General features: G+C 61.0%; 46 protein-coding genes (1 of these 46 only partly in view). 28 read left to right on the plus strand and 18 right to left on the minus strand.

The genetic code is table 11. The annotated features are described in order from the left end of the window. The first annotated feature begins 21 nt into the window (after nt 1–21). A complete protein-coding gene (locus tag CLAC_RS02415; RefSeq protein ID WP_053411539.1) occupies nt 22–1269 on the plus strand; it encodes an MFS transporter in 1248 nt (415 codons plus the stop codon). Nucleotides 1270–1284: 15 nt separating this feature from the next. Next, entirely contained in the window at nt 1285–2241 is a 957-nt protein-coding gene (locus CLAC_RS02420; protein ID WP_053411540.1) for an exodeoxyribonuclease III, read from the plus strand. Here the strand turns inward: CLAC_RS02420 and CLAC_RS02425 are convergent. Next, nucleotides 2238–5081 (minus strand): DUF6541 family protein, encoded by a 2844-nt coding sequence (locus CLAC_RS02425; protein ID WP_156324746.1) that lies wholly within the window; start codon nt 5079–5081, stop codon nt 2238–2240. The genes CLAC_RS02420 and CLAC_RS02425 overlap by 4 nt on opposite strands. A gap of 257 nt (nt 5082–5338) precedes the next feature. Here CLAC_RS02425 and CLAC_RS02430 point away from each other — a divergent pair, with 257 nt between their 5' ends. From CLAC_RS02430 to yhjD, 3 genes are read left to right on the plus strand one after another with little or no spacing between them, the layout of a single operon-like run. Beyond that, nucleotides 5339–5770 (plus strand): hypothetical protein, encoded by a 432-nt coding sequence (locus CLAC_RS02430; RefSeq protein WP_156324747.1) that lies wholly within the window; start codon nt 5339–5341, stop codon nt 5768–5770. A gap of 39 nt (nt 5771–5809) precedes the next feature. Then, nucleotides 5810–6880: a tryptophan--tRNA ligase gene (trpS, locus tag CLAC_RS02435; RefSeq protein ID WP_053411543.1), complete on the plus strand. Its 1071-nt coding sequence runs from the start codon at nt 5810–5812 to the stop codon at nt 6878–6880. Between the two features lie 25 nt (nt 6881–6905). Beyond that, a complete protein-coding gene (yhjD, locus tag CLAC_RS02440) occupies nt 6906–7937 on the plus strand; it encodes an inner membrane protein YhjD (protein ID WP_053411544.1) in 1032 nt (343 codons plus the stop codon). Between the two features lie 31 nt (nt 7938–7968). On the opposite strand, the gene CLAC_RS02445 is transcribed toward yhjD, so the two are convergent. Continuing rightward, the gene (locus tag CLAC_RS02445) at nt 7969–9324 is read right to left on the minus strand and encodes a D-alanyl-D-alanine carboxypeptidase family protein (protein WP_211255368.1); all 1356 of its coding nucleotides are present in this window, start codon (nt 9322–9324) and stop codon (nt 7969–7971) included. A gap of 117 nt (nt 9325–9441) precedes the next feature. Here CLAC_RS02445 and CLAC_RS02450 point away from each other — a divergent pair, with 117 nt between their 5' ends. Next, complete coding sequence (locus CLAC_RS02450) at nt 9442–10632, plus strand: adenosine deaminase (RefSeq protein ID WP_053411546.1); 1191 nt, start codon at nt 9442–9444, stop codon at nt 10630–10632. 119 nt (nt 10633–10751) lie between these two features. Here CLAC_RS02450 and CLAC_RS02455 read toward each other — a convergent pair whose 3' ends face one another. The 3 genes from CLAC_RS02455 to CLAC_RS02465 form a co-directional block, all read right to left on the minus strand. After that, nucleotides 10752–11996 carry a hypothetical protein gene (locus CLAC_RS02455; RefSeq protein WP_053411547.1) on the minus strand — a complete coding sequence of 415 codons (1245 nt, stop codon included), beginning with the start codon at nt 11994–11996 and terminating at the stop codon, nt 10752–10754. Between the two features lie 131 nt (nt 11997–12127). Beyond that, nucleotides 12128–13126, minus strand: a complete 999-nt coding sequence (locus CLAC_RS02460; protein WP_053411548.1) for a C40 family peptidase — start codon at nt 13124–13126, stop codon at nt 12128–12130. Continuing rightward, nucleotides 13123–13488 carry a hypothetical protein gene (locus CLAC_RS02465; protein ID WP_053411549.1) on the minus strand — a complete coding sequence of 122 codons (366 nt, stop codon included), beginning with the start codon at nt 13486–13488 and terminating at the stop codon, nt 13123–13125. Before CLAC_RS02465 ends, CLAC_RS02460 begins: the two co-directional genes overlap by 4 nt. Nucleotides 13489–13618: 130 nt before the next feature. Here CLAC_RS02465 and upp point away from each other — a divergent pair, with 130 nt between their 5' ends. After that, nucleotides 13619–14254, plus strand: a complete 636-nt coding sequence (gene upp / locus CLAC_RS02470; RefSeq protein WP_053411550.1) for a uracil phosphoribosyltransferase — start codon at nt 13619–13621, stop codon at nt 14252–14254. Between the two features lie 152 nt (nt 14255–14406). Here the strand turns inward: upp and CLAC_RS02475 are convergent, their stop codons facing one another. Next, nucleotides 14407–15093, minus strand: coding sequence for a hypothetical protein (locus CLAC_RS02475; RefSeq protein ID WP_053411551.1), 687 nt, complete (start codon nt 15091–15093; stop codon nt 14407–14409). 141 nt (nt 15094–15234) lie between these two features. Here CLAC_RS02475 and CLAC_RS02480 point away from each other — a divergent pair, with 141 nt between their 5' ends. Both CLAC_RS02480 and CLAC_RS02485 read left to right on the plus strand, forming a co-directional pair. Further along, nucleotides 15235–16461: a M20 family metallopeptidase gene (locus tag CLAC_RS02480; RefSeq protein ID WP_053411552.1), complete on the plus strand. Its 1227-nt coding sequence runs from the start codon at nt 15235–15237 to the stop codon at nt 16459–16461. A 177-nt stretch (nt 16462–16638) separates the two neighbouring features. Beyond that, nucleotides 16639–18048 (plus strand): NAD(P)H-quinone dehydrogenase, encoded by a 1410-nt coding sequence (locus CLAC_RS02485; protein ID WP_053411553.1) that lies wholly within the window; start codon nt 16639–16641, stop codon nt 18046–18048. Here CLAC_RS02485 and CLAC_RS02490 read toward each other — a convergent pair. The 4 genes from CLAC_RS02490 to CLAC_RS02505 form a co-directional block, all read right to left on the minus strand. Continuing rightward, nucleotides 18045–18320 carry a mycoredoxin gene (locus tag CLAC_RS02490; RefSeq protein ID WP_053411554.1) on the minus strand — a complete coding sequence of 92 codons (276 nt, stop codon included), beginning with the start codon at nt 18318–18320 and terminating at the stop codon, nt 18045–18047. The two genes, CLAC_RS02485 and CLAC_RS02490, sit on opposite strands and share 4 nt — an antisense overlap. A gap of 115 nt (nt 18321–18435) precedes the next feature. Next, nucleotides 18436–18957, minus strand: coding sequence for a dihydrofolate reductase (locus CLAC_RS02495; protein WP_053411555.1), 522 nt, complete (start codon nt 18955–18957; stop codon nt 18436–18438). 40 nt (nt 18958–18997) lie between these two features. Next, complete coding sequence (locus CLAC_RS02500; RefSeq protein ID WP_053411556.1) at nt 18998–19804, minus strand: thymidylate synthase; 807 nt, start codon at nt 19802–19804, stop codon at nt 18998–19000. Between the two features lie 7 nt (nt 19805–19811). Continuing rightward, entirely contained in the window at nt 19812–20567 is a 756-nt protein-coding gene (locus tag CLAC_RS02505) for a 3'(2'),5'-bisphosphate nucleotidase CysQ (RefSeq protein WP_053411557.1), read from the minus strand. Between the two features lie 71 nt (nt 20568–20638). Between CLAC_RS02505 and CLAC_RS02510 the strand changes: the two genes are divergently transcribed. Beyond that, the gene (locus CLAC_RS02510) at nt 20639–21052 is read left to right on the plus strand and encodes a YccF domain-containing protein (protein ID WP_053411558.1); all 414 of its coding nucleotides are present in this window, start codon (nt 20639–20641) and stop codon (nt 21050–21052) included. A 94-nt stretch (nt 21053–21146) separates the two neighbouring features. Here CLAC_RS02510 and pgi read toward each other — a convergent pair whose 3' ends face one another. From pgi to CLAC_RS02525, 3 genes are all read right to left on the minus strand, one after another. Continuing rightward, entirely contained in the window at nt 21147–22784 is a 1638-nt protein-coding gene (gene pgi / locus CLAC_RS02515) for a glucose-6-phosphate isomerase (protein WP_053411559.1), read from the minus strand. Between the two features lie 415 nt (nt 22785–23199). Beyond that, complete coding sequence (locus CLAC_RS02520) at nt 23200–27045, minus strand: Ig-like domain repeat protein (protein ID WP_053411560.1); 3846 nt, start codon at nt 27043–27045, stop codon at nt 23200–23202. A gap of 45 nt (nt 27046–27090) precedes the next feature. Further along, on the minus strand, nt 27091–29499 hold the full coding sequence (locus CLAC_RS02525) for an Ig-like domain-containing protein (RefSeq protein WP_053411561.1): 2409 nt from the start codon (nt 29497–29499) through the stop codon (nt 27091–27093). Nucleotides 29500–30014: 515 nt separating this feature from the next. Between CLAC_RS02525 and CLAC_RS02530 the strand changes: the two genes are divergently transcribed. Then, nucleotides 30015–31538: an NAD-dependent succinate-semialdehyde dehydrogenase gene (locus CLAC_RS02530; RefSeq protein WP_082313039.1), complete on the plus strand. Its 1524-nt coding sequence runs from the start codon at nt 30015–30017 to the stop codon at nt 31536–31538. Here CLAC_RS02530 and CLAC_RS02535 read toward each other — a convergent pair. After that, nucleotides 31535–31900, minus strand: coding sequence for a chorismate mutase (locus CLAC_RS02535; RefSeq protein ID WP_053411562.1), 366 nt, complete (start codon nt 31898–31900; stop codon nt 31535–31537). The genes CLAC_RS02530 and CLAC_RS02535 overlap by 4 nt on opposite strands. Before the next feature lie 221 nt (nt 31901–32121). Here CLAC_RS02535 and CLAC_RS02540 point away from each other — a divergent pair, with 221 nt between their 5' ends. After that, entirely contained in the window at nt 32122–34557 is a 2436-nt protein-coding gene (locus tag CLAC_RS02540; RefSeq protein ID WP_245622003.1) for a UvrD-helicase domain-containing protein, read from the plus strand. A 6-nt stretch (nt 34558–34563) separates the two neighbouring features. On the opposite strand, the gene CLAC_RS02545 is transcribed toward CLAC_RS02540, so the two are convergent. Both CLAC_RS02545 and CLAC_RS02550 read right to left on the minus strand, forming a co-directional pair. Continuing rightward, entirely contained in the window at nt 34564–35055 is a 492-nt protein-coding gene (locus CLAC_RS02545; RefSeq protein WP_053411564.1) for a hotdog fold domain-containing protein, read from the minus strand. Between the two features lie 137 nt (nt 35056–35192). After that, on the minus strand, nt 35193–35978 hold the full coding sequence (locus CLAC_RS02550) for a M23 family metallopeptidase (protein ID WP_053411565.1): 786 nt from the start codon (nt 35976–35978) through the stop codon (nt 35193–35195). A 588-nt stretch (nt 35979–36566) separates the two neighbouring features. On the opposite strand from CLAC_RS02550, the gene CLAC_RS02555 reads away from it, so the two are divergent. The 15 genes from CLAC_RS02555 to CLAC_RS02625 all read left to right on the plus strand — a co-directional run bounded on the left by CLAC_RS02555 (nt 36567) and on the right by CLAC_RS02625 (nt 55774). Then, entirely contained in the window at nt 36567–38273 is a 1707-nt protein-coding gene (locus tag CLAC_RS02555) for a cell division protein PerM (RefSeq protein ID WP_211255369.1), read from the plus strand. Nucleotides 38274–38315: 42 nt separating this feature from the next. Continuing rightward, complete coding sequence (purN, locus tag CLAC_RS02560) at nt 38316–38966, plus strand: phosphoribosylglycinamide formyltransferase (RefSeq protein ID WP_053413216.1); 651 nt, start codon at nt 38316–38318, stop codon at nt 38964–38966. Next, nucleotides 38963–40513 carry a bifunctional phosphoribosylaminoimidazolecarboxamide formyltransferase/IMP cyclohydrolase gene (gene purH / locus CLAC_RS02565; RefSeq protein ID WP_053411566.1) on the plus strand — a complete coding sequence of 517 codons (1551 nt, stop codon included), beginning with the start codon at nt 38963–38965 and terminating at the stop codon, nt 40511–40513. The genes purN and purH overlap by 4 nt, the downstream gene beginning before the upstream one ends. Nucleotides 40514–40730: 217 nt before the next feature. Further along, nucleotides 40731–41336, plus strand: a complete 606-nt coding sequence (locus tag CLAC_RS02570; RefSeq protein WP_053413217.1) for a TetR/AcrR family transcriptional regulator — start codon at nt 40731–40733, stop codon at nt 41334–41336. Nucleotides 41337–41676: 340 nt separating this feature from the next. Next, nucleotides 41677–43314: a carboxyl transferase domain-containing protein gene (locus CLAC_RS02575; RefSeq protein ID WP_245621943.1), complete on the plus strand. Its 1638-nt coding sequence runs from the start codon at nt 41677–41679 to the stop codon at nt 43312–43314. Between the two features lie 62 nt (nt 43315–43376). Beyond that, nucleotides 43377–45533: an ATP-binding protein gene (locus CLAC_RS02580; RefSeq protein ID WP_082313041.1), complete on the plus strand. Its 2157-nt coding sequence runs from the start codon at nt 43377–43379 to the stop codon at nt 45531–45533. Nucleotides 45534–45593: 60 nt separating this feature from the next. After that, the gene (locus CLAC_RS02585) at nt 45594–46754 is read left to right on the plus strand and encodes an acyl-CoA dehydrogenase family protein (RefSeq protein ID WP_053411567.1); all 1161 of its coding nucleotides are present in this window, start codon (nt 45594–45596) and stop codon (nt 46752–46754) included. A 3-nt stretch (nt 46755–46757) separates the two neighbouring features. Next, a complete protein-coding gene (locus CLAC_RS02590; protein ID WP_053411568.1) occupies nt 46758–47315 on the plus strand; it encodes a MaoC family dehydratase in 558 nt (185 codons plus the stop codon). An 11-nt stretch (nt 47316–47326) separates the two neighbouring features. Beyond that, complete coding sequence (locus tag CLAC_RS02595; protein WP_053411569.1) at nt 47327–48217, plus strand: HpcH/HpaI aldolase/citrate lyase family protein; 891 nt, start codon at nt 47327–47329, stop codon at nt 48215–48217. 61 nt (nt 48218–48278) lie between these two features. Next, nucleotides 48279–50015 carry an AMP-binding protein gene (locus CLAC_RS02600; RefSeq protein WP_053411570.1) on the plus strand — a complete coding sequence of 579 codons (1737 nt, stop codon included), beginning with the start codon at nt 48279–48281 and terminating at the stop codon, nt 50013–50015. Between the two features lie 6 nt (nt 50016–50021). Then, the gene (locus CLAC_RS02605; protein WP_053411571.1) at nt 50022–50774 is read left to right on the plus strand and encodes a CoA transferase subunit A; all 753 of its coding nucleotides are present in this window, start codon (nt 50022–50024) and stop codon (nt 50772–50774) included. 6 nt (nt 50775–50780) lie between these two features. Next, nucleotides 50781–51488: a 3-oxoacid CoA-transferase subunit B gene (locus CLAC_RS02610; protein ID WP_281175560.1), complete on the plus strand. Its 708-nt coding sequence runs from the start codon at nt 50781–50783 to the stop codon at nt 51486–51488. Between the two features lie 35 nt (nt 51489–51523). Further along, on the plus strand, nt 51524–52732 hold the full coding sequence (locus CLAC_RS02615; RefSeq protein ID WP_053411572.1) for an acetyl-CoA C-acetyltransferase: 1209 nt from the start codon (nt 51524–51526) through the stop codon (nt 52730–52732). A 248-nt stretch (nt 52733–52980) separates the two neighbouring features. Continuing rightward, a complete protein-coding gene (locus tag CLAC_RS02620) occupies nt 52981–54807 on the plus strand; it encodes an AMP-binding protein (protein ID WP_082313043.1) in 1827 nt (608 codons plus the stop codon). An 88-nt stretch (nt 54808–54895) separates the two neighbouring features. Then, nucleotides 54896–55774, plus strand: a complete 879-nt coding sequence (locus CLAC_RS02625; RefSeq protein ID WP_082313045.1) for an HpcH/HpaI aldolase/citrate lyase family protein — start codon at nt 54896–54898, stop codon at nt 55772–55774. A 158-nt stretch (nt 55775–55932) separates the two neighbouring features. On the opposite strand, the gene hypD is transcribed toward CLAC_RS02625, so the two are convergent. Together hypD and CLAC_RS02635 are read right to left on the minus strand one after the other, a co-directional pair. Beyond that, entirely contained in the window at nt 55933–57084 is a 1152-nt protein-coding gene (gene hypD, locus CLAC_RS02630) for a hydrogenase formation protein HypD (RefSeq protein WP_053411573.1), read from the minus strand. A 44-nt stretch (nt 57085–57128) separates the two neighbouring features. Then, nucleotides 57129–57398: a HypC/HybG/HupF family hydrogenase formation chaperone gene (locus tag CLAC_RS02635; RefSeq protein WP_053411574.1), complete on the minus strand. Its 270-nt coding sequence runs from the start codon at nt 57396–57398 to the stop codon at nt 57129–57131. A gap of 174 nt (nt 57399–57572) precedes the next feature. Here CLAC_RS02635 and hypE point away from each other — a divergent pair, with 174 nt between their 5' ends. After that, nucleotides 57573–57671, plus strand: the 5' end (the start) of a protein-coding gene (hypE, locus tag CLAC_RS02640; protein WP_082313047.1) for a hydrogenase expression/formation protein HypE. It continues 1071 nt past the right edge of the window; only the first 99 of its 1170 coding nucleotides appear in the window; its start codon is at nt 57573–57575; its stop codon lies beyond the right edge, outside the window.

Consider the following 57671-nt stretch of genomic DNA (forward strand, 5'->3'; position numbering starts at 1 on the left):
AGGATCCCCACGGAGAAGACTATGGATGTGCAGCAACCTACGAAGCGGGCATTCAAACGTCGTCCGGTTCCTCAGCAGGATCATGTTTCCGATCTGCGACGTGTGATGGTCCTGCTGGCCCTCAATGTCGGAGCATTCGGTATCGGCGTCACAGAGTTCGTCGCCATGGGCCTGCTGCCGTACATCGCGGATGCCTTCGGCCGCACCGAGGATTCCGCCGGGCGTATGATCTCCATGTACGCGCTCGGCGTCGTCGTGGGCGCTCCGTTAATCACGGTCCTGACCGGTTCAATCCCGCGCCGCCGGATGCTGTTGATCCTGATGGTCGCATTCACCATAGGCAACGGCGCGACCGTGTGGGCGGGCACCCTCGGATCCTTCGAGGCCGTGATGGCCTCGCGTTTCATCGCCGGTCTGCCGCACGGCGCCTACTTCTCCGTGGCAGGGCTCGTCGCAGCCTCGTTGGCCAAGCCCGGCAACCGCGGTAAGACGGTGGCACTCTCGGGCGTCGGGTTGGCGGTGGCGACGGTCATCGGCGTGCCCGCCGCGCAGGTGCTCGGACAGGTCTACGGTTGGCGCTCGGCCTTCGCCTTCGTCGCCGTGATTGGCCTGGCAGCGCTGGTGTCCCTGTGGTTCGCAGTGCCGCACATGAACCGCATGCCCAAGACTCGCCCAATCGAGGAACTCTCCGCGCTGGTCACGCCACAGGTCCTCCTCACCGTCGCCATCGGAACGATTGGCTTTGGCGGCATGTTCGCGGTTTACACCTACATCACCTGGACGATGACCGAGGTCGCAGGGTTGCCGGAGAGCTGGATCTGGATCGTCCTGATGGCCTACGGCATTGGCATGGTGGTCGGTACTTACATCGGCGGGTGGCTGTCCGACCGGATCGGCGAATGGGGCATCCTCGTTGCCCTCGTCCTCATGGTGGTCATGCTCACCGCGTTCTACTTCACCTCCGCGCATGCAATCCTGGGCACCGCGAACTTCCTCATCATCGGCCTGCTGGGCTCCATTTTGGTGCCGAACCTGCAGACCCGCCTCATGGACGTCGCCGGGCGCGCCCAAACCCTCGCCGCAGCCCTGAACCAGGCTGCCCTCAACATGGCCAACGCCGGTGGTGCGGCTCTCGGCGGCTGGATCATCGCCTCCGGTTACGGCTACCGCGCGCCCTCTCTGGGCGGCGCTGGTCTGGCGCTTGCCGCCATCCTCATCACCGTCCCGACCATCCTGCTATACCGTCGCCGCCGCAAGGTGACTCTGTAGGTAACGTATGGGGGCATGAGTCTTACCATCGCGACGATCAACGTCAACGGCATCCGCGCCGCCGTGAAGCAGCGCAGCGAAACTAACCTCGGTCTCATCGACTGGCTGAGCCACACCAGCGCCGACATCGTCCTGCTGCAGGAGGTCCGCGCCACCGACTCCCAGGCCGCTGCCGCACTCGCCCCCGCTCTCGACGCTGGCTGGCACTGGCTGGGCGCCGAGAACCTTACCGCCAAGGGCCGCGCGGGCGTGGGAATCCTCTCCCTCTTTCCGCTTTCCGACGTCTCGGTCGGCATCGGTGCGGAGGAATTCGCAGAGTCCGGCCGTTTCATCAGCGCCACCGCACCGGCCGCTGCGACGGGCCTGGATACGGACGTGCAGGTCGCAAGCCTGTACCTGCCCTCGGGGTCTGCACTGAGTGAGAAGCAGGACGAAAAGTACCGCTTCCTTGATGCGTTCTCGGATTACCTTGCGGGCGTCGGCAAGCGGGGCAGGCAGGGGCACAGTGCGGTGATTGGTGGCGATTGGAATATCTGCCACCGTGAGCAGGATCTGAAGAATTGGAAGACGAATAAGAAGAAGAGTGGGTTCTTGCCACAGGAGCGCGCGTGGATGGACTCGGTGTTTGGTTGCTGGCCGGATGAGGCTCCGCAGGATTCGCAGGTTTTGGCAACGGCAAAGGAGATGGAGGCCGGTGCTTTTTCTGATGGTTCCCGTTGGGATGCCCCGGCGATTAGTGCTGACCCGGATTGGTTTGATGTGACGCGGCGTCTGCGGCCGGATGAAGCGGGGCCGTGGTCGTGGTGGACCTACCGTGGTCAGGCTTTTGATACGGATGCGGGGTGGCGTATTGATTACCAGGCGGTGACGGCGCCGATGTTGGCCCGCGCGGTGTCATCGGTGGTAGACAAGCCGGCCGCCTATGACTTGCGGTGGACTGATCACGCGCCGGTGATTGTGGAGTACCGCTAGTAGACAGAGGAGGCCGAGTAAGCCGAATAGGCTGAGGAATCCGAAAGGCTCGAGTCTGTGCCGCCGCCCGCCAGCGCGGAGTCGGCCGCTAGCTGCGGGTTTTGCCGCAGCATGGAGGCGATGCCGTCGACGATTGCGAGCGCCCACTTTTCCTGCATCGCCGGATCTTTGAGGTCCTTGGCGAGGTTTTCATTGAGCACGCTGCCAAATGCCAGGGAGGCGGTGGGAATTACGGGAGCGTCGGAGCGCACGGTCTGCGGCGCGAGGCCCGTGTAGAACGTCGTCGGCCGGCCCTTGGAGTTGAACTTGCTGTCGGGGGCGAAGCCCCGGTAGACCATCGAATCGCGCAGCCCAGCGGCGAGCTGCCAAGTGGCGGGACGCCCCGCATCCGTTTCCAGGTCGTCGGATGCCGTGCCCACGCCGGAGGCGTCGACAATCGCGGATACTGCGAAGCCTCGATTCGGGCGCGATTCGTTCGCTGATTCCTCCGGGGTGCCGGTGGTAGTGCCAAAGACTACAGAGGCGGAAGCTTCGCTGCGGGGCACCAGGGTCGCGCCGCGCTGGGTGAGGATTTCCTGCACCCGCTTCTGAATCTTCGCAATGCCGGGAAGGATCTTGTTACTTAGCTGCGTCGTGGGGCCGAGGTAGTCGTTGATGGCCCGAACCGCGTTTTCACTGCTGTCGACGCTAATCTGGGCACCTGCCAGCGGGTCAACGGTCTCCGTCGGCGGTGCAATAATCGGCTGCCGCGCCGGCGCGAAAAGATCGCTCGGGCGCGAGGTCGGGCGCGGCGAGCTTTTCACAATTTGCCGCAGCTCCTCGGGGCTGAACATCGCGTTGACTGCGAAGATGACCGTTGCGCCATCGCGATAGACCGGCGTCAGCCCCGGCGAATGCCACGCCCACGATCGCATCGCCAGAGCCTCTGTGCCGTCGTTCTGCACGACCGGAGGAGACACAAAGATATAGTTCACGCCCAGTTTGCGCGCAGCCACGTCGTACTCGTTCAGCTCAGTCGGGCTCTCGGGCGTGCCGACGCCCAAAAGGTCCACATTCGTGGCCAACTTCGGGGAAGCTGTGGCGGTCTTGTCGCCGAACGAGAAGTGGCGGTATAACGACGGCAGCCCATACATTGCGTACATCCATGCGGAGCCGTCCTTACGGTCGTTGAGAATATGGCCCTCGTGGGCGTGAGGTTGCTTGTCCAGCCATTCGAGCGCCTGCTTATCGGCATCTGAGACATAGGTGGTGGCGAAGGACGCGCGGACCACCGAACGCTCCGACGGGCCGGTAACCCAGCTGATTGGCACCAGAGCGACCGCGGCCGCCACGCCGACGGCGATGAGCTGCGTTCGAGATGGTTCGTTGTCGGTTGCCCGGCTGTTTGTCAGGGAGGTTTTGACGGTGGGGTCGTCGTCAAGCGAGGCGGAGTCCTCGGATGGCAGGGAAGTTGTCTTCTCGTCGCGGTCGGCGCGCGAGCGGAGGCGGGAGACCAGCGCAGAAACTAACGCTACGACGCCCGCGATTGCGAGGGCAGCCAGCAGGACGCGCAGAATGCCCATGGCCGCCTGCACTCGGTAGGGCATGTCGTAGTAGAACATGCCAATTGCCTTGAGCCAAGTGCCGAAAGGCTCCGACCAGCGCACCTGAGCGCTATCGGAGACCATGAACAGCAGGCCGAAGGCCAGTGCTGGCCACGGCGTCCACGGGTGGCGGCGGAGTAGCGCGACCACGATTCCAGCGGCAAATAGTACGAGCATGACCAGCGGGAACTGAATATCCTCCGTGTAACTGGACATGCCAATCAGGCTTCGCCAGAGGGACTCATCGCGGGGGATCTTGATCTGCCCGGTAAACCCTGCCACGCTTTCGCCCTGGCCGAGTGCAGACAGCAGGATTGGGATGCACATAGCGCCTGCGATTACACCAATCAGGGCGGTGCGGATTAGGCCTGCCACGCTGGGCTGCGTGATAAACCACAACGCTACAAATAGGGCCACGGTGATGGCGGCGGCAGGGTGGACAGTCAGCGCGCCGACGATTGCCAATCCGGAGGGAACTATGTAGCCGCGCAGCGCCAACGCAGTCGCAGCAGGGACACAGGCGACGGCCAACAGATATGGCATAGAGGAGGTCTTCCACAGTGCAATCCAGATCTCCGGGGTCAGCAGCGACAGCAGCGCCGCTGCGGGGCCCGCGATTGTCGCCCATTTTGGACCTGCCACCGTGCGCGCCAAAAGTGCCATGCCTGCAGGCAGAATTAGGGAGGGGGCGAGGAATGAAAACACATTCGCGTTGAGGAAGATATCGCCCGGCAGCAGCGCCGCCATCGCGTGCCAGCCAGAGGGGTAAAAGGACTCCGAGTGCGTTTCCTGATGGAGAAGCAGGCCGGCCGAAACTGGCGAGGCGTTGCCAGTCTCCTGGATGAAGCGCAAGAAGTTCGTGTGCCACAGCATGTCCCAGGCTTCGCGAATCGAGCCGGGGCCTCCCGGAACTTGCGCCAGCGAGAACATCACGCGGGTTGTCGCAACAAGCGTGACCGCCGCGGTAATCAGCGCCGTGAGGTAGCCGGAGGAGAAGCTATCCGACGGAGTGGAGGACTTGATGAAGCTGCGGACAAGATAACTCAGCGCCGCAAAGAGAGCCCACATGGCGAGAACCAGAAACCACGAATGCGAAAGCCCTATGGCTTGTGCGAGCCAGGCGGAAAAACCGGTGATTCCCAGCATGATGGGGCCCGCCGTCGCAAGCGCCAGCATCGGGCGCATCCCCGAGACCCATCCAAATAGGGCTCCTGGGAGAAGCAACGCCACGATAGTCACGCAGATTGTCGCAATCATGAAACTCCTGATAAAAACGTAAAAATCACGCCTGTCGACCTCTGGTCGGGACACACGTATGAATCTAGTTTAAGCACCGGAGTGCAATCTTCTCGTTCAACCTCGCTTGCCGACGCTCTAGAATTAAGGAAAGTGCCAAAAGGCCACGCGGGTTGTTTGCGAACGACATGCAGGCAGCGTGGAGCCGAGGCATTGCAGGATACTCCGGTAGCGAAGGGAGCGTGCGGTCGGTGAAGCGGGGCAAACGTGAAGGCGACATGTCGGAAGGCGACATTAATCAGGACCACGCCACGTTGGAGGCACTTGCGCGGAGCCTGCAGAAGGACACCGGCACTGACGTCAACGTTTCCCTGGTAATCGCGGAGGGCATCCTTGTTGCCCTGCTGATTTTCTCGTTTGTGTACTCATGGCCCGTATGGTCCAGCCTCCTTCTCGTCGTGTTAGTCGGTGTTGTGGGAGCGGTATCGCTCTCCCGGCGGCCCGCGGTCGCCCCGCTGGAGCTGACCGCTGCCGAGAGGGAGCGTGTCCGGCGCGTCGTAAAGGAGCATGGAGTCCGCCCGGCGGTGACCTTGGTAAGGGGACTGTACCCGGACGAGCCCCCGGCGACAGCTAGCAGAACCGTGAAACTGGTCGTGGAGCGGATGCTCGCAGAGGACGATGCGCCGGCGGGTAGAAAGCGGCAGCACTAACCGCAAGTCGCTTCGTCTGACCCGCTAGACTAGGTGGCTATGAGCGAAAGCAATGGTCCCGAAGCAGCAAACCCAGCAGTAAAGGCCGCGACCACGACGCGCAAGCAGCGTGTTTTGTCCGGTATCCAGCCCACGGCGGACTCGTACCACCTGGGCAATTACCTGGGAGCGCTGAAGAACTGGATTAACCTCCAGGATGACTTTGATGCTTTCTACTTCATCCCGGACCTCCACGCCATTACCGTGGACCAGAACCCGAAGGAGCTGCGTCAGCGCACCGTCGCAGGCGCGGCGCAACTGATTGCGCTCGGCATTGACCCGGAGAAGTCCGTGCTCTTCGTGCAGTCGCACGTCCCGGAGCACGCAGAACTCGGCTGGGTGCTGACCTGCATGACAGGCTTTGGTGAGGCCTCGCGCATGACCCAGTTCAAGGACAAGTCCTCCAAGCGCGGAGCGGACCATACTTCGGCGGGCCTGTTCGCCTACCCGATGCTGATGGCCGCGGACATCCTGCTCTACCGTCCGCAGCTGGTGCCGGTGGGCGAGGACCAGCGTCAGCACCTGGAGCTGACCCGCAACCTGGCTCAGCGCTTTAACTCCCGTTACAAGAAGACCTTCGTAGTGCCGGACGCTCACATCATGGCCGGTTCCGCCAAGATTTATGACCTGCAGGAGCCGACGGCCAAGATGAGCAAGTCGGGTACGAACCCGAAGGGCATCATCAACCTGCTGGACGATCCGAAGGTGTCGGCCAAGCGCATTCGCTCGGCGGTCACCGACAATGACGGCGAGATTCGCTTCGATCGCGAGAACAAGCCCGGTGTGTCCAACCTGCTGGTAATCCAGTCGGCGCTGACCGATAAGACGGTTGACTCCATCGTCGAGGGCTACGCCGCATCCGGTGCCGGTTACGGCCAGCTCAAGGCCGACACCGCAGAGGCTCTGGAGGCGTTTACCACGCCGCTGCGTGCTCGTTACGAGGAGCTCATGTCGGACCGCGGAGAGCTGGAGCGGATTTTGGCGGTCGGCGCAGAGAAGGCTCGTGAGGTCGCATCGAAGACGCTGGCGGATGTTTATGATCGCGTTGGCTTCCTAAAGGCCGCGAACTGATAGGTGGCAGGTTAATGTAGAGGGTATGGCATCCTCTACCCAAAAAGATCCGAAGAAGACGGACCGCTACGGAATCGAACGCGTACACGCAGATGAACCGGGAGCGATTGACCGCATGCGCGACAAGTGGGGGTGGTTCGACCACCTCATGCGCATGCAGGAGCGCTACGGGGAGCAGGGCGGAAACTTCTTCGCCGCCGCTGTTACGTACTTCTCGGTGCTTTCGATTTTCCCGTTGATTATGACGGCGTTCGCGATTTTGGCCCTCGTACTGCGCGGTAATGAGGATCTGCTCAACCAAATCCAGTCCTTTATTACCGACTCCATCGACGGATCGATGGGTGACACCATCAACTCAATTATCGAGGGCGCGATCGACCAGGCTGGCGGCGTCTTTACGGTCGGTTTCATCGCGACTCTCTGGTCCGGGCTCGGCTGGATGGGTAACTTGCGTATGGCTATCACCCAGCTGTGGAAGCGTCCGATGGCTGCCAACAACTTCGTGCTCGGTAAGATTCGCGATCTAATTCGACTGATCGGCATGCTGGTCATGATTATACTGACCTTCGTTGTCACCGCCGTCGGAACCTCCGGCCTGACATCATCGCTGCTGGAAAAGGTGGGCCTGGGTGAGGTCCCGGGTATCACCGTCATTACCGGCCTGATTGCTATCGCTGTCGGTCTTCTGGCCAACTGGCTTCTATTCTTCTGGATGCTCGCCGCCCTGCCGCGCGGCAAAGTTCCGCTGAGTGCCGCGGCTAAGGGTGCCATTATCGGCGCGATTGGCCTGGAGGTTGTCAAGCAGCTCGGTAGCGTGTTCTTCTCCAACGCACTGTCGAACCCCGCCGGAGCGGTCTTCGGCCCGGTTATCGGTCTGATGGTTATCTTCTACCTCATTTGGCGCATCACGATGTACGCCACCGCATGGACTGCCACCACCGAGGAAGCTCTCCTCGAAGAGCCGCTCGACGCTCCCGCCCCGGCCGTAATCAACGTTCGTGCGGAGGCAGCCAGCTCGAGTGGTCTGAACCGCCTCTTCGGGCAGACGCGCAAGTAGCGCTCGCCCTCTGTTTCAAACCGGGACTCGCTTAACGACGGCGCTTTCCAGCGGCTACCGTTATAACTGCGGCGAGGCAAACAACTACCGCGATACCGACTCCGATACCGATTGCAGGCCAGGAATTTTCCGTCTGCATCGGACCACTGGGGTCGGTATTTTTGTCTGTGCCGAAGAAGGGAATCCGCGGGGTCTCGTCACCTTTAGCCTGAGTGTCCAGAGAAGCGATTGACGTCTCTCGGGGAGTATCGAATCCAGATTCGAGTAGGCCAGCAGCCTGCTCCCATGGGCGCGGCGCCTCGTGAACGGTTGTGTCCAGGAGAATCGTTCCAAGCCTTCGGCCATTTCTTTCTGCAACTCCCGCGAATGTGTGGCGGGCATCATCGGTGAAGCCGGTCTTGCCGCCCAGCGCACCTTCGAATCCGGAGGACAGGAGCTGATTATCGTTGGCGATGTCGAAGTCGTCGACTACAAGTTCTTTGTTGCCAGGGATTTTCGCCAGTTGTAGGCCGGAGAGGTTTAAGTAGGTGGGATTGCTGAACGCGGCCCGGAAGAACAGAGCCATGTCGAACGCGGAGGTCATTTGGCCGGGAGCGTCCAGTCCTGTGGGATTGAAAATCCGGGTGTCCGTGGCGCCTAGCTGCGCCGCTTTTGCATTGACCTTCTCCACGGTGGCGTCCATGCCGCCGAGCATCCGCGATAGCGCGTGGCCGCAGTCGTTGCCGGAATTGAGCAGCAAGCCCGTGAGGAGCGTCTCGACGGAGTATTCGACGCCTTCTACGATTCCGACACGAGAGCCCTCGATTGCGGCATCTTCGTATGTGGCACGCACCGATTTCTTCAGGTCGAGCTCCTCCAGTGCGACCAAGGCAAGGAGCACCTTAATCACGGAAGCCGGGCGGTAGCGCCCGTGGGGGTCCTTGGCCGCTAGGACATCACCGGTTTTTACATCGAAGACAATCCACGATGACGCCGTCACTTCCTCGGGAGTTTTGAAGGACGTGCCCTCGATGACATCGCATTCGGACATGGCGGTGCCACCGGCGGGGATGTCGGGAACCGGGAGCGGGGCGGGGGAGGTCGCGCCCGGCGTTGGGACCTCAGAGCTATCCACCGGGGGAGGGGGCGCGAACCGGAAGGGACAGGCGGAGGTGTCTCTCCTGAGCAAATCCGGGGATGGCTCGTCGTGATTGGAATCCGTCGGCTCCGTAGGGGCCGCCTCCTGCATGAATTGCGCGGGTTGCCCGGTAGCGGATGGCGCGATGAACCCGGCGGGAGCGAGCACTAGGTGTGCGGCCAGAGCGGAGGACAGGAGGATTCCCCTTCGCGTGGTCCAGTGTGAGTGGCAGGTCCCATCTTTGGCGCGGAGGCAATGAGAAGGAAACATAATAAATAGGACAATAGTGTCCAATCATGTGAAGGAAATAATTGGGATGTCTCCGGGTTGCTTATTCGGAATGGCAAAAGTGGCTTCAGGGACAGTTCGCCCGATAGTCTGACCACTATGCTTAATTCTTCGCATATCGACCCAGATGGTTCTTCACCTGACCTTGCAGACATCCGCAAAGTAGTGGCGACGCTGCCGAAGGTGCTGCTGCATGACCATCTCGACGGTGGACTCCGGCCGCAGACTGTCCTCGAGCTCGCAGAGGAGTGCGGCTATAGCGATAAGCTCCCGACCACTGACGTCGACGAATTGGCGCAGTGGTTCATCGATACCGGCAACTCGGGATCGCTCACCTCTTACCTCACCGCGTTCGCTCACACCTGCGCTGTGATGCAGACTGCTGAATCTCTAACCCGCGTTGCTTGTGAGGCGGTCGAGGATTTGGCCGCCGACAACGTTGTCTACGCGGAGCTGCGTCTCGCGCCGGAAAACCACCTGGAAAGCGGGTTGGATATGCAAGGTGTCGTAGACGCGCTCGTCGAGGGGCTGGCCCAGGGGGAGGCCCACGCTGCGGCCGCCGGAAAGGACATCACCGCCCGGCTTCTGATCTGTGCGATGCGCCAGAATGACCGCTCGAAGGAAGTCGCCCAGCTGACTATCGATAACTACGGAGAACGCTCCGGCGGCTACGTTGTCGGCTTCGACATCGCAGGCCCGGAAAATGGCTTCCCCCCGGCGGACCATGCAGACGCGTTCGCGCTGCTTCGCGAAAACCTGGTGCCGTTTACCATTCACGCGGGCGAGGACGCCGGTGTAGATTCCCTGCGTGATGCAGTGGTTCAGGGGGCGAATCGTCTGGGGCACGGCGTCCGCGTCTACGAGGATTTCACTGCCTCTCTCGAAGGCATCGAATGCCAGCAGGTCGCTTCTGCTATTCGTGACCGCCAGATTCCCCTGGAAATCTGTCCGACCTCGAACGTGCAGACCGGCGTGTGCGACAACCTCGCCGACCACCCATTCTCGCTTCTCGACGAGATGCGCTTCACGTGCACGGTAAACACCGACAACCGCCTCATCGGCGCGACGTCGATGACCAAGGAGTGCATGGCGCTGGTGTCGGTGTTTGGTTACGGGTACACCGAGCTTTTCGACTTGACCTGCCACGCCATTAACAATGCGTTCGCGGATCTGCCGACGCGAGAGCGCATCCTCGACACAATCATCTATCCCGCATACCTGAAGCTCACGGATGCTGACGGCGACGGCGAGATCGATGCCGACGAGTCGCTAGAGATGCATCTGAACTAGATGACTATCTGGGGATAGCTGGCTGTCAGCCTCCCGCTGACCCACCGGTCCCACAGGCGCTAGGTCAAGTGCATGGGAAGAGGGGACAGGGGAGGAGGGAGCGTTTTCCGCTAAAGCTGCTAAATCTTGGTAGTAAAGCGGGCGATTAGGCTCTTTTCGAGCTGCTCCCAGCCAGCCGCCTCTTCTTCGAAGGGCGGCACGGGCTCCGACTGCTCACCGGTGTCGAGAAGGTAATTCAGCAGCCACTGGAGTTGCTGGTTGCCCGCCAGTACCTCGTTGACTGCGTCGTCTCCGGCCCAGTCCGCGGCATCGGCAAGCAGCTCGTAAGCGCGGGAGAGCTGTTGGGCATCTACGTGGTTCGGTCCCGCCTTGATGTCGGTAGTGATGCCGGTGAAGGAGTACTCGTTTTCCGCGTGGACCACGGCTTCGAGCTCACCTGCGTTCGCAGCAGTAATGATGTCGTCCCAGGTGATGAGGGAAGCGAGATCGTGAGTCTTGTTTTCGAGAAGCCAGCGGACCATGGTGCGCGGCTGCGAGAAGGTGTGAATCTCGCCGGCGTGGCCGAGGAAGAGTGGTCGTGACCCCATGTAGCAGCGCAGGGTGTAGAGCGTGCGGCCTGAAATGGAAATCTTAATCGGGTCGATGCCGGCCTGGGCCCACACAGTCGAGTCATAAGGATCGCCGGACTCCGCGGCCTTTTCAGCTTCCTTCTTTTCCGCACGCTGCTTTTCCTCAGCGGCCCGGCGCTCGGCTGCAGTCTTTGCCGCCTGCTCCAAAGTCGAATTCGCCTCAGCTACGGCTGCCTCATCAACTTCCGGTGCCGAGCCAACGAGACCGTCGAAAGAGTCCAGGCAGGAATCCCAGTTGGAGCAAATGACGCGGCCTACTGCGGACCACTGCGCCAAGCCATCTCCACGGAAGTGCTCGGCACCATTTTGGGTCGCTGCCAGAATCGAGTTCGACGCAAACATTCGAGTAACCGGAGTCAATTCCGCAATCGCCCCGATGGAGCGGGCCACCGCCAGGATACGGTCTGCCCGGGAAACATTGTCGTAGTCAGGAGAACCGGCGAGAATTTCCGGCAGCCCGACCATGTCGTACTTGTTACGGGGCGCAGTGACTGCGGACTCCGGCAGGGTTTGCTCGAAGCGACGCCAGCCCGGGTGCCGGGTGAAATCGTGTTCCTTCCCCGACTTGACGAAAGCCAGCAGCTGTGCCGCCGAGCTGAACAGGTAAACGTCGTCGCCCCGCCCCAGCAGAGCCTGCCATTCTGCGCCACCCTCGCGCCAAGTTGGAGCCCATAGGGTGTAGAAAGTGCCCTGGGTCAGCTCGAGCTCAATGGGGACAATGCCTTGAGTGGCCATAATTATCGTCGGAATCCTTATTAACGTGCTTATAGATAGCTAAATGGGCGTGGGCTGCGCTGCCAGGAGGCCCGCGGCACAAACGCGCCCTTCCATCTTAGAAGCTTTGCCCACCCGCGCGATAGCCGCGGTTAGCCTGTCGGCCTGTAGAAGCCCTTAAAAGGCATGCCGATGTTCGTCGTCCGCACAGGGTTCAGCTGCACCGGGTCGCCAGCCTCAATCATTTGGCCGTCTCCTACCACCATCGCCACATGCCCATCCCACACAGCCAAGTCGCCTGGAAGAAGCTCATCCTGCCCGACTTGGCGGCCAATCGCTTGGTCCTGGGCTACACGGGGGATGTCAACGCCGGCCTGCCCGTATGCCCAATGCGTCAGGCCCGAGCAGTCCAGCCCTTGGCCTGGGGTATTCCCGCCCCACGCGTACGGAGTGCCGAGCGCACTCATCGCATTTTCCACCGCAGCCTTGGCCTCCGGTGTGGGTGCGCCGGCTCCGGCCGTATTTGCATCACTGCCATCTCCTGTGTCCTCGGGGGTCGCGTGTTCTTCCGGAGTAGTAGCCGGCGCAGCGGCGGCCTGCGCCTCCGCGGCATCCGAAAGAGCAGCAGGCAGGGGAGCCGGTGGAGTATCCACCGGGATATTCGCTGTCGAAGAGAGTGATTCAGTGATCGGCGCAAGGTCCTGGGCAAGCGTCGCCAGCACGGACTCCGCACGGCTCATGGCTTCCGTTGCGGCGGACGTTAGCCCAACACCAGCGGCGGCCATGCCTACCGGCCCCGCGGATACCCGCGACATTGAGAGCGTAGCTTTGGCTACGAATTGCGCGGCGATCTGCGCTAATTCCTCGATCGCACGCACTATGGAACTGCTGCCCTCGGCAATATTGCCGTCGATAACCTGCGCGCGGCCCTCCAAATCTGTCGCAGCGGCAGCAGCGCGCGCCAGACTCCGGGAGGCGGATTCTCCATCACCATCGGACCAGGCTTGAGCCACGGAGTTTGCTACCCCGTGCCATTGCGAGGCGGAGGCCGGGACCGTGGCCGCAATAGAAGACAGGGCAGGCACTGCCGCGGGATTAATTGCCTGCGACAGCGCGGCGGGGACCTGAGTCAATAGACCAATCGGGATCACAACGCATCACCTCCCTGGGCGCCGAAGCTGCCAAAGGGGAAAGCCGCAAACCTGTGAGCCCCAGCTTCCTCCGCTGATCGCGCCGCAGTGACCAGGCTGGTCAGTGCCTCCGATGCGCTACGACCGTAGTCAGCAAGTTGAGTGACCCGTTCGTGCTGCGCCGAAAGCGCGGCGGACGCGGCCTGGGCAAACTGGCCGATATAGGGAGCGTCGGCAAGCAGAGATAGAGGTTTGGCCGCGCCAAGAGCCTGCGCGGGGTGAGAGGGGTCGGAAGCTAGGCTGCCGAGTGAAGCGGCGCTTTGCCGAACGGCATCTGGTATAAGAGTGAAAGCTCCGGCGGGCTGGTATTGAGGGGCGGGCATGGTGGTTCCTTTCAAATCTGTGCGTCGTTTCCTGCCCCTCCTACTGAGGGGCGGTAAAAGTGCTCTGCATTTGTAGGCGCGAAAAATGCCCAAACGGTTCCATCAAATTTTTCGATGTATTTTGGAAGGTATGGAGATTACCGTTGTCGACCACCCACTGGCACAGTCCCGCCTGACTATCCTGCGTGATGAGCGCACCAATAACGCCGGTTTCCGCGCGGCTCTTGCGGATCTCGGCGCAATGCTGATTTACGAAGCATCCCGCGACCTGCCGGTCGAGGAGTTCGATGTCAAGACGCCGATCACCGTCGCCGACGGACACCGGCTGGAGGATCCGCCGATTATCGTCCCGGTCATCCGCGCAGGCCTCGGCATGATTGACCCGGCGCTGTCGATGATTCCGGACGCGCAGGTGGGCTTCATCGGCCTGGCTCGCAATGAGGAAACCCATGAGCCGGTGCCGTACCTGGAGGCGCTGCCGGAGGACCTCTCCGGCCGCAATGTTTTCCTTGTCGACCCGATGCTCGCTACCGGCGGTTCGCTCCTGCACGCGCTGAAGCTTCTGGTTGCGCGCGGCGCGGACAATATCACCGCAGTTTGCATCATTTCGGCGCAGGCCGGTGTGGACGCACTGGAAAACTCCGGGCTGCCGGTTCGCCTCGTGACCACCGTAGTCGACCCGAACCTCAACGAAGACGCTTACATCGTCCCAGGCCTGGGCGATGCGGGTGACCGCCTCTACGGTCCGCGCAACATCGACCTCTAAAGCTTCAGGGGCCGGTATCTAGTCCGAAGTGCCGCGCCAAAAAGCAAAAATTCCCCGAACGTGCCAGTCGCTTCTAGTGAGGACGCTGGCACTCGGGGGTTTGCGCATTTCCGGGGCGCAGTCGCATTTAGGAGCTCTTGCGGAGGGGCTCCCTATGCGGTTCCCCACGAAGCAGCTGGCTGCTTCTCAATCGGGTTGTTGTCCTTCGTGACCAGGAGCCCCTCGGGCGACATTTGGTACTTGTAGGAGCCGTTTCGTGCGACAATCCGGTCTTCCTCGTCGACGATAATTTCGGTGGAGAGGCTCCCGCTCGGAGCGTCGGAGCGGTAGTATTTGTCGCCGGAGCGATTCTCGCAGGCAGCGGCTACCGTGCCAGCCTCTGTAGCAAGTACCGCGAATGCGCGGTCACCGGGGTTGCAGCGCGCTTTGGTTCCGATGAACCCCAACCCGTCCAGGTCGTCGCGCCCGGTCCCGAAGTCTTGAATCCCCTTGGTCGGAGTTGTCGAGCGGGCGCTAGTCGAGGAGGACTCAGACTGAGAGTTCTCCGTCGTGGTGGTCGACTTCTCGCTGGTTCCCTTGGTGGGGGACGGGGTGCGGCGCGAGGTCTCCTCGGTTGTCTCCGTCGAGGGAGAGGTGCTGCTCGACGAAGATCGCTGGGGCTGGCTGTCGGTCGATGATCCCGTCGATGGTGCGGACGCGCCGGGCATCTCCTGCCTCTGCGGGCCGTTGTCCGTTTGCAGCGAAAGTCCGACCGCTACTCCGATGACAAGCACTAATAGGGTCGCCACTGTGGCGATGGCGATAGTGATGGGCCGGGAAGGATTGTCATTGGCGGACATACCTTCCATCATCGCAAAAATGTTACGAATGTTAAAGATGGTAATAGGGGGTAGTTGCGGTGTCCTTTCGGGAGGTCGGTTTCTCCCCGCAATCGCGCCCCGAGCGTCATCGATTTTGTGGCATCTCTACACTGAATAGTTGTGATAGAGGAGTTTATTAAGCAGTGGTGGCTCGAGCACGAACAGGAAATCCTGGGGTGGCGTCGGCATCTTCACGCGCACCCGGAGCTGTCACACATGGAGCACCAGACGACGAAGTTCGTCGAGGAGAAACTGCGTGACGCAGGTCTAGAGCCTGTCCTCTTTCCTAACACCGGCCTGATGGTCGACATCGGAGATATCGAGCTGGCCGACAACGGTGCCGGCGGAGAGCTCCCGGGGCGCCTGGCGTTTCGAGGGGACATGGACGCCCTTCCTATTACAGAAGCCACGTGCCTGGAATTTTCCAGTACGAATCCCGGAGTCATGCACGCCTGCGGGCATGACTTCCACACCACAATCACCCTCGCGACTGCACTCGCCATGGCCGAGTACCACCGCGAGCATGAACTCCCAACTCCTCTTCGATTCATCTTTCAGCCCGCAGAGGAAGTCATGGTCGGCGGTGCCCCCGAGGTAATCGCCGCCGGCGCCCTCGACGGTGTCGAGCGCATTTTCGCGGTGCATTGTGAGCCCAAGCTCCGCGTCGGGCACGTCGGCGTGCGCACGGGGGCGATTACCTCCGCCTCGGACACTCTCGACATCAAGGTCGAGGGGCCCGGCGGACATACTTCACGCCCCCAGATGACCGCCGATGTAGTCTACGCACTGGGCAAACTCATAGTCGACCTGCCGGGGTTGCTGTCTCGCCGTATCGACCCTCGCACAGGCACGGTCCTGACTTTCGGGGCAGTCCACGCAGGTTACGCCAACAACGCGATCCCGTCGGAAGGCGAGGTCAAGGGCACCCTGCGCACCGCCGACATCACCACCTGGCGCACTATTGACCCGCTGGTCCGCCAGCTCATCGAGCAAACCCTCGCGCCAACTGGGGTCACCCATTCCATCAAGTACGAGCGGGGAGTCCCGCCAGTGCTTAACGACGAGTACTGCACGGCGTTGATTGCCGAAACGGTGCGGAGGGTCGATGAGAATGCCGTGATTCAGGCGCCGCAGTCGTCGGGAGGCGAAGACTTTGGCTGGTACCTGGAGCATGTCCCGGGTGCGATGGCGCGACTCGGCTGCTGGTCGGGTAGGGGGGACAAACACGACCTGCACCGAGATGACCTGGTTGTGGATGAGCGCTGTCTTGGTGTGGGCGTGCGGCTCTTCGCCGGCATTGTCGCGCGCTACCAGGACGGCGAGCCACTTGTGCGGTCTCTCCACTAGACTGGTGGCAAAGCGCGGGAAAAATTATTGCCGCGCTTGGCGCTTTTGTGCGGGGACGTGCAAAAATGGTGCCTGTTGGTGTGCACCCAGTGGGCGCCTGGAGGAGCCGCTAAAGCGAACTTTTTAGTGGGCTCGTAAATTGAGTGATCGAGCATTTTCAGCCAAATTGGAGGACTTGTGGCTAAGAGAATCGTAATTATCGGCGGCGGCCCAGCGGGCTATGAGGCAGCTCTGGTCGGTGCCAAGTACGGTGCCGAGGTCACGGTTGTTGAAGATGCGGGAATGGGCGGTTCCTCTGTCCTTTGGGACTGCGTGCCCTCTAAGGCCTTCATCGCTGCGACCGGCGTGCGCACCGATATGCGCCGTGCGGACGAGATGGGCCTGCGCCCGGACTTCTCCGCGCGCAAGATTGACTTCACTGCTGTCAACGAGCGCGTGCGGCGCCTGGCCAAGCAGCAGTCCGATGACGTCCGCGCGCAGATGGAGCGCGAGGGCATCACCATGCTGCAGGGCCGCGGTCGCCTGGACGACCACGATCCGGGACGTGTGACCCACTACGTCACCGTCGACTTGCTTGAAGGCGGCGAGATCAGCCTTGAGGCTGACCTGGTTCTGGTCTCGACAGGTGCTTCCCCGCGCATCCTGCCGGGCGCTATCCCGGACGGCGAGCGTATTCTCACCTGGCGTCAGGTCTACGACCTGGAGGAGCTGCCGGAGCACCTCATCGTTGTCGGTTCCGGTGTCACGGGTGCCGAGTTCGTGTCCTCCTTCACCGAGCTGGGTGTGAAGGTCACCATGGTCGCCTCCCGTGACCGAATTCTGCCGCACGAGGATGCGGACGCGGCAGATGCTCTGGAGGAGGTCCTGCTGGAGCGCGGCGTCGACGTGGTCAAGAACGCCCGCTGTGACCTTGTCGAGCGCACCGAGGATGGTGGCGTGCGCGTTGTCACCTCCGACGGTCGCGAAGTCCTCGGTTCTCACGCGCTGATGACCGTCGGTTCCATTCCGAACACCGCCGATATGGGCCTGGAGAACTCCGGCATCGAGCTGACTCGCTCGGGCCACATCCACGTCGACCGCGTCTCCCGTACCAATGTCCCGGGTATCTACGCCGCCGGCGACTGCACCGACTTGTTCCCGCTGGCATCCGTTGCCGCTATGCAGGGCCGAATTGCCATGTACCATGCTCTCGGCGAGGGCGTTTCTCCGATTCGCCTGCGCACCGTATCTTCGGCGGTGTTCACCCGCCCGGAGATCGCGACCGTTGGTGTTTCGCAGGCTCAGATTGAGTCCGGCGAGGTCTCCGCGCGCGTCGAGGTCTTCCCGTTGGCAGGTAACCCGCGCGCGAAGATGCGCTCGCTGCGCCACGGCTTTGTGAAGCTGTTCTGCCGCAAGAATTCCGGCATGATCATCGGCGGCGTGGTTGTCGCGCCGACCGCCTCCGAGCTAATCCTGCCGATTGCGGTGTGTGTTTCCAACCAGCTCACCGTGGCCGACCTGGCCAGCTCCTTCTCCGTGTACCCGTCCCTGTCGGGCTCCATCACGGAGGCCGCGCGCCAGCTGATGGCGCACGACGATCTGGACTAACCAGCCAACTCGGCGTACTTTGTCTCGACCTCGTCTGCGGACGGGTTCGTGGCATGAGTACCGTCCGAGTACAGGACAGTCGGGACAACACGATTGCCGTCGTTGACGGACTTGACCCATTCGGACAGGTCATCGTGCTTTTCGACATCCCATGCCTCAAATGGGGTGCCCTTGCTCTTCAAACCTGCAATGAGGTTCTGGCAGAACGGGCACCATGAGGCCGCGTAAATGGTTACATGTTCAGTGGTCTTAGGCGTTTTCACGTCAGTCATGCTAATTGCAACACGCGCTGTCGGCGGAGTATTCCAGCGCGCACTCTGCGGACACGTCGGGCTTGCAATACTGGGGATCGGTAGAGGCAGTAACGGGGCCGCAAAGGCCTCAGCGCTAGGCCCGCGGATGCCACTTGGTCAACCGGTAACGGAGCCCCGTCGAAGAAGTCAGCCACTCGGATTCATGGACTTTTTCCCATTCGTAGAGATCGGGAGCTATGACAGGCACCGGCACCGACACCTCAATGTCGATTTGTGTGACGACGCACTCGTCGGCAAGCGAGAGCCCGTCGCGGTAGACGCGGCCCCCACCCATAATCCATACGGCGGGTTCGTTAGCGACTGCGGCGAGTGCCTGGTCGAGGCTTGCGAAGGCCTCAGCCCCGGGGAAGTCCGTCGAAGTGCGCGAGAGCACGATATTGCGGCGCCCTGGCAGAGGGCGGAACTTCGGGTTTAGAGAATCCCAAGTGCGGCGGCCCATGATTACGGGCGCGCCCATAGTGGTGTCCTTGAAGTGCTTCAGGTCCTCCGGAAGATGCCAGGGCATCGAGGAGCCATCTCCCAGGACACCGTCGCGTGACTGAGCCCAAATCATGCCGACGAATTCGGGCCTGGGCTTAGCAGCGTTGGCAGTCATGCGGGGCACCTTCCTTGCGGTGGGGACGTTTTATGAGCGCTTATACCGCGACCTGACCGCGGATTAGCGGGTGCGGATCGTAGCCGACAACCTCGACGTCTTCGAAGGAATAGTCGAAGATGCTGTCGGCCTTATTCAGCTTCAAAGTGGGGTAGGGGCGTGCTTCGCGGGAGATCTGAAGCTCGCACTGCTCGACGTGGTTGTCGTAGATATGGCAGTCACCGCCGGTCCAGATGAATTCCCCGACCTCGAGGTCCGCCTGCTGTGCCATCATGTGCGTCAGCAGAGCGTAGGAGGCGATGTTGAAGGGAACGCCGAGGAACATATCAGCACTGCGCTGGTAGAGCTGACAGGAGAGCTTGCCGTCCGCCACATAGAACTGGAACAACAGGTGGCATGGCGGCAGCGCCATGTTGGAAATCTCGGAGACGTTCCACGCGCTGACGATGTTGCGGCGCGAATCCGGGTTCGACTTCAACGTATCCAAAGCCTGAGCAATCTGATCGATGTGCTGTCCGTCCGGAGTCGGCCAGGAGCGCCACTGTACACCGTAGACCGGCCCCAGATCCCCGCTTTCCGACGCCCACTCGTCCCAGATGGTCACGCCGTGCTCCTGGAGCCAGCGGACGTTTGAGTCACCCCGGAGGAACCACAGAAGTTCGTAGACGATTGACTTCAGGTGGACCTTCTTCGTGGTGATGAGCGGGAACCCCTCGCTCAAGTCGAAGCGAATTTGGCGGCCAAAGACGGAACGCGTTCCGGTGCCGGTACGATCTGCCTTCTTGGTGCCTTCAGCGAGGATCTCGCGCAGCAGGTCCTCGTAGGGAGTCTTCACGGAATCAGCCATGTGGAGACTACTTGTTCTCGTTGGCCTTGAACTCCGCGACCGCGGCGAGAATCTCGTCAGCGAGGTCGGGGCGGCAGAAGAGCATGTCGGGCATGAACGTGTCGACATTGTTATAGGTCGGCTCGGAGCCATCCAGGCGGCTGACGTGCAGGCCTGCAGACTTAGCGACACCGACCGGCGCTGCGGAGTCCCACTCGTACTGGCCTCCGTCGTGGATGTAGGCATCGTGGTCGCCCAGGAGGACGTGCATTGCCTTGGCGCCCGCGGAGCCCATCTCTACGAGGTCCATGCCGAGCTTTTCGGCAACGTACTTCGCGACTTCCGGCGGGCGGGTACGAGAGACGACAATCTTGCCAGCACGCGGGCCCTGGACGGCCTTGGCCTCTCCTGTGTGGAAGACCTGGCCGAGGTCCGGCAGACCAACCGCCGCGTGGGTGGGCTTGCCATTCTCGACGAGTGCCACGTGAACCGCCCAGTCCTGGCGACCGCCTGCGAATTCGCGGGTACCATCCAGTGGGTCAATAATCCAGACTCGATCGCAGTCGAGGCGCTCGCGGTTGTCCGCGGCCTCCTCCGACAGCAGGCCATCGTCCGGGCGGTGCTGCTCTAGAACTCGCGCGATCCACTCTTGAGCGAGCGCATCGCCAGCGTCACCGAGGATACGGCCACGCAGCAAACCTACGTTCCGAACACCCTTGAGAATCTCACCCGCTCCGCGGGCGAGTCGGTAGGCAAGAACAGCATCTTCAATGTAGGCAGACATGGCTTCGATACTATTCGCCGAGCGAATATTGCGCCAACGTGCATCTAGTTGGCCAGGTAGAATTGAGTGGTATGCGATTGATTCTGAACATCATCTGGCTCGTATTCGGTGGCTTGTGGCTGGCCCTCGGATACATCTTCTTCGGCATTCTGGCGTGCCTTCTCATTGTGACGATTCCCGCGGGCGTGGCATCGTTCAGAATGGCCTCGTACGCTCTGTGGCCTTTTGGTAGGACCGTTGTCGAGACATCTCAGCCTGGATCTGTCGGCGCTGCAGGAGCTGCAGTGATGAACGTAGTTTGGTTCCTGGTTGCGGGCCTATGGCTGGCTATCGGTCACATCACTACGGCCGCTGCTCAGGCTGTGACAATAGTCGGTCTGCCACTGGCCGTCGCGAACATCAAGATGATTCCAGTAACTTGTTTCCCCTTCGGCAAAGTGATTGTCAGTGGTTACCGACCCGAGGGCTACACGGTAAAGCTGTAAAAAGGGAATCCGGCGGTGACCGGATCCCCTTTTGAATTTGTATTACTGCACTATGGTCTGCCGGCGGAGCTACCTGCGCCGTTTCAGCAGCATGCTAGCGCTTGTCGCGGTACCAGGTCAGCAGCGCATCGGTGGAAGCATCGCCGGAGTCCGGTGCGACCTCGCCGGTCACAGCGGGAAGCAGATCGCCGGCCTGCTGCTTGCCCAGCTCAACACCCCACTGGTCGAAGGAATTCAGGCCCCAGACGATGCCTTCTACGAAGGTAATGTGCTCGTAGAGCGCAATCAGCGCGCCTACAGCATCCGGAGTTAGTTCCTCAGCCATAATCGTGGTGGTTGGGCGGTTACCCGGCATGACCTTGTGCTCCACCAACTCCTCAGCGACGCCTGCGGAGCGGATTTCCTCGGCGGTCTTGCCAAATGCGAGCACCTTAGTCTGGGCGAAGAAGTTGCTCATCAGAAGATCGTGCATAGAGCCTTCGCCGGTTGCGGTTGGCAAGTCCTGTCGAGGGCGGGCGAAACCGATGAAATCGGCGGGAACCAGGCGAGTTCCCTGGTGGAGGAGCTGGTAGAACGCGTGCTGGCCGTTGGTGCCCGGCTCGCCCCAGAAAATCTCGCCCGTGGTGTAATCGACCCGTGAGCCGTCGGTACGCACGGACTTACCGTTGGACTCCATAGTCAGCTGCTGCAGGTACGCAGGGAAGCGAGAAAGGTCCTCGGAGTAGGGCAGGACTGCGTGGGATTGTGCGCCCAGGAAGTTCGAGTACCAGACGTTAAGCATCGCCATCAGGACCGGAACATTTTCTTCCAATGGCGCAGAGAGGAAGTGCTCGTCCATCGCACGGAAGCCCTGCAGGAAGCGCATAAAGTCCATAGGGCCGACCACGGCCATGATGGATAGGCCAATAGCGGAGTCCACGGAGTAGCGGCCGCCTACCCAGTCCCAGAATCCGAACATATTCGCCGTGTCGATGCCGAATTCCGCGACCTTCTCGGCGTTGGTGGAAACTGCTACAAAGTGCTTGGCGACGGCATCCTCGGAACCCAACTGCTCAATCAGCCAGCGGCGCGCTGCGTGCGCATTGGAAAGAGTCTCCTGGGTGGTGAAGGTCTTGGACGCAACGATGAACAGGGTCGATTCTGGGTCGGCCTCATCCAGGACTGCGCGCAAATCGGACGGATCCACGTTGGAGACGAATCGGGCGTCGATGCCGGCGGTGGCATAGGTGCGCAACGCCTTCGTCACCATTGCCGGGCCCAGGTCCGACCCGCCAATACCGATATTGACGACGGTCTTAATGGTATGGCCAGTGTAGCCTAGCCACTCACCGCTGCGAAGAGAACGAGCGAAGTCGCGCATGCGGCCGAGGACCTCGTGAACGTCGGCAGCTACATCCTGATTGCCGACGACCAGATTCTCCTCGGCGGGCAGGCGTAGAGCGGTGTGCAGTACTGAGCGTCCCTCGGTCGAGTTAATCTTGTCGCCGCGGAACATCTTCTCGCGAGCTTCCTCGATGCCAGCGACTCGTGCGAGCGCGACAAGATCAGAGAAACCCTCCTGGCATAGCAGGTTCTTGGACAGGTCAACGTGAAGAGTGCCCGCATCGAAAGTCAGTTTTTCTGCGCGGTCAGCTTCCGAAGCGAATAGATCACGCAGGTTTGTAGGGTTGCCGGTTTCGGCGCGTTCTTTGAGCGTTTCCCATTGCTTGGTGGCGGTGATTTCTGAGGTCATTTACCTGCTCCAGAGTCTCTGCATAGTAATCACTTCTTGCTGTCAGTCGCGGGTAAGTGGTCCACCGACTGTAGGTAATGAAACCACCGATTCTGGCGGTATCGCTTCCTTAGCGGAAAACCAATCTTGCGCATCGACAGCCTTACTCCCAAGACTAGTTACGTTTGGGAGAAACTGCTTGCGGCATTTTGAGCTCCATAGGTAGTTGACCATTGTCCTAGACGGCTCGACATCTTGTTTTTTGAGTTAAGTTTCAAGATGAATTATGAGGTTTTCGTTTTCTTCCGCTCGTTGCGTCCCCATGACAAAGCCCCTCCATCTCCCGTGTAAAACCCGGAGATTGGGTTTTGCGGAAAATAGAGGGGCCTGTTGACGCTAGCTAGTTGTTTGCTAAGCGAGCATTAGCATCGACTACCTACTGGTCCTCCTGGTTACGTCGACGCCAGAAGATCAGCGCGCCACCGATGACTATCGCGAGCGCAGCTAGACCCGCGATTACACCTAGCGCCTGTACACCGGTGCTTGCTAGCGAACTGGAACCGTTCTTGTTGGTTGCTGACGAACTGGACTTCGCTGCAGCCTCGGACTTCGAGGAGCTATTGGAGTTACCAGACGTGGCAGTCTTGGATGGGCTAGCGGACTTGGAGCCGTTACCCGGCTTTGAGTCATTACTAGAGCCGCTAGACGCACCTGGTTTGCTGGGTTCGCTTGGCTTACCCGGTTTGCTTGGCTTGTCTGGTTTCGCGTCGCCTGGCTTGCTGGGTTCGCTGGGCTTACCCGGTTTGCTTGGCTTGTCTGGTTTCGCGTCGCCTGGCTTGCTGGGTTCGCTCGGCTCGCTTGGCTTGCCCAGTTTGTCGGGAACCTCGCAGTTAGAAGGCAACTCGTGGGTCCAGCTCCATTCGGTCTTGGCGCCGGTCGGGAAGCGATAACCAGCCTCGGGAGCTACCACAACCTTAGCCGTTTGGCCGAATTCGTAGTTGACCACACCATCAGAGTTAGGCTGCACCTCCTTGCCGTCGACGGTAATCGTGTACTTCACGCCCTTCTTCTTCTCGACCTTCAACCACGGCTTTGTATCGCAATCTGTTGGGTCAAAAGAGCTGGGGGTGATTACCTCAACCGTGGTTAGGGGCTTGGACTTCGGATCTGTCGGGTCGGTACCTTCCTTGACTTCTTCGCCGTCGGAGAATCCGTCGCCGTCGGTATCGGCCTTGTTTGGGTCGGTGCCGAGTTCCTTTTCCTGTTTGTCGGTCAGCCCGTCGCCATCAGAGTCCTTGTTCGGCTGATCTGGTTCGGGCTTCGGATCTGGTTTGCTGCTCTCAGGCTTGGAGTCTGGATCTGTCGGGTCGGTACCTTCCTTGACTTCTTCACCGTCGGAGAATCCGTCGCCGTCGGTATCGGCCTTGTTTGGATCGGTGCCGAGTTCCTCTTCCTGCTTGTCGGTCAGACCATCGCCATCAGAGTCCTTGTTTGAGTCTTCGTCTGGCTGCTCAGGATCTTCCCCTGGCCCATCCTCGTCCGTAGGGGTCTTCGGATTTAGCGGGTCGGAGTCGTCCTTGTCGTTGATGCCGTCACCATCGGTATCGGGGTTCTTCGGGTCGGTTTTTGGATTGCCATTGACCTCATCGCCATCGAGGATTCCGTCACCATCGGTATCGGGGTTCTTCGGGTCGGTGCCGAGTTCCTCTTCCTGCTTGTCGGTCAGACCATCGCCATCAGAATCCTTGTTAGGATCCTCGCCCGGCTCCTCGGGGGTCTCGCCTGGCTCCTCGGGATCGGTGGGCTTCACTTCGCGCTTCTTCAGCTCAGCCGAGCCTTCGCTTGCGCCGAATTCCTTGTCGTCGATCTTCTGCTTTTCGACGACCGCCTTGACGGTGTGATCCTCGTTCGACAGTTTGGCATTCGGCAGCGTTGCGATGCCCTCGTCATTTGTTGTGGCAGTACCGATTGCTTTGTCACCGTCATAGAACTCGACGGTGACACCTTTGGGTACTGGGTTCCCATCCGCGTCGACGATTGTTGCCTTGATAGTAGCGGGGTTATCGCCGTCGACTGCAGTTTCATCGGTCCACTCGGCGCTGACAGTCGTCTTAGTTTCGCGGACCTGCTCTGTGAGGTTGAAGGTGAAGTTCGCTTCGGAGGCCTCGATGCCGACCTTGTTCTGTGCGTTTTTAACACCCAGGTACTTCGCGACGACAACTTGCTCACCCGACTTGCCCGCAAAATCGTACTTTATTGCGGCTACGCCGTTGTCGGCGTCGGAAAGCGTGTGCTCACCGATCTTTTCTTCACCGATGTAGAACTCAACCTTGCCGGTCTTAACCGGCTGCTTGTTAGCACTTTGAACGTCGGAGTGGGTGACGGTGACCTTCAGTTCAGTTTCTTCCCCAACGGTTACATCAGCCTTGGTGTCCTTGTCCCAAGTGGTGTCGGACTTATCGGAGATGGTGATGTGAACTTCGTCTGCCGTGACGGTGACCTGCGGGCTTGTGGACGGCAGCGCGGTGTTGGAACCGAGGAAGCGAGCTTCTAGACGGCTTTCTCCTGGCGCAAATGGGCGGCTGATGGTGAAGGTACCGTCGCCGTTGTTGTCACCTTCGCCCATGTTGAGGCCGTCGGGGAAGTCCTCGTTGTAGACCCAGAATTCGACTTTGCCGTCCTCACCGACAGGCTTGCCCTCGGCGACCTCAACACGAGCGGTAATATCCTGGAAGCCGGTGCCCATCTTCGTCCCCTCGGCGGGAGATGTGATGGTGGTGGTGGATTCACGCTGGTTGGTCTTGATACTGATTGTCTTAGGCTCAGACTTCGCTGCTGGCCAGGAGCGGTTGCCGGACTGTTCGTTAACAATCTCTGCGACCTCAGCGGTTAGCTGAATCGGCTTTTCCGACTGGGTTTCGAACTTGTGAGTCAGAGTCGCCTTGCCATCTTCGCCAACCTCAGCCTTGCCGATTTCCTCACCATCGGCCTTGAAAACAACCACCGGTTTCGTGCCATCAGGAAGTTGGCGGCCTTCTACGGTGTAGGTTGCCTCCAGAGGTACCTCGGTTCCCGGCTCAACACTGGGTGGGACCTCGCCAAGGGCGACGGTGGTTTTGTTTTCCGCCTTAACATCGACGGACTTCTCGTTGCTCTTCGCAGACAACACCTTGTACCCATCAGCCGCGGTGTACTCCTGCTGAACTGCACGGAAGAAAACTTCGCCGTCCCTGTCGTCAATGTCGACCTGGGTGCGTGCCAGATTGCCATCGACGGCTACAGGCTCACCAACATCTGTCCATTCTCCGTCAGCGGTGCGGAACTGGAACTGTACAGTTGCACCGTCGGGAAGTAGTGAGTCGTCTTTTTGGCGGGTCGAGCGTGCTTCCAAATCGACGGTGAGCTTGCCGTTCTCGTTCGGCTCGGCGGAGACTAGGGCAGCCTTGTCCAGAGTGATTTGGGAGACGATATCGGTCTTAACGACGTTGACCTTCACCAGTTCTGCACCTGCAGGGCCTGCATTGACAAAAACAGCATCGTTGGACCAGACTCCGTCTTCTGCAAAGGAAAGGGTGTTGTTCGTATTTTCATCTCCCTTGGGCCCTGCAGGAGCGCCAGCTCCGCGGAGCCCGAAGACAACAGTTCCTGTTTCCTCAGGTGCAGTCACCTTGAAGGTAACCTTTGGCAGGCGGAATGTAGTGTTCTTCGGTACTGATAGCCCCGCCTTGGGGTCATCATTGTGGGCACCAGGCCCGTTATTGACAGTTGCGTTGCTCGGTGCAGAGATACGAGCGTATTGACCAGTGGGTGAGGGGTTGCCGACCTCATCTACCCGCTGAATCGAGTAGACAGCAGTCGAGTTCTTGCCAATCGAGCCGAAGCCGAAGCCTTCACTGACACTCATGTCTGTGACGGTGACGTTCTGAGGAAGTGCAATGTCGTATTTAATACGCCCGACTTCCTCTCTGCCGGAAACCATCTGGCCCGGCTGAATAGTCACTTCAAAGCTTTCGCCGACCTCGACATTCTCAGGGTAAGAGACATCGACGTGGCGGAGATTTGTTAAATCCGTGTCAAGTTTCCCTCCCCATACCGTAGTGGCTGGCGCCATAGTGTCTACCGTCTTCGAGACTTTCGTTGCAGCAGGTGCCTGGCCCTTGTCTTGTTCCTGAGCCTGCGCCTGAAGGGCAAAGGGGTAGCTAGTCGTAGCTGGAGTCAGGACGAGCGCACTCGCGGTGGCAACTGCGAGCACAGTTGCAGGGATGCGTTTAGTGATTCGCATTATGTCAACTCTTTCTATAGGTGTGAGCGTGTATTTCTGTGCTGCTTAGGAGGAGATATTGCTTGGGCCTACTTCAACGTTCTTGACGTTGATCTCAATATTCTTCGAGCCCTTCAGCTCGTCCTTAGAGTCGCGGAACTGCAGGGTTACGACGTGCTTACCTGCATCGAAGATGTCCATCTTCCACTTCGCTTTGCCTCCGACCACAGCGATTTCGTAGTCTTTGCCGTCCAGCTGAGCCGGTTTCCCGTCGACCAGAACCTTCAGGGTGCCGAACACTCCCTTGCCGCCCGCGTCGTTGATGGTCACAGTTGCGGTCTTGCCTTCAACCTCGCCTAAAACGACATCGCCGCTGAGAGTCTCGCCCGGGGTGATGACCACATCGTTAATCTCGTCGGGGACATCTGGTGACTGCTCTACCGGATTTTCCTCGCCAGAGTCATCGCCACCGGGGGTTTCTTCACCCGGGTTCTCGTCCGGCTCTTCCGGCATGACTTCACCCGGCTCTGTGACGGTGATGTCAGTCGAGTCAGTCGCGTCGGTGAACTTCTCGGCGTCGGTAGGCGTGAAGGTGAAGGTCAGTTTCTGTGCGCCGCCCTTATTGAAGGTCAGGGGCAATGTGGCGCTACCGTTCGCGACATCGGCCTCGATCTTCTCGCCCTCCACTATCGTGGAGACTTTGCCCGCGGCGTTGTCCGGAGTGACGGTCACGTTTGCCTCGACGGGCTTACCCTTCTCGACGGACTGCGGCAGGGCGACCTTCAGGGAAACGTTAGTCTGAGTTTCTTCCTTCTGGGCAACGTTCAGAGTGGTCTCAGCGGTAGCCACGTTTTGCGTACGGTCTGCCGGAGCGTAATCGGCGGTGATGGTCAACTCGCCCGCGGTATCAGGAGTCAGTTCGAGAGCTGCCTTGTTGTCCTTTACCTGGACCTTCTTCTCTGCACCGTTGTACCTGAAGGTCACCTCGCCCTTGGCCTCCTTGGTGCCTTCTGACGGCGTGATCTGGGCAATGACGGACAGCGGCTTTCCGACGGTGGCCTCGCCCTCGGCAGTCAGCGCCAGAGCCGTCTTGGCGGCGGCCTTGATGTCCACGTTCTTCGTTGCGGTTGCAGTCTTGAAGGGCGAACCGGTCGATGGCTTGAACACTACCTTGAGCTCAGCGGTTCCAGTTGCATCACCGATCGGTAGGGAAGTGGTTGCCTTGCCGCCCTCAACCTTTTGCGTGACGACGGAGCCGTCGGCAAGTGAGAACTCGACCGTGCCTTCGGCCTTGGGGTTAACGGTGGCGGTGACATCGAATTTGCCGTCTTCAGCGTTTACAGACTCGGGTGCCTGGAGCTGCAGACCAGCGTCCTGTCCCTCGACAGTGACGTTCTGCTGGCCGGAGGAGCTGTTGAACTTCTTGTTATCAGCCGGGGTGAAGATTGCGGTGACCTGGTGGGATCCGGCCTCGGGGAAGGTCATCTGCGTCTTTGCGATGCCCTTTTCCACAGCAATCTCGGCGGAGGTCATGGAGCCGGACTTGAACACGACGGTGCCGGTTGCCTCGGCGGGGGAAACTTCGGCCGTCAGCTCAGCAGGCTCGCCAGCGGTGGCCTTAGCGGCGGAGACAGAAACGGAAGTCTCCTGGGCGGGCTGGTCCGCTTCGACCTTCACGGTAATTAGACGCGATGCACGCTGATCGAGAGGCGAGTTAGGGTTAGCCAACGGTCGCGGAGAGCAGCGCACGGCGGCAGTGAGGTTGATAGGGACAATTCCGAGCTTGGCCTGGATGCTGGCGCCCATGGTCAGGAAGTTCGCGTCATTAGCAAACTCTCCCGCATTGCCAGCGACGCGCACGCCGAAGTTGGCATCGCCCGGCTTAGTGGCCTTCGAGCGCAGCGTAATGGTTGGGAAAGTGAGGTTCAGCGTGGTGCCGGAAATGGTATACCGGACGCCCCCCGCCCGGGACGTGCTGGTGTTCGGGCCGTTCGCGATAGTGTTATTTCCAGCGTCGACTAGGCGGAGGATACGGCCCTTGGGGTCGGGGCTACCGCTTTCGTTGACCTGTAGAATCTTGAATCCCTTGAGGTTTGCCTTCGACTCATCGACGGTTCCGCTCACGTATTCGACGCCATCGGGAAGCTGGAAGTCCAGCTTCATGCGCCATGCTTCGGTGATTCGAGCTCCGAGTGGAAGGCCTGTTGGCAGCGGCACACTCACCGGGTCGATGGAGAACTTAGTGTCGAATTCTTCGCCGACCTTGACGGACTCGGGGCCATCAACGTTGACGGAGACATCGATGGGGCTATCGGTTGGGAAGTTCTGCGGTTTAGTGTAAGACGACGGCACAGCCTGGCAGGCCAGGTTCATTGTCGAGGTTGTCGCAGCCATCGCCTGCGGCAGGACGACGGCACCGCCAATCAGTAGCACGCCTGCCGACGCTACTGACGCAATCTTCTTATTTACGCGCATGCAATTTCCTTGCTGAGTAATCGTTGATGGGGTCGCCATCCGTTAGCAACAAGCTTCTTTTCAGGGGAGAGGGGTGTCTCATTAGTTACCCCTTGAAGTAGTTATTCTTATGGGGATATTGCGAACTCATGAACAATTAGTGAACTGGGGTGAAGCCTGCCTTGTGGCGGGCCAGTAGTTTGATAGCGATTGTTACAGTATCGCAATAAAGGCCAGTTGGCATGTGGAAAACTTTTCTGACCAGGTAAAAAGTAATGTGTCAAACATTCAACTAGAGCTTTAGTGTTAGCCTTCTTTAGGCGTTTCTTAGGGTTTTATATATTAAGTTAGAATTATGGCACCTCAATTTGTGGGGTGTGTAAACTAGGTAAACCTTGGCCTTTTCGGGGGTAAGTTGTGGGGATTGTATGTATGGCGTTTACCGGAGCTCTGGTGTGATAGTTCTGGCGTGTCTGAAAAGTTTTTATTTATGAAATATTTCTGACGGAGTCCGCCGTCACGCCTACGCTGGAGGCATGGCTAATAACCGACAAGCTCCGAAAAACTCATCAAACGCATCACGGGACGACGAATCCCGCTATGCCACTATTTTGGAGGGGGTTCCCACTGATTTGCTTCTTCGCGGAGAGTTCCGTGCCGCATCAGGCGGCGAGACCTTCTCAGTTATTAACCCTGCAACCGATAAGCCTCTAGTGGAGGTGGCATCGGCGAGCGAGGCTGATGCTCGCCAGGCGCTTGAAGACGCCTGCGCTGCGCAGGAGGCGTGGGCGGCGACCGCGCCCCGCGAGCGTGGCGAGATTCTGCGTCGAGTCTTCGAGCTCATCCATCGAGATGAAGAAAAACTCGCGCACTTGCAGTCCCTCGAGATGGGGCGCGCGCTCGCTGACTCTAAAGCTGAAGTTGGCTATAGTGCAGAATTCTTCCGTTGGTTCTCTGAGGAAGCTGTGCGAATCACTGGCGATTATCGCATCTCGCCCAACGGTGCTTCCCGCGTCGTCGTTGTGCGTCAGCCCGTCGGCCCGGTCCTCGCGATTACTCCATGGAACTTCCCCCTGGCTATGGGGGCTCGCAAGATTGCCCCTGCGCTGGCTGCCGGTTGCCCGATCATTGTCAAGCCCGCCTCCAAGACCCCTCTGACGATGCTTTATCTGGGCAAACTATTAGTAGAAGCGGGGGTTCCCGCCGGAGTAGTCTCCGTGCTGCCAACTGCGCATTCGTCTGAAGTTTCTAAGCTCCTCGACGACGATCGCCTGCGCAAATTCACCTTCACCGGATCTACCGAGGTCGGCCAGATGCTCGCCGCGAAAGCCGCCGAAACCTCCATGAAGGTCTCCCTCGAGCTCGGCGGCAACGCCCCCTTCGTCGTGCTTTCCGACGGCGATGTCGACAAGGCCGTCAAAGCAGTCAAGGCAGCCAAGCTGCGCAATGGTGGTCAAGTGTGCATCGCCCCGAACCGGTTCATTATCCACGAGGACAAGGCGCAGGATTTCGTAGATGGCGTCGTGAAGCTCTTTGCTGAGCTGAAGCTCGGCGAGGGGACGGACGCAGCGACCACTCTCGGCCCGCTCGCTCTGCGCTCTCAGCAGGAAACCGTGCGCGACCTGGTGAAGGATGCTACCGAACGCGGCGCGAAGGTCGTGTTTGGCGGCGCTATCCCGGATTTGGGTGGCGAGCTGAGCGATGGCTATTTCTTCGAGCCAACGGTCCTTACCGATGTGCCTTACGACGCCGACATCGTCCGTGATGAAATTTTCGGTCCTGTCGTCGCGGTCACGACCTTCTCTGACGACAGCGAAGCCCTCGAGCGAGCAAATGACACTATCTTCGGCCTAGCCGCGTACGTATTCAGCGAAAACCTAACCAAGGCCCTCGGGGCGGCGGAGAAGATTGAATCCGGAATGGTGGCAGTAAATAAGGGGTCGCTGTCGGATCCGTCAGCGCCCTTCGGCGGTGTGAAGCAGTCCGGCCTGGGGCGCGAGGGCGGATTCACCGGTATCGATGAGTTCTTGGAAGAAAAACTAATCTCCTTGGAGAACTAACCGAGGCGCCCGCGGCCCATCCGCAGCAGCGCTGACGCGATGGCGGGCCCTTCGGGGCCAAGCTCGTCGCGGAAGGAGTTGATGATCTGAACCTCGCGGCCGTGAACTAGCCGCGTGCCGCCCGAACCGAGACGGGTTTTGCCGACGGCCTTGCTAATAGCGGTGCGGCGGCGAATGGCATCGATTATGAGATTGTCCAGGCGGTTGATCTCCTGGCGGTACTGCTCAATCTCGGCGGAGCTCAGCGGATCGTCCGTGCCGGTCGGAGTGCGGACCTCGAAAGGGGAGACGGCCGCGGTGCCCTTGCCCGCGGGGGTTTCGTTGTCGGAGTTGCTGGAGAGTGCCGACGGATTTTCGCTCATGTGTCCTATTGTGCCAAACGGTCTAGTCCGGAGGCTCCGCTACTGTAGGAAACATCATGGGAAATGAAACTGGAATGTTGTTTGGCTCCTTCGACGCAGGCTCGAACGGGCGGGTGGGCGATAACGGCGATAGCGGAGTAGGCGCAGGTTTTCGGGCCGCAGGCTCGGGCTTGGGAGCGCCCAATTCGGCTGCGCCCAGTGGTTTTGGGGGCTGCGGCGGCATGGATCTGGATCCGGAATCGCTGCTGGAGGGGCTCAACCCACAGCAGCGGCAGGCCGTGGAGCATATCGGTTCGCCGTTGCTAATTGTCGCTGGTGCAGGCTCCGGAAAGACTGCGGTGTTGACTCGTCGAATCGCCTATCTGATTGGCACCCGTGGAGTTCTGCCAAGCCAGATTCTGGCCATCACCTTCACCAACAAAGCGGCGGCGGAGATGCGCGAGCGCGTGGCTGGTCTCGTAGGTGATCAGGCCCGCCGCATGTGGGTGTCCACGTTCCACTCGATGTGTGTGCGGATTCTGCGCATGCAGCACGACCTCGTGCCGGGGCTCAACTCCAACTTCTCCATCTATGACTCGGATGATTCGCGCCGTCTTTTGGCCATGATCGCAAAGGACATGAACCTCGACGGCAAGAAATTCACGGGGCGCGTACTGTCCTCGCGAATCTCGAACTTGAAAAATGAGCTCATTGACCCGGAACAGGCGATCTCGGACGCCACGTCAACCCGCAACCCATTCGATGACGTGGTGGCGCGGGTCTACGTTGAGTACCAGGCGCGGCTGAGGGCCGCCAACGCTGTCGACTTCGACGACCTCATCGGAGAGGTCGTGCGAATCTTCACTTCCTACCCTCAGGTCGCTGAGTACTATCGCCGCCGCTTCCGGCACGTCCTCGTCGACGAGTACCAGGACACCAACCATGCCCAGTACGTGCTAGTCAGTGCGCTCGTCGGAAAATCTGGCGGGGAGGTTCCCCCGAGTGAGCTGTGCGTGGTAGGCGACTCGGACCAGTCGATTTATGCCTTCCGCGGAGCCACAATCCGCAATATCGAGGAGTTCGAGAAGGACTACCCGGAGGCCACCTCGATTCTGCTGGAGCAGAATTACCGCTCTACCCAGACAATCCTCTCTGCGGCCAACGCACTTATCGCCCGAAACGAGAACCGCCGGGAGAAGAAGCTCTGGACTGACCTGGGTGATGGTAGCCAGATTAAGGGTTACGTCGCGGACAACGAGCACGATGAGGCTCGCTTCATTGCCAACGAGATTGACCAGCTGGTCGAGTCCGGGCCGTACAAGTACTCGGACGTGGCTATCTTCTACCGCACCAATAATTCATCGCGTGCGCTGGAGGATGTCTTCATTCGCATGGGCGTGCCTTACACGGTCGTCGGTGGCACGCGATTCTACGAGCGCCGGGAGGTGCGCGATATTGTCGCCTACCTGCGCATTATCCAGAACTTTGACGATGATGTTTCGCTGCGCCGCGTGATCAACACTCCGCGCCGCGGGATTGGCGACCGCGCGCAGGGGCACGTCTCCCTCTACGCGGAGGACGAGCGCATCTCCTTCGGTGGAGCACTCCGGGCCGTATCAGAGGGCAAGATTCCCGCAGTTGCCACGCGCAGCCAGAAGGCGATGACAGCATTCGTGGAAATGATTGATTCTCTTGCTGCGGACTACGCTTCCGGGGAGTTGGCGGACATAGGTGACCTGGTGAGCGCGATCATCGATCGCACTGGATACAAGGCCGAGTTGGAGCGATCCAACGACCCGCAGGACGCGACCAGGCTCGACAACCTCAACGAGCTCGTCAGCGTCGCCCGCGAGTTCTCCGCTGAGGCCGCGCTGATGTCCTCGATTGATGTCGGGGCGGACGCGGATGCCCCAGGGCAGAACGACGCGGGTTCGAGCTCCTTCGACATCTCCGACGGTGAGGCGGAGCCCGGCAGCCTGCAGGCCTTCCTCGAACGTGTCTCCCTGGTTGCTGATGCCGACCAGATTCCCGACGACGACACTGGCGTCGTAACCCTGATGACCCTGCACACGGCAAAGGGCCTCGAATTCCCCGTCGTGTTCCTCATCGGTTGGGAAGATGGGCTCTTCCCGCACCTGCGGGCACTTGGTGACCCGAAGGAACTAGCGGAGGAACGCCGCCTGGCCTACGTCGGCATCACCCGTGCTCGCAAGCAGCTCTACCTGACGCGTGCCGTGACCCGTTCGTCCTGGGGCTCCCCGCAGAACAATCCGCCTTCACGCTTCCTGGGCGAGGTCCCGCCTGAGCTTATTGATTGGCTCCGCGAGGGTCCTGCCCGGAGCTGGGGTGTAGGCACCGGTTCCGGCGGCATGGGAGCGGGAAGCGCCTTCGGCCGCGGCCGAGGCTTCGGCTCCAGCGGAGGCGGGTACGGCTCGTCCGGCTACGGCGGCGGGCGCGACAGCTTTGGCTCAGGCACCGGAGCTGGCGCTGGTGCCAGGAAAAAGAACAAGGAGCTGCATCTGGAACCGGGCGACAAGGTCGTACACGACAAGTACGGTCTCGGTACGGTCCTCGAGGTGCAGGGACTGCCGCCGCGCGCTACTGCGATGATCGACTTTGGCTCGGCCGGCAAGGTCCGGTTGATGCTGATGGGCGGCGTGCCCATGGAGAAGCTCTAGTGCCCGCTACTTCTTCGCGGTGATCCAGCAGTTGATTACCGCATCCTGGACTTCCGTGCCCGTGGCGTCGGTAAGCGTGATGTGCACCGGAAAATCCTTGCCCCCAGTCTCAGGGGCAATGGTGGAGAAGTCGGGGAGTTCTGCGGTGGCCACTGCGGTCAGGCCACCCTTCGAGATACGCTTGTAGTTGGTGGTCATGCCCTTTGGCACCCAGCGGTGGGTAGTCGGCACGCTCGCCTCGCAGAGCATGCCCATGGCGAACTCGGCGAGGTTGCAGGCCGCGATTGCGTGAACCGACTTGATGTGGTTTTGCACGCCCCACCACTTAGGCATGTGCGCAACGGCCCGCCCGGGCTCCATAACCTCCAGCTGTGGCAGGACGGTGCGGAAATAGGGCGCCACAAGGGAGGCGCTCACAGAAAAGAGTCGCTTGCCGACCGCCGGTACCCGCGATTCGGAGAGCTTCTTCCACGTGCGCAGTGTTTTGGTTTCAGTCATGCGCCTAACACTAGGGCTGCGGCTGGGCAGAGCGTGCCGGAAACACAAAAATCCCGCGCGCGCCGGGAGAATTTCCCTTCGACGGGAATGGCACAAACGCGGGAAAGCTTAGGGAGGGAGCCTACAAACGAACTCTACTACTGCAGGTTCAGGCCACGCTGGATGAACCAGGTAACCGGATCGACCGGGGTGGTGCCGTCCGGGTGGATCTCGAAGTGGAGGTGGGTGCCGGTGGAGAAACCGCGGTTACCCATGCCGGCGATGACCTCGCCTGCGCGGACGGCCTGGCCCACTGCGACGTAAATCGACTCGACGTGGCCGTAGACGGAAACCGAACCGTCGTCGTGCTTCACGCGTACCCACTGGCCGTAGCCCTGGGCCGGTCCTGCGTCGATAACGGTGCCGTCCAGGACGGACATAATCGGGGTATTGGTGACGTTAGCCAGGTCGACGCCGTAGTGGAAGGTGCCCCAGCGCGGGCCGAACGGAGAAGTCAAAATGCCGATGGTCGGCAGGGAGAGCTTCGGTGCTCGGGCCTGCAGATCGCGCGCGACTCGCTGCTCGTTGTACTGGAGTGCAGTTGCCAGCTGGTTAGCCAGGTTGGTTGCCGGGGTGAAGCTAGAGGACGCGAGAACTAGCGGAGAATTCTGCTTCGGCTGCGCTGCGCGAGTCTCGGTCTTCTTGAAAGTTGTGCCCTGCTCAGCAGCCGCCTTCGGGGCCTCCTGCGGGGCTGCGTCAGCGGACTGCGCCTGAGCCTGCGGTGCAGTAGTGGTATCGGTGTTGGTTACAGGCTGTGCAGCCGCAATCGCGGAAGAGGATGCGATGGTCGATGCGGACAGTGCAACGACTGCGGCACGCGAAGTAGCAGAGACCTCTACCTTGCGGTGCTTACCTCCGGTGCGGCGGTTGGAAAAGATCGACACTTCTTTAACTCCCTGGCAACGAGCTTTGTAACCTGTCTGTTATACAACTCGTCCGACTATAACGTTCCGATATCGTTCAAGCAACCCAGCTTTGTAAAAAACGTTATAAAAAACGGGCGAAAGTAGGGTGTCCCCAAGGGTGCTATGCGGTCGAAAGTATGAACTTTGGGCGTCGCTGCGAGGTTTGCGGGCATTTCGGTAGGGCGCGCCGCTGTGACGCTTAAATGTGGGGCGCGGGCCGGAAGCGGGCGACTTTTAAACTCTGTTTGCCCAAAATTCCGTCACATTGGTGCAGTTTTACAACAGGGGACTACAGAGGAACTGAGAGCTCTGGACCTCGACGGGTGCTTCTCAGGCGCAGTTGTAGGTCAGCTAGCCCCATCGCAATCTCATTCACACGCTGTCCGGCGCTCACCGTCGGGACGTTCAAGAACTCTCCACTGCTTACGGCGCGGGGATATTCCCGCTAGCCCCAAAGGGGTTAGGGTCATTAGATATTAGATAGAGGCACGCGCATCGGGCCGAAGAGTCCGAGTAGCGATGGGGTGCTACCCGAAACAACGCTCCGCAGGAAAGGACAACGCCACAGTGAGAGGCTCCGACCCTCGAAAGAAGTCCTCCAGCCGCGACCGCAACCGCAAGAGTCGTCGCGCAGGTGCCCGCGGCACGGCACGCCCGGTCACGCAACGTCATCCGCACACGGAGACGGCGCCACTTCCGGTCGACGCCGTACGCGGTTTGCGCCGTGCGCGAGCCGATGAGCAGGCTTCGTCGCAGCTGTCCGCAAGGGAGTCGGGGGCGTCGTCGGCAAGCGGAAGATGGCGGAGGCGAGATCACGTCAGCGTCTTTGGGCGGCGGCTGAGCCTTGCCCGGATCCGCCGATTCGGGCTGTCGGTCGCGGCAGCCGACGGTGTGGTCGTGCTGCTGGCCGTATCCCTTGCGCTTATCGGCGTGATTAGCCGAGGCGTGGGGATGGCATCGCTGCCCGCGACCGTCGCCGAGCTGTGGATGGCCCTCAACCTCGTGCCCTTTGCGTTTAACGGCACCACTTTGGGGCTCATCCCCGCAGTGCCCGCCATCGCGATGGTCGCGTTCCTCGCCTGGCGTATCCGTCGCGAAGTGGCAGACCGCATCAGCCTGCGAGACGTGCGCGCCCTCGTGGCCGCCTATCTCGGCACACCGCTGATCTTGACGGTCATCGCCTGGCTCATGCTTTACGACGCCTCCCAGGTTTTCCAGCGCATTAAGCTCCCGAATTTCGGTATTGCTCTGCTGGCGACTCTGCTCGTGCATCTGGCGGCGCTGTTCATCGGTATGGGGCAGAGGCTGCTGCGCGCCCTGCTGCGTCGTCGTCGGTTGCCCGAGTGGCTGCTCACTTCAGCGCGGCTGGCCGCAACCTACGTGCTGTGGCTATGCGCGGCTGGCCTCGTGGCCGTCGTGGCATCGCTGGCATGGCACTACAAGGAAGCACTGGCCGCGACTGCGATTACTTCCTCGGTGGGTGAAAACGTCGCGCTGTGGGGCTTGGCGCTGCTGTACCTCCCGAACGTAGTTCTGGGGGCGGTGGCTGTGCTTCTGGGCGGCTCCGCCAACGTCGGCGTCGCCGAGGTGAGCCTATTTGCGGTGACCCCAGGGCAGTTGCCTCCGCTGCCGATTCTGGCTGCGATGCCGCAGTCGCTGTTGTCGCCGACGTTCGGAGTCTTGGTCGTCGTGCCGGCGGCGATTGCTGTGTGGCGGGTCATCAAGTTCCTGAAGAGTGCCGACACCGAACGCCCCTACCTCATCATCGTGGCCGCGGCGGTGTGGTCCGGAATTTACCTTCTAGTTCTGGCGTGGCTATTCGGCGGTGAGGTCGGTTTCCTGGGCTGGTCCGGAGCCTCGTGGTGGCTGACGGGCCTGCTTGGATCTATGTGGTTCGTAGTCCCCGGAGCCATTGTCGTCGTTGCGATGACCGGTATGCCCTCCGTGGGCGGTTACCGTGAGAAGCCCGAAATTGCGGCCGAGCGCTTCGGGGACGTTCCGGAGGGCGGCGACGATTCTGCTGATCCTGAGGGTGCTCCTGAGGGGGCTGGTGCTGCTGAAGGCGTTGCTGAGGAGGGGTCAGAGGACACCGCTGAAGGCAGCAACGATGATGCGGAAACCGAGACGGAAGAGACTGACGAAGAGGACGCCGAAGAAGAACAGGCCCCGGTAGAGACGGAAGAGTCGTCGGAAAGCGAAAGTGACGACGATGGGGGAGACGCGGCAGCGGAGGCAGGCGCGAATCCGGAAAAAGAGGAAAAGAATCAGGGGTAGCGGAAATTTGGGCGACGGCGCGGCCTGGGTATGCTTATCCGCGTGACCGAAGCACAGCCCGTCGCAAATCCGTCCAATATTTCCTCCGCAAAGCCCCTGCGGCTCGTCGTCCTAGCCTCCGGGTTTGGATCGCTGCTGCAGTCGATGCTGGAAATGCTCGACACCGCAAAAGTGGAAATCGTCGCAGTCGGATCGGACAAGGACTGCCCTGCACTAGAGCGGGCCCAAAAACTACAAATCCCAACCTTCAAGGTGCCCTTCGACGCAGAAGCGAAGAAGGACCGAACAGGTTGGGATTTGCGCTTTTTGGAGGCTGTTTCCGCCTACTCGCCGGATATGATTGTCTCGGCGGGATTCATGCGCATCCTCGGTGAGTCCTTCGTTGAGGCGTTCAAAGACCGCATCATCAACACTCACCCCGCGCTGCTGCCCTCCTTCCCGGGGGCGCATGCGGTGCTGGACGCGCTGGACTATGGCGTCAAGGTCACCGGCACGACCGTACATGTCGTCGATACTGGGGTGGACACCGGGCCGATTCTTGCACAGGAACCGGTCGTCGTCGAGCGAGACGACACGGTGGAGACTCTGCATGAACGCATCAAGGTAGTCGAACGCCGACTTCTCGTCGATGTACTGCACTCGATTGCCGATCGCGGGATGGACCGCGACGGACGAAAGGCTTATCTGAAATGACCAACGACAGCACGCAGCGTAAACCCATCAAGCGTGCCCTGATTAGTGTCTATGACAAGACCGGGCTTGAACAGTTGGCTCGCAGCTTGCACGAAGCTGGCGTAGAAATCGTTTCCACCGGCTCGACCGCGGGCAAAATTGCCGACGCCGGCGTGCCCGTCACCCCGGTCGAGGACCTCACCGGCTTTCCCGAGTGCCTCGAGGGCCGCGTGAAGACACTGCACCCGCGCGTCCACGCCGGCATCCTCGCCGACACCCGCAAGGAAGACCACCTCGCGCAGCTCGAAGAGCTGGGTGTCGAGGCGTTCCAGTTGGTCGTTGTGAACCTGTACCCGTTCCGCGAGACCGTCGCCTCGGGTGCGTCCTTCGACGAGTGCGTCGAGCAGATCGACATCGGAGGCCCGTCCATGGTTCGCGCCGCAGCGAAGAACCACCCGTCGGTGGCCATCGTGGTGGACCCGGCTCGCTACGGCGACGTTGCCGCGGCGGTCGCCGAGGGTGGCTTCACCCTGGATCAGCGCCGCGGCCTGGCCCGCGATGCGTTCCTGCACACCGCAGAGTACGATGCTGCGGTCTCCGGCTGGTTCGTCGAGCAGCTCCGCAGCGAGGGCAGTGCGGGCGCTACCACCACACTGCGCTACGGCGAGAACTCCCACCAGTCCGCTACCGTGACCCGCGTCGGCGCGAAGGGTCTGGCCAATGCTCAGCAGTTGAACGGCAAGGAGATGTCGTACAACAACTACCAGGACGCCGACGCCGCATGGCGCGCCGCCTGGGATCATGAGCGCCCCTGCGTGGCGATCATCAAGCACGCTAACCCCTGTGGCATCGCCGTGTCCGATGAGTCCATCGCCGCTGCTCACCGCGCTGCCCACGCCTGCGACCCGATGTCCGCCTTCGGCGGCGTTATCGCCGTCAACCGTGAGGTCTCCGTCGAGATGGCCGAGCAGGTCAAGGACATCTTTACCGAGGTCATCGTCGCTCCCTCCTACGAGGATGGCGCGGTCGAGGTTCTGAAGGCGAAGAAGAACCTGCGTATCCTCGTCGCCGAATACGAGGCTCCTGTCTTGGAGAACAAGTTCATCTCCGGCGGTTACCTGACCCAGGAGCCGGACGTCTACCAGGCTGAGGGCGATAAGCCGGAAAACTGGACCCTGGCAACGGGCGAGGCTCTCTCCGCTGAGGACCTGGCCGAGCTTGAGTTCGCATGGCGCGCCGTGCGTGCCGTGAAGTCCAACGCAATCCTTCTGACCAAGGATAGCGCCACCGTTGGTGTCGGCATGGGGCAGGTCAACCGCGTGGACTCCGCCAAGCTCGCCGTCGAGCGCGCCAATACGCTTGCCGACGGTGTCAACCGTACAAACGGTGCCTTCGCTGCTTCGGACGCGTTCTTCCCGTTCGCGGACGGCTTGCAGGTTCTGCTTGACGCCGGTGTTAAAGCTGTCGTTCAGCCCGGTGGCTCTATCCGCGATGAAGAGGTCATCGCCGCTGCTAGGGAAGCCGGCGTGACGATGTACCTGACCGGTACGCGCCACTTCTTCCACTAGGCCTTCGGCGAGGACCGCTCGGTCCCGGTCTCTGCCTCTGCCCCTGCCCCTGCCCTCGATTTTTGCCAGCTTTTTGTAGGAAGTAAGGGGGAAATCGCTACTACTTCCTACAAAAAGCTGGCAAAAAATATTGCTGGTACTGCTGTGACCGCTTTGGGCGGTGAATTTTGCGTCAAAACTGGGTGGGCGGGCGCTAATCGTGCTTAACATTGTGGCTATGTCACGCAGAGCCGAAGCCCGCCAGCGCCGTGAGGGGGAGATTCTCACCGCCGCAGCAGCAATAATCGCCGATCGTGGTTTTCATCAGACTCGCCTAGAGGATGTCGGCTCTGCTGTCGGTATTTCCGGCCCCGCTCTATACCGCTACTTCAGCGGCAAGGAGGATCTGCTGGCGCAAATCCTCATCGACATCTCAATTCGGCTTGTCGACGGTGGCCGGGCTGTCCTTGAACAGGCAAAAATCGACGGTTGGGGGCCGGAACGCACCCTTCGTGAGCTGCTTGCTCACCATGTGAAGTTTGCCGTCACCGAGCCGGACCGGATTCGGGTTCAGGAGCGCGAAGGTGGGAACCTCGCTTCGCAGGAGCGGGCGAAGGTCCGCTCATTGCAGCGTCTTTACTTGGCAATGTGGGTAGAAGCGCTGCGTTCGCTGCAACCTGGTTTAACCGCGGACCAGGCACAGATGAAAGTGCAGTTAGTCGCGGGGTTAATTAACTCCTCTCGCCACGTGGTGAAGTGGGCCGGTTCTCAGCAGACCAGTGATAGTACGTTCATGATGGCCCTTGCTGCGCTAGGAATCGGTGAAAGAGAATGGGCTGGGTAACTGAGTAAAAGCGAATTTTCTCACCCTCGCGGTAGTTGTTGACCCGCTGTCTTCGTAGGAAGGCAGCGGGTTTTCCATCGGAAATGGCGGGGTTGGTCTTGCGTCTTGCGTGATGTCGAGAATTCGGTTTACCCCCGAAACTGTTAGTCGAGATTAACACCTGAGCGCCGTTCAATTCTTGTTTTACCAGCAAATGCTTCTGGTTTGAAAATGAGGGGCGGGCAAGTGGCGGGGGCGGGGCAATGTGAACTGGACTATGAAAAGCCTTGATGGGTGACGCGAGTCACATTAATCTTTCTGGAAAGAAAGTTAATAATCATTAACGGAAAGTATTTCGCCCATGACTCTCGCGACCGAAACCGCACAGCAAAACGCCGCACAACAAAAAACCGCCCAGCAGAACAGCGCGGCCCCCACAACCAATCGTGGCAAGCACGAGCAGCTCGTCTCCAACCTGAAAGGCCTTCTCGAACAGGCTGCAAAGGGTGGATCCGACAAGGCCCGCGCCCGCCACATCTCTCGCGGCAAGCTGCTGCCGCGCCAGCGAATCAATCAGCTGCTGGACCCGGGTAGCCCTTTTCTTGAGGTAGCTCCACTGGCTGCGCACGAGATGTACGGCGGCAAGGTTCCCGCGGCGGGTGTGATTGCCGGAATCGGGCTGATTCACGGCCGTCGCTGCCTCGTCGTAGCCAACGACGCCACGGTCTCCGGTGGCACTTATTACCCGATGACAGTCAAGAAGCACCTTCGGGCGCAGGAGATTGCCGGTCAGAATCGTCTTCCCTGCATCTACCTTGTTGATTCCGGCGGAGCCATGCTGCTCAACCAGGACGAGGTATTCCCGGACCGTGATCACTTCGGACGCATCTTCTACAACCAAGCGAACCTGTCCGCTCGTGGAATCCCGCAGATTGCCTCGGTGATGGGCTCGTGCACCGCCGGTGGCGCCTACGTCCCGGCCATGAGTGATGAGGCTGTGATTGTGAAGAATCAGGGCACTATCTTCTTGGCGGGCCCGCCCCTGGTGAAGGCCGCTACCGGCGAAGATGTTACGCCCGAGGACCTCGGTGGAGGCGAATTGCACTCCAAGACCTCAGGAGTGACGGATCATCTGGCGGTCAACGACGCCGATGCCCTGCGCCGCGTCCGCGATATCGTCGCGACTCTGCCGAAAGATCCCGAAGCGCCGTGGGACATCGCGCCGTCGATTGCTCCGAAGCGGTCTCAGACTGATCTCTACGACGTGGTCCCAACCGATTCTAAGACCCCGTACGACGTACATGAGGTCATCGAGATTATTGCCGACGGCGGCCAATACAAGGAGTTCAAGGCCGAGTTCGGCAAGACTCTCGTTACCGCTTTTGCCCGCATCCACGGTCACCCGGTCGGCATCGTAGCGAATAATGGCATCCTCTTTGCCGAGTCGGCCCAGAAGGGCGCCCACTTTATCGAGCTCTGCGACCAGCGCAAGATCCCGCTTGTGTTCCTGCAGAACACCACCGGTTTTATGGTCGGCCGCGAGTACGAGGCCGGAGGTATCGCCAAGCACGGAGCAAAGATGGTCAATGCCGTCGCGACGACCCGGGTTCCCAAGTTCACAGTCGTTATCGGTGGTGCGTTCGGCGCCGGAAATTACTCCATGTGCGGCCGGGCGTACTCGCCACGCTTTCTCTGGATGTGGCCGAACGCCCGCATCGCTGTGATGGGTGGTCCACAGGCAGCGATGACTCTGTCGACGGTTCGCCGCAACCAGATTGAGCGCTCGGGAGAGAGCTGGTCTGCCGAGGAGCAGGAGCAGTTCGAAGCCCCAATTCGTGAGCAGTTTGAGCGCCAATCCGACTGTTACTACTCGTCGGCCAGGCTCTGGGACGACGGAGTGATCGATCCCGCCGACACCCGCCGCATTCTCGGTATGGCGCTCGATGTCGCCAGCGCCGCGCCTCTCGACGACCCCGGCTTCGGCGTTTTCCGCATGTAGTCATTTCCCCGTTTTCAACCGCACTCGTCAGAGCATAATTTTTGAAAGGACTAGGTAGACAAATGACTGCCACTGCTGGAAACTTGACCGCCACTTCGACGGACGCCACCTCGAAGCCGGGCGAGTCAAATAACAACACCCGCGAGCTCTCGACTGTCCTGGTCGCCAACCGTGGCGAGATTGCCTGCCGCATTATTCGCACCCTGCGCGACAACGGAATCCGATCGGTGGCCGTTTACTCCGATGCCGACGCCGACGCGCCCCACGTGCGTCTCGCCGATGTCGCGGTCCACATCGGGCCATCCGTGGCGCGCGAGTCCTATCTCGTCATCGACAAGATCATCAATGCCGCTAAAGCGACCGGTGCTGACGGCATCCACCCGGGTTATGGCTTCCTGTCTGAGAACGCCGATTTCGCCGCAGCCTGTGCAGACGCTGGCATCGAGTTCATCGGACCGCCGGCTGACGCAATCAACACGATGGGTGACAAAATTTCGGCCCGCGCAGCAGTCGAAGCTCGCGACGTGCCCACCGTCCCCGGCCTATCCCGCCCTGGCCTTTCCGACGAGGAGCTCATCGAGGCCGCCCCCGGTATTGGCTTCCCCGTGTTGATCAAGCCGTCGGCAGGCGGAGGCGGTAAGGGAATGCACCGAGTGGAGGAGCCGTCGGCGCTGCCCGGCGCGCTCGTGACGGCTAGGCGTGAGGCGGCAGGCGCGTTCGGCGATGACTCGCTGTTCCTGGAGCACTTCGTGGACACCCCGAGGCATATCGAGGTGCAGATCGTCGCTGATAAGCACGGCAACGTCATCCACTTGGGGGAGCGAGAGTGCTCTTTGCAGCGTCGTCATCAGAAGGTCATTGAGGAGGCGCCGAGCCCGCTTCTCGACGAGGCCACTCGCGCCGCAATCGGCGAGGCGGCTTGCGACGCGGCGCGCTCGGTCGGCTACGTCGGGGCGGGAACTGTGGAATTTATCGTGCCCGCGAAGGAGCCCGAGAAGTTCTATTTCATGGAGATGAATACCCGCCTGCAGGTGGAGCACCCGGTTACTGAACAGGTCACGGGCCTGGATCTGGTCGCGCTGCAGGTGGCGGTGGCTTCGGGGCAGCCACTGCCTCTGACGCAGGAAGATGTCACGTTGACCGGGCATTCCATCGAGGCGCGCGTGTACGCGGAGGATCCGGCCGCGGGCTTCCTGCCGACCGGAGGCATAGCCACCCGCGTCATCGAGCCGAGCGGTGCGGGCATTCGCGTCGACTCCGGTATCGCTGACGGCTCCGAGGTCTCCTCTCTGTACGACCCGATGCTGATGAAGGTTATCGCCCACGGCTCCGACCGCACCCAGGCCCTGGAGCGACTTGACCGCGCGTTGGCCGACACCGTCGTTGCCGGTGTGGGCGTCAACGTGGATTTCTGCCGCTACCTGCTACAGGTGCCGGAGGTTCGCAGCGGTGATCTCGACACCGGGCTTCTGGACCGCGTCGCCGAGGGCTTCGCTGTGGCCGATACGCCTGACGACGCTTGCGTCGCGGCGGCGCTGTCCTGGCTGCAGGGGCGCTGGCCGGAGCATCCGGTATCGCCCTGGCAGACCCCGGATGGCTGGCGCTCGGGAACCCCGGCTGCGCAGCGAATCCGGTTCGGGGCGGGGGAGCAGTCCCGGTTGGTGTCGCTCGTCGGCACGCCCGCGCGTGCGACGGTGATTGTCGGCGATGTGGTCGCGGGACTGTCCGCGGAGGCGGAGGCGAAGGCGGCCCCGGGCGATGAGTACCCGCAGCCGCGCCACTACGAGGTGTCCGCCTACCGCGACGGCGAGAGCCTGCGGGTGGTATGCGACGGAATCGCCCGGCATTTCCTGGTCGAGACGATTTCCTCGGTGTCGGGGCAGGAGGAGTACGTGGTCTCAGGCGATTCCGGAACCTGGGTTCTGCCCCGTACGGAGGTCGTCACCACGGGCGCTGACGATGCCGCGTCCGGCAGCGGCGCAGTAGTTGCCCCGATGCCGGGAGCGATTATCACGCTGGTTGCGGAGGAGGGCTCCACGGTTGAAGTGGGCGATCCGCTGCTGGTGATGGAGGCCATGAAGATGGAGCACACGCTGACCGCTGAGGTGGCGGGCGTCGTGAGTTTTTCGGTCTCTCCGGGCGATCAGGTCGCAGGTGACCAGCAGCTAGCGGCCATTGCCGAGCAGTCCGGGGACACGGGCACGGTCGAGCAGAACTAGCGAATTACAAGACTTATCGAACCAAAACGCAGCACTGACACATAAATAAGGAGCACACCCATGAACCACATCAGCACCGCAGTCCTCGGCGAGGAGTACACCGAACTGCAGAAGGTTGTCCGAGAGTTCGCCAACGAGGTCGTGAACCCGGTTGCCGCCGAGCACGACCGCAACCACACCTTCCCATACGAGGTCGTTTCCCAGATGGGCGAGATGGGCCTATTCGGGCTGCCGTTCCCGGAGGAAGTCGGCGGAATGGGAGGCGATTACCTCTCTTTCGGTATCGCCCTGGAGGAGCTGGCGAAGGTCGACCAGTCCGTCGCGATTACCCTGGAGGCCGGCGTCGGCCTGGGGGCAATGCCGATCTTCCACTTCGGCAACGAGGAGCAGAAGAGCAAGTACCTGCCGGAGCTGACCGCGGGCAAGAAGCTAGCTGGCTTCGGTCTGACCGAGCCGGACGCGGGCTCCGACGCCGGTGCCACCCGCACGACGGCCCGTGAGGAGGGCGACGAGTTTGTCATCAACGGCTCGAAGCAGTTTATTACCAACTCCGGCACCGACATCACCTCTCTGGTCACCGTCACCGCGGTGACCGGGCAGGACGAGTCCGGAAAGAAGGAAATCTCCACCATCATTGTCCCGAGTGGGACCGAGGGCTTCACGGTCGAACCGGGCTACGACAAAGTCGGTTGGAACGCCTCCGACACGCACCCGCTGACGTTTAGCAACGTTCGCGTTCCGAAGGAGAACCTGCTGGGCACCCGCGGCCGCGGCTTCGCTAACTTCCTATCCATCCTGGCGGAGGGTCGCGTCGCCATTGCGGCGCTCGCCACAGGAGCGGCGCAGGGCTGCGTCGACGAGTCCGTCCGCTACGCCAAGGAGCGCAACTCGATGGGACGCGCAATCTCCGAGTACCAGGCGATTTCCTTCAAGATTGCCCGTATGGAGGCCCGCGCCCATACCGCTCGCATGGCTTGGTACGACGCGGCTGCCAAGATGGCCGCAGGAGTGGACTTCCGCCGTGAGGCTTATATCGCGAAAATGGTCGCCTCTGAGGCAGCCATGGACAATGCCCGGGACGCGACCCAGATTCACGGCGGCTACGGATTCATGAACGAATACCGCGTCTCCCGTCACTACCGCGACTCCAAGATTTTGGAGATCGGCGAGGGCACCACCGAGGTCCAGCTGATGCTGATCGCGCGAGGATTGGGGCTGTAACCGATGACCGACAACACTAACACCGCAAACACCGAGAACACCCGCGAGGTCGTTCAGCGAGGCCTCTGGTTCGAGGAGTATGAGGTCGGGGCGCGCTACCTGCATCGCCCGGGGCGCACCGTAACCGAGACCGACGATGTTTTGTTCACCACCCTGACCATGAACACCCAGCCGCTGCACCTGGACGCGCACTGGTCCTCCCAGCAACCCGGCTTCGGCGGGCAGCGCCTGGTCAACTCCATGTGGACACTGTCCACGGTTGTTGGGCTTTCCGTCGGGCAGCTCACGCTGGGCACCATCGTCGCAAACCTCGGCTTCACGGAGGTCGCCTTCCCCGCGCCGATGTTCCACGGCGACACCCTCTACGCCGAAACGGTTTGCCGCTCCAAGCGCGCATCGAAGTCCCGTCCCGGGCAGGGAATCGTCGAGCTGGAGCACATCGGACGCAATCAAGACGGCACCGTCGTCTGCCGCGCCGTCCGCTCCACGCTCGTCCAATGCTTACCCGAGGGTGTCCCGCTTGACGACGGAAACGTTGCAGGCGCGGAAGCGGGGAAGTGAGGAAACCGGCCATGACTATCCAACATTCGCAGACGCGGTGGCAGCCGACGGGGCCGGCTATCCTTTTCGCCCCGGCCGACCGGCCGGAGCGCTTCGCCAAGGCCTCCGAGCGTGCCGACATGGTCATTCTCGACCTGGAGGATGGCTGCCGAGCGGAGAACCGCCCGGCATCCCGTGATGCCATCCGCAGCTGCAACCTGAGCCCGGACTCCACCATCGTGCGCATCAACCCGCCGGAGACCGAGGACTACACAGCGGACCTTGAGATGCTGCGTGCAACCGCGTTCCGCCAGGTGATGCTTCCGAAGGCGTCCTCGGCAAAACAGGTGGCTGACCTGGTCGCAGACCTGGGGCAGGGGACTCAGGTCATCGCACTGATTGAGACGCCACTCGGTGTGCTCCGGGCGGAGGAAATCGCCGCGGCGGACGGGACTGCGGCCCTGTTCTGGGGCGCCGAGGACCTGGTCGCGGGAATGTCCGGTACTTCATCCCGTTTCACCGACCCCGAGGCACAACTCGCGCCGGGACGAATTCACTCCGGTGCCTACCGCACGGTCGCCGCACATGCCCGCAGCACAGTACACCTGGCCGCCGCAGCGTACTCCAAGGCCAGCCTCGACTCCGTCTACGTCGACATCGCAGACACCGACGGGCTTTCTGCCGAGGCGATCGACGCGGCAGCCCTCGGTTTCGCCGCAACCGTATGCATCCACCCCGGTCAGGTCCCAACCATTCGCGCCGCGTATAGGCCAAGTGACGAAGAGATTGACTGGGCAACCAGGCTCCTTCGCGAAGCCGCAAAGAACTCTGGGGCATTCAGCTTCGACGGTCGCATGGTCGACGCGCCGCTGTTCCGCCAGGCCGAGGCAATCGCGCGACGTGCCGGCGTCGGCAAGCAATAGTAACCACACCCACTGACTTTTCATCCCCTCCACAGACCTTGAACACCCGAAGGACAAACCCATGACTGCAACAATCAGCAACAAGGATGCTCAGCAGAATACTGCGGACCTGAAGACCATTCCGGCCCCGTACGGAAAGGACGTCGTCGACGAGGCCGGCAACAAAATGAGCCACGTCATCGGAGCCGGCATCGAGCAGGGAGCCGCGCCGCTACGCGACGAAACGCTCGGTGAGAACCTGCGCGCCATCGTGGAGAAGTTTCCCTCCCGTGACGCCATCGTCGATGTCTACGCCGATGTTTCCTTCACCTTCGAGCGTTTTTACAATCGAGTGTTGCGCCTGGCCAGCGCTTTCGTACGAGCGGGTTACCGCAAGGGTGACCGCATCGGCATCTGGTCCACAAACCGTTGGGAGTGGACCGTGGTGCAGTACGCATGCCATCACGTTGGTCTAGTGCTGGTCAACATCAACCCCGCGTACCGGCAGCACGAGCTGAACTACGTGCTGGAAAAGGCCGGCGTGCGCATGGTTTTTGCAGCCCGTCGCTACAAGGACTCCGACTACCGCACGATGCTGATCGAGGCGGCCAAGCAGCGCGGCGTGCACCTGGACAAGGTCATCTACTTCGGATCCTCCGAGTGGTACGAGCACATGCATGGCGACATCGACGACCTGTCCGAGTACACCTCGCAGCTGCACCCGGATGACCCAATCAATATCCAGTTCACCTCCGGCACCACAGGATTCCCGAAGGGCGCGACCCTGACCCACCGCAACTTGCTCAACAACGGCTACTTCATCGGCGAGATGCTGGGCTACACCGAGGAAGACCGCGTCTGCATCCCGGTGCCGTTCTTCCACACCTTCGGCATGGTGATTGGTACCTTCGCCGCCTTCTCCCACGGGGCGGCGACGATCATCCCCGCGCCGACGTTTAAGGCCCGCGAGACGCTGAAGGCCGTCCACTCGGCGAAGGCAACCAGCCTTTACGGCGTGCCGACGATGTTCATCAACGAGTTGGAGGAGGCCCACGACCAGGAGGAATACGGCTCACCGTACGATTTGTCCATGCTGCGTACGGGCGTGATGGCTGGTACTTCGTGCCCCTCGAAGACGATGCGCGAGGTCATGGACCGGCTCAATATGCACGAAATTGCCATCTGTTACGGCATGACCGAGACCTCGCCGGTGTCCTTCCAGACACGGAAGGACTCGCCATTGGAGAAGCGCGTCAACACCGTCGGACAGGTCATGCCCCACCTGGAGGCCCGCATCATCGACGAGGACACGGGCGAGACGCTGCCGCGCGGCGAGCAAGGTGAAGTCGTGGTCCGCGGATACTCCGTGATGAAGGAATACTGGCAGCATCCGGAGAAAACCGCCGAGGCTATCGACGCCGATGGCTGGATGCACACCGGCGACCTGGGAGTTTTGGACGACGAGGGCTACCTGTCCATCACGGGGCGCATCAAGGACATGCTGATTCGCGGCGGTGAGAACATCTATCCGCGCGAAATTGAGGAGTTCCTGTTTACCCACCCAGCGGTGGTGGACGCGCAGGTCATCGGTGTCCCGGACGACAAGTACGGCGAGGAGATTATGGCATGGCTCATCCTCCACGACGATGCCGAAGACCTCACGGCCGACGACATTGCGAGCTTCGCCCAGGGCAAGCTCTCTCGGCATAAGATTCCGCGCTATGTCCACGTCGTTGACGAGTTCCCGATGACCGCCTCCGGCAAGGTCCGCAAGGTGGAAATGCGCGAGATGGCGCCGAAGATTCTGGGGTGGGTGTAAGAACTTATGACGAAGACAACGAAGATGACTGGACGCGAACTGGTCGCGGGCTTGGTCGAGGATGGGATGACCATCGCAGTTGGAGGCTTCGGGCTCTGCGGGGTTCCCTTCACACTGATCGAAGGCGTCCGAGACTCCGGGGCGAAGGACCTCACCATCGTGTCCAATAACATGGGCGTCGACGGCCAGGGGCTCGGCATCCTGCTGGAGAACAAACAGGTCACGAAGGTGATTTCCTCCTACGTTGGGGAAAACAAAGAGTTTGCCCGCCAGTACCTCGAAGGCGAGCTTGAGGTCGAGTTCACTCCGCAGGGAACGCTTGCGGAGCGACTACGTGCAGGGGGAGCGGGCATCCCGGCTTTCTATACCGCGACCGGCGTCGGCACGCTGGTGGCAGAGGGAAAACCCCACGCTGAGTTCGATGGCAGGACCTACGTGCAGGAGCGCGGAATCGTCGCTGACCTCGGTCTAGTACACGCCTACTCGGGGGACATCGATGGCAACCTCGTCTACCGCCGCACGGCCCAGAATTTCAACCCCCTGTGCGCGGCATCCGGACGAGTGACGGTCGCGGAGGTCGAGCACCTGCTCGGACGCGGCGAGATCGACCCTGATTACGTAATGACCGCCGGCGTCTTTGTCCAGCATGTCGTGCGTGGCGATGGCCGAGAAAAGCCCATCGAGCAGCGCACAACGCGCTCCCGCAATACCGCCTCGGACCATGACGCAGGCGACGCCGCGACCGGAGAGGAAGTGTGAGAAGCAATGCCGAATAAGAACAACAAAACCGCCGTCGCAGCCGACCCGTCGAAGGCCGCTGAGGTTCTTGCCAAGGGCTGGAGCCGCGATGACATGGCCGCGCTGGCCGCCGGGGAGCTTCGCGACGGCGACTACGTCAACCTTGGTATTGGCATCCCGACGCTCGTGGCGAACCACATTCCCAACGGGGTGCGAGTGCTGCTGCAAAGCGAGAACGGGATCCTCGGAATGGGAGCCTTTCCCTACGAGGGCGACGAGGACGCGGACCTGATCAACGCCGGAAAACAAACGGTGACGCTGGTTCCCGGTGCCGCAGTGTTCGACTCCGCGACTAGTTTCGGGATGATTCGAGGCGGGGCCGTGAAGATGGCCGTTCTCGGCGCGATGGAGGTCAGCCAGTGCGGCGACCTGGCCAACTGGATGATCCCGGGAAAGATGGTCAAGGGAATGGGCGGGGCGATGGACCTCGTCGCCGGGACGCCGCGGGTCGTGGTAATCACTGACCACATCGCCAAGGACGGTAAACCAAAATTGGTAAAAGCCTGCGAACTGCCCCTCACTGGTGCAAAAGTAGTGAACAGAATCATTAGCAACCTAGGTAGCTTCGACGTCGCCGACAATCACCTGGTGTTGCGCCAACTGGCCCCAGGTGTCACGCTGGCCGACATCGAGGAGAATACGGAAGCCGCGTACGTCGTTGACCTCGAAGACTAACGCCCCAAACAGGACAAACTAGGAGATATAAGACTATGAGCAACCTTCCCGCCCCCAGCCCGAACGACGTCGTTATCCTCGCTGGCGCCCGCACCCCGCAGGGCAAGCTGCTGGGCCAACTGGCATCTCTGACCGCGGTCGACCTCGGCGCGCATGCCATTAAGAACGCAGTCGAGCGCGCCGGAGTGAAGCCGGAGGATGTCCAGCGCGTAGTTCTCGGTCAGGTTATCCTCGCCGGAGCGGGGCAGAACCCCGCTCGTCAGACCGCCATTAAGGCCGGCCTGCCGTGGAACGTCACCGCAGAGATCGTGAATAAGGTCTGTCTTTCAGGACTGGACGCGATTATCCACGCAACACGCATGATTCGCCTGGGTGAGGCCGACGTCATCGTCGCCGGCGGCCAGGAATCCATGACTAACGCCCCGCACGTCGCTCGCGGCGTCCGTCAGGGCAAGTCCTACGGTGGCCTGAAGCTGGAGGACACCCTCGAGCGCGACGGTCTCGTCGACTCCTTCGATGGCGTATCCATGGGCACGCTTACCGACGGTCCTAACGGCGACCTCGGCATCACTCGCGAGCAGCAGGATGAGGTCGCGGCCGCTTCTCACCAGCGTGCTGCAAAGGCACAGGCCGATGGCATCTTCGCTGAGGAGATTGCGCCGCTGGAGATTCCGCAGCGCAAGGGCGACCCGGTTATTGTCGATGCCGATCAGGGTATCCGCCCGGAGACCACCGTCGAGACGCTGTCGAAGCTCAAGGCCGTGTTCCTGAAGGAAAACGGCACTATCACCGCCGGCAACTCCTCGCCGATTTCCGACGGCGCGGCAGCCGTCGTCCTCGCATCGCGTGCCTACGCGGAAAAGAACGGGCTGGACTACCTGGCGGTCGTCGGCCAGGCTGGTCAGACCGCGGGCCCGGATAACTCGCTGCATGCTCAGCCGTCGGACTCCCTGAAGGAGGCCCTGCGTCGCGCGGAGTGGGATGTTCAGGAGCTCGACTTCATCGAGATTAACGAGGCCTTTGGTGCGGTTGCTGTGAAGTCGCTGCGCGAGCTGGACTACCCGCTGGAGAAAACCAATATCCACGGTGGCGCGATTGCTCTTGGCCACCCGATTGGTTGCTCCGGGGCGCGCCTTGCATTCACTGCTGCGATGGAGCTGAACCGTCGAGGTTCCGGTCGCGCAGGTGTGAGCCTGTGTGGCGGCGGTGGCCAGGGTGATGCCCTGCTGCTGTACCGCGACTAGTTTCCCGTGCGCTACATAGTTAGCTATATCCCGTCGGCGTTCCTCTGTTGGGGCGCAGGCGGGATTTTATGTTCTCTGCTGGTAGTGAGTCGTATGGGGCAGGTAGCGAGCGGGATTGTGCAGCTCGTGGAACGCGAGAGAATTCTCAAAATCTTGCGTCGAAAATCCATTGAAGTATGTTGTGAATCACAGTAAAGTTTTAGGGGAGAAAATAATGTGACGCCAACCTGTGAGGATGCCATTTTCCTATGACTACGACGATCACTGATGACGCCACTGCAACCGCCGGTGCTTCCGCGGCTGCGCCCTCCCGCTCCGCAGTCACAGCAGCAGCCGCAGGTTCCCTTGCCCTGGAATCGGCTCAGGTCAGGGCCGAAAAAGATGGACTGCGCACCGTCCCCGCGCCGTTCGGGCATGATGTCGTCGATGAGACCGGCAGCAAGCTGAGCCACGTCATTGGGCTCGGAGTGGAGCAAGGTGCCGCGCCACTGCGGGCGGAGACTCTCGGCGCGAACCTGCGGGCGGTTGTTGAAAAGCACCCGGCCCGCGATGCCATCGTTGATGTATACGCCGATGTCACCCTTTCTTACGAGCGCTTCTATAACAAGGTGCTGCGGCTGGCCAGCTACTTTGCTCGTCAGGGGCTGGTGAAGGGCGACCGTGTGGGAATCTGGTCTACCAATCGCTGGGAGTGGCCCGTCGTGCAGTATGCCTGCCATCACCTGGGGCTCGTTCTAGTCAACATCAATCCCGCATACCGCCAGAGGGAGCTCAACTACGTCCTGGAAAAGGTGGGGGTCCGCATGGTGGTTGCAGCGCGCCGATACAAGGACTCCGACTACCGAAGCATGCTCAACGAGGCGCGGAAGCAACGCGGGGTAACCCTTCGCGAGGTACTCTACTTCGGCTCAGCAGAATGGGATGAGGCCATCGATGGCGATATTGTTGACCTCAGCGAATTGATCGAAGGTATCTCACCCCACGACCCGGTGAATATCCAGTTCACCTCCGGAACTACCGGCTTCCCCAAGGGCGCGACCCTGACCCACTTCAATATTCTCAACAACGCCTACTTCGCGGGAGAACTACTGGGTTACACCGAGGAAGACCGCGTCTGTGTCCCCGTGCCGTTCTTCCACACCTTCGGCATGGGCGTTGGCATCATAGCGGCCATTTCCCATGGTGCCGCGGTCGTTATCGCAGGGCCGACCTTCAAGGCTCGCGAGACGCTCAAGGCCGTCCACTCGGCCAAGGTCACCAGCCTCTACGGCGTGCCGACGATGTTTATCAACGAACTCGAAGAAGCCTACGACCACGAGGACTACGGCTCACCGTACGATTTGTCCATGCTGCGTACCGGAGTGATGGGCGGAACCTCCTGCCCCACGAAGACGATGCGCGAAGTTATGAATCGAATGAACATGCACGAGGTCGCAATCTGCTACGGCATGACCGAAACCTCGCCAGTTGCATTCCAAACGCGGGCTGACTCCCCGCTGGAAAAGCGAATCGCCACGGTAGGACAGATTCATCCGCATATCGAGGCCCGAGTCGTCGATACGCGAACAAACGAAACCCTGCCCCGGGGAGAGCAGGGTGAGGTCGTGGTACGCGGCTACAACATTATGAGGGAGTACTGGCAGCACCCGGAGAAAACCGCCGAGGCGATCGACCCGGATGGCTGGATGCACACCGGCGACCTGGGAGTTTTGGACGACGAGGGCTACCTGTCCATCACGGGGCGTATCAAGGACATGCTGATTCGCGGCGGTGAGAACATCTACCCGCGCGAGATTGAGGAGTTCCTGTTTACTCATCCATCGGTGGTGGACGCGCAGGTCATCGGTGTTCCGGACGACCGCTATGGCGAGGAAATCATGGCATGGTTGATTCTGCACGAGGGGGCGGAGGAGCTCAGCGTCGACGAACTTGCAGAGTTTGCTCGGGGCAAACTGTCGCGGCATAAGATTCCGCGCTACGTGCATGTGGTGAAGGAGTTCCCGATGACGGCCTCAGGAAAGGTGCGCAAGGTCGAGATGCGCGAGATGGCACCGAAGATCCTGGGGTGGGTATAGGCGTGACGAGTGCTATGGGGCGACGGGCGGTCACGACGGGGCCAGTGGGAGAGGGGCTAACAGGGCAGTTTTGAACTAGGTTGGAAGCATGACTGCCTCCACGACTGCCTCCGCTTCGCGTGCCCTCGACGGCTCCCAGACATTCCCGTGGCTGCCCACGGGGCCGGCTCTGCTGTTCGCCCCAGCTGATAGGCCCGAGCGCTTCGCGAAAGCAGCCGAGCGTTCGGACATGGTCATCATCGATTTGGAGGACGGCGCGGCTGTCGATGGGCACGCGCAGGCGCGCGAAAATATCGTGAACAACCCGCTGGATCCGGCGAAAACAATTCTGCGGATTACTGGGCCGGGGACTCCGACATTCGCGGAGGACGTCGCGTTTGCCCGCGAGTGCGACTACGACATCATCATGGTGCCGAAGATTCGCGAGTCCATCCCGGAGGAGCTGAAGGGGCTAAAGATTATTGCGATGGTCGAGACCCCGCAGGCGGTTATAAATATCCAGTCGATTGCGACGCATCCGGATGTCGTCGGCCTGTTCTGGGGCGCGGAGGATCTCACAGCGGAGCTGGGCGGCGTATCGTCTAGGCAGAGCGTCGACGAAAACCCGCGCCGCGATTACCGCGACCCGCAGCGCATTACCCGCGCCATGGTACAGATCCATGCCGCGGCGGCAGGCATCGCTGCCATCGATGCGATTCATGCGGACTTCCGTGATGAGCGAGGGCAATACCTCGAGGCTCTCGACGCCGTGGGCTGCGGTTTCATGGCTACAGCCTGCATTCACCCCGCTATGGTGTCTCCGGTGCGCAAGGCCTACAAGCCGAGTGCCGAAACGCTCGCGAGGGCTAGGGCAATTGTGGAGCGCGCGGGCAGCAGCGTCGGGGCGTTTCAGCTCGACGGGGAAATGATTGATGCTCCAATTGTGAAGCAGGCGGTGGCTACGCTCACGCGCGCAGGGGAGCTGTAGGCGCGTCCCGCGGCACTCACTGTAGTCCCGCGGCACTGTAGCGCAGTCTTGTGACTGTAGCGCACGCTCTCGGCTGTTCTACAGTCACAAACCAGTGCTAAAGTCGCTAGCGCTGCTGGCACTATTAGCGCTCCTAGCGCTCCTAATTCGCAGCAGCTTCACCTGCGGGTCTTCGCCAAGTTCAGCGTTACCTGCCGGTCGATGCGGCCGAAGTTGTAGTACGCCGCGCAGGCGCCCTCGGGGGAAACCATACAAGTGCCGATTGGCGTGGCTGGGGTGCAGGCGGTGCCGAAGACCGCGCACTGCCACGGCTTGATGTGGCCGGTGAGAACCGAGCCACATTCGCAGGTGATCGGGTCTGGAATTCGGCGGCCCGGGACGTCGAAACGACGCTCGGCGTCGAAGGCCGCATACTCCTCGGAAATCCCCAGGCCAGAGTGTTCGATCCAGCCGAGGCCACGCCATTCGAACGTATCGCGCAGCGTGAACACGCGGTCCATCAGCTCCTGTGCGCGGGTGTTGCCGGCTGAGCGGACGACGCGGGCGTACTGGTTCTCCACGCGCGCGTTGCCGGCAGCCACGTCGCCGTCGACGAACTGCTCCAGCAGCAGAAGCACCGACTGCAGCACATCCAGCGGCTCAAAGCCTGCCACCGCGACGGGCAGGTTGAACTCTTGCGGCAAAAACTCGAAAGCGTCCGTCCCGACGGTGGTTGCCACGTGACCCGGACCAATGAAGCCATCCACTTTGGTCTCGCCACCGTTGACAATGGCACGCAGCGGCGGCTCAATCAGGACGTGGTTGGAAAACACCGAGAAGTTCTCCACGCCTTGACGCCGGGCGGCGTCCACCGTCACAGCAGTCGACGGGGCGGTGGTCTCAAAGCCAACGGCAAAGAAAACAACCTGCTTGTCGGGGTTCTCGGTAGCGATCTTCAGGGCGTCGAGAGGCGAATAGACAAAGCGGACATCGGCGCCGCGCGCGCGAGCCTGCATCAGGGAGGTTTCGGAGCCGGGCACGCGCATCATGTCGCCGAAGGTGGTGAAAATGACGTTATCCTGCCGCGCCAACCAGATGGCATCGTCAACCCGGCCCATCGGGATCACGCATACAGGGCAGCCTGGGCCGTGAATCAGTTCGATGTTCTCGGGCAGGAGGTTCTCCAGGCCGTAGCGGTAGATGGTGTGCGTGTGCCCGCCGCAGACCTCCATCAGAGCGATTGGGCGCTCGAGCTTCTTCACATCCTGCTCGATGCGGGCAAGCAGCTTCTTTGCGGCGGCGGGGTCGCGGAACTCGTCAACGTACTTCATGGCAGGCTCTTCCTAGTACAGCGTGTCCGGGGGTGTCCTGGGCGCTAATCAATCTTCGATGACGAGAACGACTCCACCTCGTCCTCGTAGGTGTCCCCACCGAGCTGCTTGATCTGCTGCAACGACAGCTGCGCTTCTTCCTCGTCGATCTTGCTCATGGCGAAGCCGACGTGGACAAGGACCCAGTCGCCTGTGGCCAGGGATTCGTCGATAAGCAGGTCGGTGGAAATCATGCGGGCGACACCGCCAATTTCGACGGTCGCGCGCGCTGAATCGTGGACCTCGGTGATGACTGCGGGGACGCCGAGACACATACGCTTGAAACTCCTGACGCTCTTGTCGCGCTTCCCATGGGCGATTTACAGGCTTTCCATCGCCAGCAACCTTTAAGACTACCATCGGGGACGTGACCGCCTTGCAATCTGCGCAGGCGTGCAAGTTTGTTAATTACCGGGCGCTTTCGCGCCGTGGCTGAAAAGGAATTGTAGATGCAGCCGAAGAACCGCCTTAATACCGACGAGGCCAAGGTCAACACCAATATCGGCCGTGTTCGTGCTCGCCCTTTTAGGCTTCTCGACGACTACGTC

Origin of the sequence: Corynebacterium lactis RW2-5 (assembly GCF_001274895.1) — a bacterium.
Taxonomy (GTDB): Bacteria; Actinomycetota; Actinomycetes; order Mycobacteriales; family Mycobacteriaceae; genus Corynebacterium; species Corynebacterium lactis.

What these genes read in the sequence shown, in the direction of transcription:
- CLAC_RS02415 (WP_053411539.1), top strand. Translation starts at nt 22, where the DNA reads ATGGATGTGCAGCAACCTACGAAGCGGGCATTCAAACGTCGTCCGGTT.
- CLAC_RS02420 (WP_053411540.1), top strand. Translation starts at nt 1,285, where the DNA reads ATGAGTCTTACCATCGCGACGATCAACGTCAACGGCATCCGCGCCGCC.
- CLAC_RS02425 (WP_156324746.1), bottom strand. Translation starts at nt 5,081, where the DNA reads ATGATTGCGACAATCTGCGTGACTATCGTGGCGTTGCTTCTCCCAGGA.
- CLAC_RS02430 (WP_156324747.1), top strand. Translation starts at nt 5,339, where the DNA reads ATGTCGGAAGGCGACATTAATCAGGACCACGCCACGTTGGAGGCACTT.
- trpS (WP_053411543.1), top strand. Translation starts at nt 5,810, where the DNA reads ATGAGCGAAAGCAATGGTCCCGAAGCAGCAAACCCAGCAGTAAAGGCC.
- yhjD (WP_053411544.1), top strand. Translation starts at nt 6,906, where the DNA reads ATGGCATCCTCTACCCAAAAAGATCCGAAGAAGACGGACCGCTACGGA.
- CLAC_RS02445 (WP_211255368.1), bottom strand. Translation starts at nt 9,324, where the DNA reads ATGTTTCCTTCTCATTGCCTCCGCGCCAAAGATGGGACCTGCCACTCA.
- CLAC_RS02450 (WP_053411546.1), top strand. Translation starts at nt 9,442, where the DNA reads ATGCTTAATTCTTCGCATATCGACCCAGATGGTTCTTCACCTGACCTT.
- CLAC_RS02455 (WP_053411547.1), bottom strand. Translation starts at nt 11,996, where the DNA reads ATGGCCACTCAAGGCATTGTCCCCATTGAGCTCGAGCTGACCCAGGGC.
- CLAC_RS02465 (WP_053411549.1), bottom strand. Translation starts at nt 13,488, where the DNA reads ATGCCCGCCCCTCAATACCAGCCCGCCGGAGCTTTCACTCTTATACCA.
- upp (WP_053411550.1), top strand. Translation starts at nt 13,619, where the DNA reads ATGGAGATTACCGTTGTCGACCACCCACTGGCACAGTCCCGCCTGACT.
- CLAC_RS02475 (WP_053411551.1), bottom strand. Translation starts at nt 15,093, where the DNA reads ATGTCCGCCAATGACAATCCTTCCCGGCCCATCACTATCGCCATCGCC.
- CLAC_RS02490 (WP_053411554.1), bottom strand. Translation starts at nt 18,320, where the DNA reads ATGACTGACGTGAAAACGCCTAAGACCACTGAACATGTAACCATTTAC.
- CLAC_RS02495 (WP_053411555.1), bottom strand. Translation starts at nt 18,957, where the DNA reads ATGACTGCCAACGCTGCTAAGCCCAGGCCCGAATTCGTCGGCATGATT.
- CLAC_RS02500 (WP_053411556.1), bottom strand. Translation starts at nt 19,804, where the DNA reads ATGGCTGATTCCGTGAAGACTCCCTACGAGGACCTGCTGCGCGAGATC.
- CLAC_RS02505 (WP_053411557.1), bottom strand. Translation starts at nt 20,567, where the DNA reads ATGTCTGCCTACATTGAAGATGCTGTTCTTGCCTACCGACTCGCCCGC.
- CLAC_RS02510 (WP_053411558.1), top strand. Translation starts at nt 20,639, where the DNA reads ATGCGATTGATTCTGAACATCATCTGGCTCGTATTCGGTGGCTTGTGG.
- pgi (WP_053411559.1), bottom strand. Translation starts at nt 22,784, where the DNA reads ATGACCTCAGAAATCACCGCCACCAAGCAATGGGAAACGCTCAAAGAA.
- CLAC_RS02520 (WP_053411560.1), bottom strand. Translation starts at nt 27,045, where the DNA reads ATGCGAATCACTAAACGCATCCCTGCAACTGTGCTCGCAGTTGCCACC.
- CLAC_RS02525 (WP_053411561.1), bottom strand. Translation starts at nt 29,499, where the DNA reads ATGCGCGTAAATAAGAAGATTGCGTCAGTAGCGTCGGCAGGCGTGCTA.
- CLAC_RS02530 (WP_082313039.1), top strand. Translation starts at nt 30,015, where the DNA reads ATGGCTAATAACCGACAAGCTCCGAAAAACTCATCAAACGCATCACGG.
- CLAC_RS02535 (WP_053411562.1), bottom strand. Translation starts at nt 31,900, where the DNA reads ATGAGCGAAAATCCGTCGGCACTCTCCAGCAACTCCGACAACGAAACC.
- CLAC_RS02540 (WP_245622003.1), top strand. Translation starts at nt 32,122, where the DNA reads ATGGATCTGGATCCGGAATCGCTGCTGGAGGGGCTCAACCCACAGCAG.
- CLAC_RS02545 (WP_053411564.1), bottom strand. Translation starts at nt 35,055, where the DNA reads ATGACTGAAACCAAAACACTGCGCACGTGGAAGAAGCTCTCCGAATCG.
- purH (WP_053411566.1), top strand. Translation starts at nt 38,963, where the DNA reads ATGACCAACGACAGCACGCAGCGTAAACCCATCAAGCGTGCCCTGATT.
- CLAC_RS02570 (WP_053413217.1), top strand. Translation starts at nt 40,731, where the DNA reads ATGTCACGCAGAGCCGAAGCCCGCCAGCGCCGTGAGGGGGAGATTCTC.
- CLAC_RS02575 (WP_245621943.1), top strand. Translation starts at nt 41,677, where the DNA reads ATGACTCTCGCGACCGAAACCGCACAGCAAAACGCCGCACAACAAAAA.
- CLAC_RS02580 (WP_082313041.1), top strand. Translation starts at nt 43,377, where the DNA reads ATGACTGCCACTGCTGGAAACTTGACCGCCACTTCGACGGACGCCACC.
- CLAC_RS02585 (WP_053411567.1), top strand. Translation starts at nt 45,594, where the DNA reads ATGAACCACATCAGCACCGCAGTCCTCGGCGAGGAGTACACCGAACTG.
- CLAC_RS02590 (WP_053411568.1), top strand. Translation starts at nt 46,758, where the DNA reads ATGACCGACAACACTAACACCGCAAACACCGAGAACACCCGCGAGGTC.
- CLAC_RS02595 (WP_053411569.1), top strand. Translation starts at nt 47,327, where the DNA reads ATGACTATCCAACATTCGCAGACGCGGTGGCAGCCGACGGGGCCGGCT.
- CLAC_RS02600 (WP_053411570.1), top strand. Translation starts at nt 48,279, where the DNA reads ATGACTGCAACAATCAGCAACAAGGATGCTCAGCAGAATACTGCGGAC.
- CLAC_RS02605 (WP_053411571.1), top strand. Translation starts at nt 50,022, where the DNA reads ATGACGAAGACAACGAAGATGACTGGACGCGAACTGGTCGCGGGCTTG.
- CLAC_RS02610 (WP_281175560.1), top strand. Translation starts at nt 50,781, where the DNA reads ATGCCGAATAAGAACAACAAAACCGCCGTCGCAGCCGACCCGTCGAAG.
- CLAC_RS02615 (WP_053411572.1), top strand. Translation starts at nt 51,524, where the DNA reads ATGAGCAACCTTCCCGCCCCCAGCCCGAACGACGTCGTTATCCTCGCT.
- CLAC_RS02620 (WP_082313043.1), top strand. Translation starts at nt 52,981, where the DNA reads ATGACTACGACGATCACTGATGACGCCACTGCAACCGCCGGTGCTTCC.
- CLAC_RS02625 (WP_082313045.1), top strand. Translation starts at nt 54,896, where the DNA reads ATGACTGCCTCCACGACTGCCTCCGCTTCGCGTGCCCTCGACGGCTCC.
- hypD (WP_053411573.1), bottom strand. Translation starts at nt 57,084, where the DNA reads ATGAAGTACGTTGACGAGTTCCGCGACCCCGCCGCCGCAAAGAAGCTG.
- CLAC_RS02635 (WP_053411574.1), bottom strand. Translation starts at nt 57,398, where the DNA reads ATGTGTCTCGGCGTCCCCGCAGTCATCACCGAGGTCCACGATTCAGCG.